Raw genomic sequence first — 41,141 nt, forward strand, 5'->3', positions numbered from 1 at the left:
CCCGGTGTTGGGTCCGTTCCTTGATTTGGATTTGTTGGCCCCGGTGTTGGGTCCGTTCCTTGATTGGGATTTGTTGGCCCTGGTGTTGGGTCCGTTCCTTGATTTGAATTTGTTGGCCCCGGTGTTGGTGTTAACTTGACTGGAGGTTCGGTCAACGTAACCGGGATCTTTTTACTTTCACCGTTTTTCACATCGTTACCGAATTGTGTCTTCAGGCCGTTAACGGCGATGGCTGGTGTCTTGGACATATCTAACTGGAAGCCATCATGCAGCTTGATAATAATCATTTTCTTGTCTTCAGACAGAGCAAAGCTGTCCAACTTCGGATTCAGCGCAACGCTGTTGATCGTAATCTTAGACAGGTCGATAGAGTCAACATCGATCCCCACTGTCAGAGTCAGATGTAGCTTGTTCCCCGCTGCGAAGTCTGCTCCAGACACTTCAAGAGGTTTGGTCTCTTCGAACGTTCTAGCTGTTTCGAAGCCTCCAGTAACAAGCAGCTCGCGACTCACCTCCTCCTTACCGCCGAATGTACCGTCCGGAGCGTTCTCTAGCAAGCCTAGATCGAGCGCCTTCTGGACATATCCAGCAGCCCAATTGGAGACTCCAACAATTGGAGACGATTCAACTTTCTCCTCCATACCTAATCCTCGAACTAGGAATGTGGCCAATTGCTCCTTATTCACTAAGCCCTCTGGGTTGAACTCTCCATTACCCATACCACTCGTTATTCCCGCCGCTTGGATCGCCTCAATATAAGGCAGCGTAGGATTGTCTACTTTTACGTCACTGAACGACGATTCCCTTGGAGTAGTGTCAACATTCAGGTTAAAAACAAGCGCCGCAACCTTGGCGAATTGGGCCCGATTCATCTCTTCTTTCAATCCGAAAATGTTATCGGAGACACCTTGGAAGATACCTGCTGAAATCATCGCATCGAACTTCGCCTTTGTTGCCGCATCTAAATCTTTTAGATCGATAAAAGCATTGGCATCCGTCGGCCGTCCAAAATAAGAAACATAAAGAGATTGAATAACTTCTGCTTCTGCTGCTTGAACTGGTGTTGCAGACAAACATAAGGCCAATACCATGGAGCTTAATACCACGCGTTTAAACATAACCAATCCTCCTCATCAACATCATTCTTTCTCATCATATCAAAACACAGATGTACTTTTCTTAATGAATTCTTAATGAATGTTATACAATATATATTTCTCCATTTATTATTGTTATGATTTGATCATCACCAAGATTGGTTTCATGTCACTTACGAAGGAGGAATGATTCACCATTAATCACATTTTAATTGTAGATGATGAACCCGAAATTCGTCAGCTCATTCGGATGCATTTAGAACAAGCAGAACTGCAAGTCATTGAAGCCAGTTCAGGACGACAAGCGATACAATTGTTCCAGAAGTATACGATCGAATTATTGATACTGGACCTCATGATGGATGATGGCAACGGGTTTGAGGTGCTTCAATATTTACGAGAAGCAAAGGCTGAATCGTTGGTAATTGCCCTGAGTGCAAGAAGAGAAGTGCAAGACAAAATCTTGACGCTCGGATTAGGTGCAGATGATTATGTCACTAAGCCTTTTAGCCCAGTGGAATTGGTTGCTCGCGTGCAAGCACAGTTAAGAAGACATCGACCTTCTTCTTATACTGCTAAACTTCTACGTTTAAATAAATTAGTACTAGATATAGATAATTATGTTTTACAAAATGATGGAAAGTCATTTCCTTTAACCCCGGTAGAATGCCGACTTCTAGAAATGTTCATGCAAAATCCAGACCGTATTTTAACTAAAAGGGAGATTTATAAGCAGGTGTGGAACCATGAGAACTTTGATGCAAACAATTTAAGTGTTTTTATAAGCAGAATTCGAAGCATTCTTGAACCCACGGGGAGCTCCTCTCATTACCTTCACAGCATACGTGGAGTCGGTTATAGATTCTCAGGTGATGGACAATGAAAAGTCGAACAAAGCTTTGGCTACTTATGCTCATTAGTGCAATCGTTAGTATTCTTGTGTCTGCTTCTCTTAGCCTCATTATGGGCAAAATAGGAGATAAGGGTTATAATCTGAACAGCCTGAACGCCATCTCACAAGAAGTCCTTGATCCGATTGCAATGCGTCAAGATTTTCAGATCCAAGACATAACGCAAATACTGGATAATGCTCATAGCAACCACCCTAATATTCGTTATGAATGGATTTCAGCAGATGGATCGACGATTTATGATACCTTCGGAGAAAAGAATACCTATGATTTCGGGCTGCTTGCAAATCGAATGCTCAATATGCCTCAGAACCTATGGGGGGTCGATGAACCGATTACGCTTACTTACTCCATTAGTCAAGAGGATCAACCCTATTATCTATTGATGAGCTTATCCAGCCACGACATGAAAAATGGGCAAATTTACTTCTTCATGCGAACTTTTAAAGCCATGTCTACTTTTATGCTACCGTTAAATGTTGCTTTATTAATTCCCTATCTGCTATCTCTAGGGTTTTTCTCTTCCATGAATAAACGAATTAGTAAGCTTAATCAGGCTATAGGACAGCTTAACCTCCAAAGTGAAATTACTGTACTAGAGGACACGAAAAAGGATGAAATTAGCCTGCTCACTGCGCATTATAATGCCATGGCACGCCGTATTCAAAATCAAGGCGAACAAATCAAGCAATTTGACACCAGACGAAATCTGTTACTGTCTAATCTTTCCCATGATCTACGCACCCCTCTAACGATGATTTTAGGCTACGCAGAAACGATTCGTGCTGGATTGTATAAGGATGAGAAGGAGCTACAAGCGAGTGCCAAAGTTTTGCTACAGCGCTCTCGTTACATCGATAAGCTTTTAGATCAATTGTTAGATATTACTCGCCACGATGAGGGGAATTTAAAGCTTCATGTTGAAGTGCATAATGTATCTGAAATGATGCGAAAAATTGCTGCCGACTACCTGATGTTTCTTGAGGGACAGAACTTCACTGTTGAAGTAAATATCCCTGATGAGGATATCCAATCCTGGATTGATGCCTCCCTAATCGAACGTGCGCTGCGAAACCTATTGGACAACGCGATTCGCTACGGATCAGAAGGTCATTATCTTGAAATCGGACTTTCGGAAAAGGTTGATACCATACTCATGATGGTTATCGATAAAGGACGCGGCATCTCTTTACAGGATCAAGAGCATGTTTTTGAACGTTTCTACCGTATCGATGGCAGCAGAAAAGGCGAAGGACTCGGCATTGGACTTTCGATTGTCAAGGAAATCACATCTCTCCATGATGGGTCAATTTCCTTGACGAGTGCCCCCTTTGAAAAAACAGTATTTGAGATTCAACTGCCAAAAATTCAGCGTGAACATTAGTAACGCTGAATTTTTACCTGCATCTAACCAACGTACCGAAAAAAGTAAAAAAAGAGCTGCCGCGGCATGCTCCTTCGCTTAACGCTCTTAATGCTTCGATCGTCTTCTCAAGGTTTTTTGACGTGGTATGCAAATTTGCAAATGATCTTCACATAGGATAGCCTCCCTATCGTCAAGCTTGTTCCGCTGCCTTTAGCAATCGAAGCAACAGCTCCTTACGCGGTTCCTGCGCCTTTCGAGCCAATGCAGCTAGCTTCTCCGCCTTGCCCAAAATTGGGTACAGAACTCGTTCAGCCTGGTAATCCGGCAAAGCCTCGACATGCCGAACCAATAGCGATAGCTTGTCTTCACTTTCCAGTTCAGGCTGAATTCTCAGTTTCAGCGAATCATGAGAGCAACGCAGGCAAGCGACCAAGGCGGGCATCGAGCGTTCGGTTATGCCATGGGTCTCGGCGAAAACAGTCGTGAACTTGTCCTGCACCAGCTGATGCTCCTCGTCTACTAGGGCCATATAGGTCTCTACCAACGGAAAATAGCGCTCGTCCGCGAGTCCCAGCCCGAATACGGCATAACTGCCCGGCATGACGCTTTTCTCACCTTCCGTATCCTCGTACCACACAAACTCTTCCATAGCCTCACGAGCGTACTCCTCCAATAACGGATACAGCTCGGAATAGGCCAGTGCATTCGCGAAAAAACGATGCGTATCCGATTTGGCAAGTCCTTTAATGGGTAATGCCTCTCTCACGCTGGATTTTAACTTGATTTTATAGCTTTTTGGAAAACCCTTCCGAAGTAGGGAGAGAATGAACGAAATCGCCCGTTCGTACGCCCCAGCCTCTTCTTTACGAATAACGACCGTAATGATGGAAAACACATCGTTAGCCTTGCATTCAGTCAACTCGTCACGCAGATGAATGTCTTCTCGCGCGAAGGTGTCGCTACCTTCCTTCAACATGCGTCCGGCTTTGCCGCTGCCCAGCTGCCTCGCCAGCTCCAGAAAAGTCATGCCCTTGGCTTTACTGTAGCTTGGCTCGTAACGAAGAATCATCACAGCGACGTACAACAGCAGATCGATAGGCTGGTTCGGCTCATCCATATGCTTGAGAGCCGTATCCGGCTTGATTCCATTTTCATTGGTTCTGTATTCGGAAAGGGTAACATCATAGTGACGTGGCAGGAATACTTCCTCGGCCCAGTGGGTTAAAGCTCGAATGATATCACTTCGATGCTCCCTCAGCGCTTGCGCCCGTTCTTTATTCAACGCCTGAATCCGGTCAAATATAGCAATCGTCCGTCCGACGTCCGGTTCGTTGAACAAATACGGGTCCAACAGATGGCGTGTCAAAAAGAAAGTTTCTAGCGGCTTTGTCGGGTAAGCTCCCTTCTCCAGTTTTTGCTCGATATAGGACTCAACCCGCTCTAGAAGGTGCTGCTTTTTCTCTTCATATACGATGTCAAACACCGTTAATCTCACGAGCCCGTCTGCTGTTGCGAATCTTCCCTTCAAGGTAAACCGATAGTCGATAAGGGCCGACGTATGCAACTTGTCCAGCTTCTCCCTTACGATGCTCGTCAACCGGGGCTGCACCTCATGCAAGACCTCCTCCTGCGTAAAAGGAGACGCCTTCATCGACTTGCGCCCTGAAGCATTCCTTCCAAAATCCGAACTGCCAACGCTAGTCCTACCCGGTCGATAATCCAGCACAATGTCGTTAAAAATGCCTACTTGCAGCGTGGTACGCTTGACAGCGCCCTCCACGTCCTTTCGTTTCTCTTGTTCCTCAAACCACTCATAAATTGCCGCTTTCATCTCTTCCAGCGCTTCTTCCTGTAGTGCGTTCATCGTCTCCCGCCTTTCCACATGTTTCTTCGCTGATCGCACCAGTTCCTTGGATCATACTCATTATCCAACTACGAATCATATATCTTTCACATTTCCTTCTACACGGTTTAGCCAAGGTGCTTAACTGCCAACCTTCTTTGCCCATTATAAAATTTATTAATCATTAAATAGTTATTAACTAGCACCTTACATGTTTTCGTTTGAAGCCGAGCTGCCCTTTACCTTCTACCTCTTGATATTAACTAAAGCGTTCAAGAACTTCCCTTTTGCGCTACCAAGATTTACTTCGACCGGGCCTACTCCCTTCACGATCTCGACTGCCTATCATGAAGCGGCAGATAGGATACTCCAACCGTGTACGTGAAATTGTTCATCGCGTATTTCGTGCGTTCAGGGGCATCGTGAATCGTATTTTTTACAAGATCCAACATATCGGCTATTTTCTCTTCGGAAAATTCACTATCCTTGCGATTTCCGAGCAGCCAGCAGTAACAATTTCAACCCTCCGACATTTTCAGCTCTACACCACTTGCAATCCATTTATCGGCTACCTCTTGCGCAATATCCGTTTCTGCCAAAGTTACTGCTATCACAAAATCCGATAGCATATAAGCTCCCTCATTCCACCGTTTAAAATCCGCCTCAGACATTACTTTAGGATCCGCGATCACTCCTGCAAAGTACATAGCGTCGTAATTCCCTGTAGCATAGAGCAGCCAAGGTTGCTCCTCATTAAATCACTTATTTATCACCTAGCTTTATTCCCGCTATTCAACCTGTTATGTACATGAAAAGTTACCTTTGTCCCTGTACCTAACGTACTTGTGATATGGAGTCCTGTTCCGAAGTGCCGTTTTAATCGCTGATCCGTATTAATCAATCCGACACCTGAACGACTATCTGCTTTCCTTTCTAATATTCGTTGCAATTGAACCCCGTCTATTCCGTTCCCATCATCTTCAACAGTTATCTCTGCATGCGTCTCATAGATAGAAATCCGAATAAGAATCGTTCCTCCACGATTGCGTTTCATTATGCCATGTCTTATCGCATTTTCAACGAGAGGCTGGATCGTAAGAAATGGGACTTTTATGTCCCCGCAGTCATCTGTCTCCCAAATAACCTGTAACCTTTCCTCAAACCGAACCTTTTCAATATATAGATAAGAACGCACTAGACTTAACTCCTCTTCGATCGGAACAAGCCTATCCATATTTTGAAATTCAAATTTATTCCTCAGAAAATTGCTGAATTCATCGAGCAAATTACGCATCTTATCCAAATTAATATCACTTAAGGCTGTTACAGCATTCAACGCATTAAATATAAAATGAGGCTGGATTTGCGCTTGCAGCCATGCAGCTTCTAATCGCAGTTGATCTCGAACGGATTGTTTAATCGTAGCTAACGCCTCGATCCGCGATTTTATTTCTATTGCTTCCACTGGCTTCGTCACATAATCGTTTGCCCCCGCTATAAAACCGCTCTGAATATCTTTCGGTTGGCTTCTTGCGGTAAGGAGCAATATAGGGAGCTCTGTGAGTGTAAACCGCTCACGAATCATTCGTGTCAGCTCATAACCGGACATCTGTGGCATCATGATATCGGAGATAACCAGATCCCATTCCTTAGTGTCCAGTACAGCTAATGCCTCTTTACCGCTCGTTACCATCGTTAAATCATATTCGTCTGGTGGTAGTATGGCTTCAAGTACTTGAAGGTTGACAGGATCATCATCAACAACTAATAGAATCGGACGTTCACGATTCATTTCTATTAAAGTTGTTTGATTCGTAGCTGGCGGAATTTTCACTTTTTCCATATACACTGAGGAGGCTATTTCTTGAATCGGCATGGATTGTAATGGTAATGGTTCAAATGAGTTGGTCACATCATTCTCTTCCTCCGCTTCCAAACCTGCTAGCCTTAATGAAAATGTGAATTTTGAGCCCTCTCCTAAAACAGAGGACACAACTAACGTACCTCCATGAAGCTCAACCAGTTGCTTGCTTATACTTAAACCCAACCCAAAGCCGCCATCAATCATAGTCTCACTCGTGCTGGCTTGCTCGTACGGACGAAATAGGCGCTTAAGCATGTTCTCATCCATTCCGATCCCGGTATCAGCAATAACGATATAAGCTCGTCCATCCTTTACAAAAGCTTGAATCGAAACGCCCCCATCATTCGTATATTTCAAAGCATTATGAAGTAAATTGAAAACGATTTGAACAACCCGGTTCTCATCCGCATTTACTGGAGGAAAATCTTCAGGAATTTGATTTGCAATTTCCACAGACTTCACATCTGCATTTAATTGCAGCATATCAAGTACTCCGGTCACAATTGGCTGAATAAATATGACTCTTTTGTGTATACGCGGATTGCCTTCCCGTAAACTCATCACATCAATCAAATCGTCTAATATCAATGTCATTCGACGTCCTACAGATAAAACCGTTTCAAGCTCTTTGATACTCCTTTCCTGCAACAAATGCCGCTCCCGTTTTAAAACGGATTGTGACATATTAAGAATACTATGAAGCGGATTTTTAAATTCATGAGAAGTATTTGCTAGGAATTGATCTTTATGGTCATTCATCCTTTGCAATGTTGTCGCAAGCTCTTTCGTGTTCGCATGCATGATAAAATAATCTTTAAACCATACAGAGGCTAAACAAGCTATCGCAATGATCATATCGAACGGATAGTAGACAAGACTCAAACCGCTATCCAGCAAGATTAACGACCAAAGAGCATAGTTCATCAACGCAAGAAAAGAGAAAAGCAGTAAAAGATTGCTCTTTAAATCTTTAATAACTTTTTTAAACATCGTAATCAGCGTTATAACTGCAGCAGTACCACCTAATACATAATAAATAGGGAAGAGCATGATCACCTGAGTTGGATTTAAAAACAACGTGATGCCGGCAGTCCCTAGATTCATTATTTTATAGACAGGGTACATCCTACGCCAATATGGAAGCTCGCGATGATTCGTACACTGGAGCAAAGCATAGGCTGCAATAACGAAAGCAATATTAGTCAGCCTAAAATCCCAATTAATTCCAATGTAAAATAACTGATGGAACAACTTCTCATCCGTACTGAAGACACTCGTGATCGTTACACATAATGCAAGCAAACTAAAATAAAGCAGCTTTTTTTCCTTATTTCCTATTAAATACAAAATAAGTGCATAGACAGCATGCATAATAAATATAATCACTGCCAAAAATTGCATAAAAATGGAGGCTTTCATCTCTTTGGCAATGGCTTCTTCTGAACCAAATTTAATGGATCGGACAATGCCCCCGCTTCGACTATCCACATAATTTGCCGCCTGAATGACGAGTTCGATTACACCGTTGTCATCTGCTGTAAAGGTTGTAGAATAAGGTAGGTCCTTCGAAATATATTCATCCTTTGTTGTCGCCACCTGTCCGGATTTAGTAAGTAATCGACCGTTTACATATAATTCTGATGCAGTGCGTACACTGGGTACACGAATGCTATAATTAAGATGCTTCGCCGGGTCTACATAAAGAAGCAAACGATAAGAGCCATACCCGTATGGAGATGACTTGTCAGTATGCAAAACTTCACTCCATCCTCCCGGTACCTGAATATGCCTTGGCGCATTACCGCCTAACAATTGTTGCCGACTACCATCTATCAACCATTGTGAGGGATAAAACTCCCATTCCCCATCAAGTAAGAGAATGCTGCCATCTTCTGCATTCCAATTGCGCAAATCGAATTGCCCATTATGAATTGACGCCTGTTTGGGATCATGAAACGTTTCCATCCATAAAATGCGCAAACCGGTTAAAACAACTAATATGAACACTAGCAATAATATTATATAGCTCTTTTTCATTTGATATTTGGATGATTGAGTTTCCAAGAAGTATTTCTCCCCTAGTCATTTTCTTCTAAGACATTTAAATAAGCACTCCCCATAATTTACCACAGTAAATAACGATAGAGACATCTTTATGTCTATTATATAGAAATACCTACTTGGTTCTTTCCGACAGATGCAGCTTCTAGGCAATGTGCTTGTTGCGCAGCCCTCTGATACTCTCTATAATACTCCTTTATTTCAAGTAGAGTTTTATAAACTGGTTGTCTCAAATTAGTCATGTATTTATTGCTCCGAATGATTAAAGAAAGCGCCGCAGGCTAAGTACCTGCGGCTTTAAATATTATTTAAGATGTTTGACCAACCCAACTTCTGAATGAAACATAATATAATTCTCATCAGTTCTATGGTTGTTATTAAGCAGATTGCGGGGACTATTTATACAGCACGTTCTCTCATACACTTTCGTCCCGCATAATAACCATAAATAAATATCATTACAAAGACTAGGATACCTCTGAACCATGCTCCAGTAAAAATAACTAAGGAAGGTGCCCCAAGTGCAAACATTAACAGTAAAATCCAGTTTATATAGGAATGTTTGAATCGTCTTTTAAGAAAGCCTTCAGAAATAATATAATATAGAAACATAAGATAGGACAGTGCAGCAAAAATCAAAGAAAATAAGAAGATTTGTTCCCTTACTGTCGAGGCGCTAACTATTAAAGCGGTGAACAGTATAAGTAACAACAAAAATACCAAATTAAAGTAGGTATAGATTAGAGGAATTCCAAAAGGTTCAATCTTCGTTTTTATGTAGTATTCAATACTTGCGGCTATATTTTTATCACTCTTGAATGTTACTGTATCGAATTGTTTTAATTTTAAACTATAGATTTCCTTCTCTATATCATTATGAAATTTAAGCAACAATTCCCTTTTCAAAGACTCTTCAGTTGTCTCTTTAAACTTAATAAATAATTTAAGTAAATCATAGGGTAAGAGAGACGAGGCTTTGGATATCTTTTCAGCAACTATAAAAAGGTCACTTTTATCATTGAGATATTTATATATTTCAAATTCAATGTCAGAGTAAATATCCAGAGCCTTATCTACCCGTTGTTGATTAGATTTACCGTTTTCAAGAAAGTTGCTTCTTAGCTCCTTATACATCCAGAAAACATACTGTAATTATAATTGATATTGCAGCGGATGTTGAATCAGGAAATAAGGTTCTTAAAAACTCGATAAAATAACTCATTACATCACTCCTTTTATTTACAATTACGCTTGATATATCGTTTAGTTCCGCTGATACCATACCGACTAAAAGAGCGTATTTTAATATTCCATTATTAAAATGAAAAGTATCGACTAACAAAAAAACGCCTTCTTCCGAAGGCGGTGTAATAAAAATCTTTCTGCTATTAGGGTTAAACACTATTTAAAATTGCTACACTATGCGGAAGCGGAGTTACCCCACTTCACATCAAACAGATGATATAGCGTAGGATATAACGGTGTATCAGCTTGACGATCTTGCTGCAGGAGTATGTAAAGGTCTAGCTTCGTATTATCTTCACCATTAAGTGTGCGGCTGTTCATCATGCGAAGCAATAACTGATGCACTCAATTGTGTATTCATTAATAGGCCCCCTTTATATAGTCTACGTTCATCACATAAAATTCTCGTTCATTGGGTGCATAAATGGTTACTCTAATGGCTTCTGGAATGTCTTTTATCTCAATGATTGGAGCTTGCGCTTCAGATGAGTGTACCACACGATCGTAATTTTCAAATTAATTATTGGGTTTCCGGTTGTGGGATCGTTTATGGTTTCATAAACGGTATAATACTTACCGTCCATACGACGTTCTTGATGGGTTTTGACTGCCGGTCCACCATAATATTGACTAATTCCAAAGGTCACAGTAATTAAACTACCAGCCCCACCGTCCCCACTGCCTCCTCCAACAAACCCGATATCAGAAAAGGGTAGGCCCGTTGCGGGGTCAATCCCTTGATTCATATCTAGCGAAGCTAAGTTTTGTTTTCGGATAATCGATTTCAGTTTGTTGGCATACTGACTATCCGTAGCATAACCAGCTCTTTGAAGCTCGTTAGCAAACTCATAAGGATTCTCTTTGGATAAAGCGTATCTGTAACGGCTGTCTTTAAGTAGGAAGTTAGAATGATCAGCAAAAGATCCTGATACGCTAGAGTAACTCCGGAATTTTGAAGTCGTGGATACACGTACGCCATCCACTTCCTCATGCGTTTTTGCCAAGCAATAATCACCTTTGTAAGCTTTATCTGCTTTAATACCAAACATATTATAATTGCATACCGCGTTCTTTCCTCTTCCAGATTCAAGTGCAGCTATAGCAAGCGTGATACTTGCGGGCACCCCGCTCCTACACTCCTCATACTGAGCCATTACAGCGTACTGGATGAAAAAGGGGGCAGTTAGTGATCCGAGATTTGGTGGGATGTGCACCTCTTCTCTTTCCACTTCTTCGCTTGGGTCTGGAACAGTAGGAACGTTACCGTTACTAGAAAAGTTTGAAGAAGCCCCCCCACCCCCCTCTAAGTAAGGGCCTAGTATAACCGACTCCATTTTCGTTGAATGGTGCTATTGAAGAACCTTCGAAATTAATGTTACTTATATATAGCATTTTCTTGGACAAATACGTTGGGTAATTACTTGGTAGGTAATATGATCCTGGAGTATCCCACTTCACTTTTTTAAACGCCTTAAATGCTTCCTCACTTGCCACATCCGTGAGTTTTGAAATAAGCATTGTTAGTGTCCCATCCCTCACGAATAGAATGTGCCAAGCGCAAAGGTAGTGAAAAATAAAACTGGAAGGAAACAATAAGTTAGTCATGGTTAGAGATTCCGTCACGGTGCGAATGCGGCTGTAACGGCCGATAAGAGATTAAGGAACAAATAGAATCTTGTCAATGAAATAGGAGGCTTCTTGGCGAAGCAAAGGTTCTTTGGAGCGGAAATCGACTGAACCGTCAGAATTGGTTATTGTGACTGGATCCGTAACTCCGGCAGCAACAAGCTTGCTTACGGCCTTGATAGCCGATTCATCGATTTTCCCTGCCAATCGGACCTCGTCGCCAAGCGGCCATGGAAGAGGAATGCGCGTTAAGATGACGGCCATTTCTTCCCGAGTTATCGTGCGATCCGGTTCAAATCGGCCTCCGGTCTCCTCCCCCAACCAATGCTGCTCGACCGCTGCCTGTATCTCTTTGAAGGCAAAATGGTATTCGATATCCTTATAACCGGATTTCGATTTGGACGGCGGATAGCCGACAGCATGCAGCAGCATTGTGATGAATTCCGCACGGGTCATGGACGCCTTGGGGTCAAAGCTTCGCCCATCTCTTCCATTAATGATATCAAGCGAATGGAGCTTTTCTATAGACGGTTGGTAGGGGCTTTCTTTCGAGACATCGGAAAACAACGCTTTTTCCTGTATTTTGGTCGAATAGGCTATCGGTGACTTGGAGGGTCTATACATATAAGCAATACCGCCATCCTTTTGTTCAAGAAATGCTATTTTCTGCCCGTGGTCATCCATAAACAACAAGGGATCTATCTTTTTCAAAGTAGTCTTGCCATTCCCCAATTTGTATCTGTCTTCCGCTACAAGTTGTCCGTTATTGAACGTAATTCTAGTCACAAATGACGGGGTATGCAGGTCTTTGTATAATCCGACGTAACGCGCGGCTTGCTGTTCTGTCAGAGGTGATACCGATTCAGGCATCTCAGTGCTCTTCGGATAATAATGGTCCATAAAAGCAGCATACAAATCCGAGCGCAATTCGGAATCATTATTATAAATGACGAACATTCCCGTTTTGCGCTCAGGCAGTAGCCATGTAAAAGAGGCATGTCCGGGGATGTTCCCACCTTTGCTGACGACATACTGACCATTCGACAGTTCATTGAAAATGCTTTCAAATCCATAGCTTGTAATAGGTATGGCCGGATGAGCAAAAACGGAAAATTTGCTCATTCGTTGAACACTTTGTTCACTTAACATTTGCCGATCTCCGGCCTTTCCTTTTTGTAGAAGCATAATCATGAATTTAGCCATATCGCTTCCGGTGGACAACATTCCGCCCTGAGGCATGTCCGTAGGATAAAGGCCATACTCCGGATATGGTGTGCCTTCCGGATCGTAAGCTGCAGCCATTCGGGCTTTAAGCTCTGGGGTTACAAGATCATGGGAAGAATTCATGCCGAGTGGTTGAAAGATGTTTTTATCCATGTATTCATGAAAAGGGAGCCCGGTAACTTGTTCCACAGCATATCCAGCCAAAGCAAAAGCATAATCGTCATACTGGTAGGCTTCCCCCGGCGTCCGGACGATGGTTGGCATTCGATCCATTAAGAAATCTCGAAGAGAATTCTCTTGATTGAGAAGATCGGGCGAGGCGTCATCGTCTTTTTCATATGGGAAATCGAACCCAGTCATATGGGTCAGCATATTTTCCAAAGTTAGCAGTTTACCTGTCAAATTTGGTATTGTGATACCTCCGAGATATGATTGGATGTCCTGATCCAGCTTGATCTTCCCTTGGTCTGCAAGCTGCAGCACAGCCGCAGCTGTAAGCGTCTTAGAAATGGAACCGATGCGAAAAACGGTATTGGAATCAACTGGAGTTCTACTTTCTTTGTTTGCATACCCGTATCCTTTGGATAAAACCACTTTTCCGTCCTGAACGACGACGAACATGGCACCCGGAACATTGAACTTCTTTAGGCTTTTCCCAAAGTAATTATCCGCGAAGGCCTCCACTTCTTTGGGGTCAACCGGACCGCTTGGAGCAGTAGGAACAGCTGCAGTCTGAATCGCTGTGATTGTTTGCCCCTGAAGAGGGAGCTGTTCAGCACTGACACTATACCCTCCGACCAAAGCAATTAAGTAAGTCATAGCTAGAGACGTGCTTAGCGTTACAGCGAGTACTTTTGAAACTCTTTTTTTACGCATTAGAAAATCCTCCGTCAATGAAATTAGTATAGGCTGGAAGTACCCTCTCAGTGTAATATGATGAATTATTTCCCACGGTGTGCCTTTCGATTGTTTCGATTGCGATTGACGATATATGCCTACAAAAAAATAGGCCAGCCTCGGGATACGGCTGGTCTATAACGAGAGTCGCGCCCCGTTCATTATATTAATTTCTTTTTCTGACTAATTACCTGAATATATTTAATAGTAAGCTTCCATAAGACTTTTCCAAACCAAAACATTAACACTCCAATCACAATAGAAATTGGCAAGAAATGCATTGGGCTTGGTGTAAATGCTCCCATTTCGATTGTTATTCCCCCAATATCAAATCCCATATGTTGTCCGACAAATTTAACAATTCCGCCTATCGGCGTAATAACTCCACCAATCATTAAAGCAATGGAAAGAGTACTGATGAACGGCAAGAGTAACATACCACTGACACCTACAAAACTGTTACAAAGAGCAAATATTGCACCAAATTTACGCCAACTAAATTTACTGTTCATTGAAATGGCTTTTCCTAAGTATACTTTCGCTAATTCTTTTGGGTTTCCTAACCGTTCGATGATTTGCTCAGTAGATACACCATTATTTTGCAATTCAAGTATTACACTTTTGATTTCTTTTAAAATGTCAATACGCTCGGAATCGGACATCGATTTCAAATGATTTTCAATTTTCATTAGATAATCATTCATAATTTTATCCATAATTCAACTCTCCTTTGATTACTGCTAATCCAAAAGCCCAAAGATTATTTTTAAAAGTAAGTTGGGAATTTGGGACCAGAAAAGTATATATTTAACTGAAAAAATAATCACAAAATTTATCCGTATTTTCCATTCTCTATTTTTTCCTACTTGCTAAATTCAGCAAGTAAAATACTTTTAAACGGATTAGGACTGTTATCTCTACCCAAACTGTTCAAACTGACGACCAACGTATGATTGCCTCCAAGTGTACCTCCAGCAATCGTAGAAAACCCTAGAATGCCACCTGTGTGTCCCCATATCGAGACACCGTTTGGAAGCTTAGTTTCAAAGATTCCAAGACCATATCCATCGATTCCTGCTCTTCCTGTAGGAACTGTAGTAAGCATTTGTTCTAGTTGCTGTTTCTTGAGTAATTTGCCACCGAGCAAGGAAGAGAAGAATTTATTTAAGTTATCAGCAGTAGAAATCATATCTCCAGCCGAGCTACCTGCACTTGGATTATAATAAGTAACGTCTTTTATCTCACTTGCTTCGTCTGGTTGGGAATATCCCCGAGCATGCTTGGTACCTGGAATAACGCTTGAATTGCCAGGTAGGAAGGTATCTGACAATTCAAGCGGTTCAATAATCCGATTTTCAATCTCTTCCGCGTAGCTGTTTCCGGTTACTTTTTCAATAAGAATCCCCAGTAATACGTATCCCGTGTTTGAATAAGACCAGCCCTTTCCTGGGACAAAGTCTGGGGGCAGAGAAATCCCCATCTTCACTATTTCATCAGCCGTATACGATTTTTTTGTATCCATAAAATCAGCGTCTTTTGACCTTGAGTATTCAGCGATACCACTTGTATGGTTCAATATCTGCCGGATGGTAATCTGTTTACCATTATATCCGTTTCCTTGAATGACACCAGGCAGCCATTTTTCGATGGAGTCGTCTAGATTTAAGCGGTTCTCTCCAGCTAATTGAAGTACAACCGTTGCGGTGAACGTCTTCGTCACGCTGCCAATGCGAAATCGAAAATCTGTTTCCATTGGTTTCTTGGTGCTCAGATTCGCTACCCCAGCGGCATAACCCCACGTTTTTCCACCCTCAGAAGTTTTAGCAAGTATCCCTGGGAATCCAAGTTGCAATGTATCCCGCATTGCTTGCTTGACGGAATTATGATCTCGTTGAGTGGTTGTTTGTAACGAACTAGATACATTTTGAGTCAGTTCTGCTTTTACAATTGAGCTTGGCGATGTGTATAGCAGGGAACTTCCAGTTAATAAAAGGGCCAGACTTACAAATGTAATTTGACTACGTATTTCCATAAGGCATTCCTCTTCTCAATTAATATTGTAAGTTTGTGATTATCTTCCTAATTATTGTTTTACAAAGTTGACGCGTCTATTTATTCATCAAATTAATTTTAAATATATCGCCCTCATTTCCACCAAAAACGATCATCCCACCTTCAGGTAGAACTACCGAATGATTGCTCGTTGCCTTTGAAAAGTTCACAACGATTCCATCTGCGTCATAAACGGCAAATCCTCCACTTACTGGAGTTTCAACGTTCATGACTCGATTGGCTGATTGATCATCAATTTTATACCATATAGCCTGACCACCCGATGGTATGATGCAAAACGAGTCGTTCCCTTCATAAATGGGTTGAATAGCATCTTCACTTATATAGGATTGTCCGTCGATCTTTAAATACTCTTTATGGTTCTTATTATAGAAATTCAAATCGAAAGCATCTCTTCCGTTCAAAGTAGGAATCTCAATTACATTTACTGCTTTATTCTCGTCAACAATTTTAGTTCCGGATGCGTATCCATGGTTGATATCAACGGATATATTTTTGGCCAAAAGCGATTTGCTCAAATACAACATTGAAGTTATCTTTTCATCCAAAGAGTAGTAGTTTTTTTCATTTCTATGTTCCCATATCGTTTTAGTTGACTGATTTAGAGGATTGGAATCTAATTTTTGATATTCGTAGGTTACTGCAACTGTTTGACCTAATCCTGGAGTATCCGTATAAGCGTTAAGTTTTAAATAGGTTGCTCCATTCTTCGGGTGGTCAAAGCTTATGGTTGCATTCCCATCGTTGTTTTTAAATTGTCCATTGCCCGTATATATATATTTTTGAGGCGGTATCGATCCAAATCCTAGATCGGGTAAATCAATCTCTCCATTCTTTATCTCCAGATTTACCGTCTTACCTACGGTACCGTATAATCCAGAGTAAGCAAGCAAATCGGATGGCATGTCCACTTTCAATGGAGGTTCAAATGTTTTTTTAGGTAGGATTTCTTTAATGATGCCTTTGGCTCTTATATATTCTAATAAAATATTAGATGCAAATATACTATTGTAAATACCACTACCTCCCGATGAAAGTACAGCTATAGAAATGTCATGTTCGGGTAGGGTAGTCAAAGCAGCGTGATACATATACGTATCTCCACCTTTGAATAATGCGGTTATTCCGTAATCACTAAATGGTGCTAAACGGACGGCATCCCAACCCAGGCCAAAATTAATGGTGTTTGTCTCTTCAGAAACCCACACACCCTTTCTATACTCATGACTTTGCATAGCCATTGCTGACTTCTCAGATAAAATATCCGTTCGATTCCCGATTAATACTTCAGCAAACTTACTTACTTCTTCGGCCGTGGAGTAGATGCCTCCTGTCCCAATGAGATTGGCATTCTCGGTGGGTAAAGCTTGATCGATCCCGGGAAAATAAGTTTTTGTGAGTCTGTCTCTATCAAACGAATCACGTGGTGTTTGGGTAGAGGTTAATTGAAGAGGCTTGCTAATATGGGTTTCAAGAAATTCGCTGTAACTTAAACCGCTCACTCTTTCAACCAAGATTTCAAGCAGTTGAAAACCATCATTACAATATACCGAAAATTCGCCGGGGTTTGACTTTAAGCGTTCTGATTGTAATTTGACCAATAATTCATCATGATTTTTCGTATCATTATCATCAAACAAAAAACTATTCCCATAGTGACTACCGTAAATTCCTGAAGAATGATTCATCAACATGCGTGGCGTAATTTCTTTATATCGTTCATCTGCCATTTTAAAGTCCTTAATGTACGTGGTTAGTGGTTGATCAATATCAACTTGATTAGAATCAGCTAGCATCATCGTTGCAGCAGACACATACGTTTTACTTACTGAGCCTATTCCAAACATCGTCTCTTTGGTTATCGGACTCTTGGTTGCTTTATCGTAGACACCAGCGCTATCCGATAAAACAATGGATCCATGATCCATAATTGCATACTGCAATCCACTTGCACCATAATCGGACACGATCTTCGAAGCAAGCTCCTGTGCCTTTTCTTTTACAGTATCATTATTCGTTAGAGCAAAAGCAGGGGTGACTGGTATTGCAAAAAGTATAGCAGTCATTACTACGGAAACCATCTTCTTCATTATTAATCCCTCCTCATATTCTTTCTAGATGTGACTTACTGAAATCATCATACAAGGAAGAACGCTGTTAGAATGAAAAGCGCCCTGAAACGCAAAAAACAATCCCTAAACAACATGTTGTCTAAGGATTGTTGGTATATAATGGTATTAGTGCCATATTATTAAATACTTTATGTTTCGTTTCAATGGTCATATGACCACCGTACTTGTCGCAGATTCTAGCTATGTTCGTTAATCCAATACCATGAAATTCCGGGTTTGATTTTTGGCTGTTTAAGTGGGCAACTTCATTCTCCATATGATTCATGATGTGAATGAGAAGGGTAGACTCGGTAGAATGTATTTTTATAAGAATGTACCTATCTTCTGCGATCTTCAACTTTTTAGAAGCCTCTATTGCGTTATCTAGCATATTTCCAATGACAACACATAAGTCATAACGGTCAATATGGACTTTTTGTGAACATAAGCTAAGCTTTGTATCTATTCTTATGCCATTGGCTTGTCCAATATTAAGTGTATTTGTGACAAGGGCATCTATAACTAGATTGCCTGTGTTTACCCGTTGATAAGCCCCTTCAACTTTATTTAATGTAGTCTTAATATGTTCCCTTGCTGCTGCTAACTCATTTCGCTCAATACACTCTTCAATATACAAAAACTGTTGATTCGTATCATGAATGATTCTTTTAATGGATTTAAAGCTGTGAACGACTTTTTCGTAATTCGCATCCTGATGGTCCATCTGCTGTTGCAGCTGAGCATTCTCATGCATGAATTGAAATTTATCAATGATATTATCAAAAACATAGAAAATCATAACGTTTAAGAATAGTAATACAATGACGGATATGAAAGAATAAGCGTCCTTATAAGTTAGAATATTCAGTTGGTTTATACTTACGATAGGAATAACCGAAAAAAATATGTAGTAACGATAATGCAAAGAGTAACTTCTACGTTTTGAAAGTAGTCGTATGATCTGAATGATAGCAAACATGATCATGCAACTGAGTAAAATAGCTTTTGTGTAGGCTATTTGATCATGTTCATTTACAGGCTCAAAGCTAAACTCAACTGAATATAGGGTATAAAAAATATAAAGGGATATAAAATTAACGAGAGATATTAAAACACCGTAAAACATAGAAAAAATGATCTTGTCTTTAATTTCTACTTGATAAGATTGTGCAAAACTAAATATCATGAGTAAAGGTAGAATCAAAGATAAAATAGGAGAGATGGGAATAACCAGATACAGGTAATCAAGCAACCCAAACAAAATGAAATAAATGAATCGGTTATTTTTTTTAGCTGATTTATCAAACACCGAGTTGAAGAAAAAATTAATTTGAACACCCATCACAAGTACAATGCTAAAGACAATAGGAAAATTATTTTGAATCATATCAATCGACCTTCATAATCATAAATTTGGTGTAAGTATCTTTAACCTCATTAATTTTAGAACGACCTATGGGTAATTCCAACCCATTGGACATTAGAACAACTCCGCTAGAAAATTTCTTCACATGAAGCAGATTAATAATAATAGAACGATGGATTTGCAAAAAGTTACAGTCTTTTAAGGCCAAAGCATAATCTGAAATGATACCTTTGCTTTCATAGGTTTGATTAGTGGTCGTAAAATGTAGTTTGCTTTTTATAGTTAAGCTTTTGGCAGCTTGAATACTAATGAGGTCATCATATTTTAAAACGATTTCTTCATAGGTTGACTTGATAACCATAAACTTTTTATCAAGTGCTTGAAAGTATTGGCATATCTTGATCACTTTCTCCTCCAAGATCGAAGGAGCAATAGGTTTTATCAAATACTGAAATGTCATGACATCAAAACTTTCTACCATATATTCAGGATAGCTTGTCAGAAAAATAATTTGTTCATCTAGGTTATTTAACTCTCTTATTTTTCGGGCTGTTTGAATCCCATTTCCCCCCCCCATTTCAATATCCAAAATTAAAATATGGAATGGAGTTTCATAGCGCTCATAATGGGATAACAATTGCTCTCCCGAGCCGAATAATTCAATTTCAAAATCTAAATTAGTCTTTATCGACAAAGTAATCAGGATGCTTTTAACAAGTTCTCTTTGTTTTTCCTCATCATCGCAAATAGCCACTCTATACAAAAATGATACACCTCCCATTTTCTATACCTTTATTCTAAAAATCCATATAAACATGATACAACCTTTTGACTTTGTATAGATATCTTTTGGATGAAATGCAAATTAAAATCCCTCAACACCACATGAACGAATATTTCCTTGACTGCTAATAGGTCAGCACCATTTTCAATCAACATAGTCATCATTTCAAGGTTGGAATTTTCTACCGCAACATTAAAGCAGTCTCTTCTTCATTTGTCTTATGATTGACGTCACATTTGAAACTATTAGTAATCTAGCTGTTTCAAAATAATCGTTTTTGACTGGCACGAAGTAGAGGGGTGGATCCTATCGTATTGTTTACATCAGGGTTAATGCCAAGATTTAATAAAAATTTGCTTCGTACATGACTTTGCTTTCGCTGAACATGGCAGGTCATAGAGGCTAGCCCTGCTTCTTGGAAAGATGGATTTTCCTCACAGGTAATTGTTAGATGGGTTTAACACTCTGGATTTGCTCGAATCCTACGCATGCCATCCTAGCCTGACAGGGTTTGAGGTAGCCCTTCGCTTCAAAATAGAAGCATCTATTTACAGGGCCTCGTGGCCCACTCAACTATTGTTCCTCGTTAACTTAATCGAATGAGTATAAAAGTATAATGAAATTGCATAATAAAAATAGCTTAACTCATTCCACTGTCTTACATACACGTATGAGTTCTTCACGTATAAGGAGTTGTCGGTATGGTAAAGATCAACATTCTTCCACTGCGCCACATAACCCCACCACAGGTTTTGGCACTTGGGTTTGCTTGTATTATCTTTTTTGGTACCTTTTTGTTAACATTACCGATTTCATCAGAAGACAGTTCACCTACTTCATTTATTAATGCATTGTTTACCGCGACCTCGGCAACCTGCGTGACTGGGCTCGTAACAGTCGATTCGGGTACCCACTGGTCTAAATTCGGGGAAATCGTCATCATTTTCTTGATCCAGATAGGCGGTCTTGGGTTTATGACAATGGGAACTCTTATCGCACTGCTTTCCAGAAGAAAAATCTCCCTCAAGGAACGTTTGATACTGCAAGAATCATTGAATCAGACAAGCATGGAAGGCATTGTTCGGCTAATACGTAAGGTATTGCTCTATGCTTTAGTCATCGAAAGTATCGGCGGCTTGCTGCTTACGATCCGGTTTGCCTATGATATGCCCTTTGGTCAAGCTTTGTATTATGGTATCTGGCATGCAATATCGATGTTTAATAATGCTGGATTTGACCTTTTCGGACCCATCACCGGACCCTTTAGCAGTTTTACAAGCTACGTATCCGACCCTTTGGTAAATTTCGTCGTTACAAGTTTAATTATACTAGGTGGTATCGGCTTTATTGTTATCGCAGATGTTCTAGAGTACAGAAAACGTAAAAGTATTAAGCTCTCTCTACATTCCAAAGTTGCTCTCAGCACGTCCGCGGCCCTCCTTCTTATTGGCACGATCGTTATTTTTATATTTGAATTTAGCAATCCCAATACGTTACAACCGCTTGACTGGGGATCTAAATTTTTGGCGTCATATTTTCAGTCGGTTGTACCGCGTACCGCTGGTCCGAATTCATTGGATCTAACTGCACTTCGACAAGCGACACAGTTTTTTATCATCGTACTCATGTTTATCGGAGCGTCTCCTGGTTCAACTGGGGGCGGGATAAAAACAACGACTTTTGCGATCTTGATTGGCGCGATTGTCACGATAATCCGAGGCAAGGACAATATTACTATATTTCGGTACCGGCTAGCGCAGGACAGGATATTCAAAGCAATAACACTCACTGTTTTAGCTATGTTCCTTGTCGTATTTGTTACTATGATTCTTTCCACGATTGAAGATGCTCAATTTCTAAAAATACTGTTTGAGGTGACCTCAGCTTTTGGTACTGTAGGACTCAGTTTGGGCCTTACGCCGGAACTATCGGTATTAGGAAAAATTATCATTGCTTGTATGATGTTCATTGGCAGGTTAGGACCTCTTACCTTGGCTTATGCGCTTACCCCTAAGAAAGAGAAGGAATTGTTCAAATATCCGGAAGGGAAAATCACAATAGGGTAAGGAGACAACTCGATGAATAAAAAAATCAATATGCAGTGATAGGTCTCGGGCGTTTTTCTGGCCAAGTGTTATAGTTATTACAATATTCATGTTTATCGCACGCCCTTTGACCGTACTCGCATGCGCACTTCTCGATCGACGGGCAAAATGGGAACGGAATGAGTTGTTTTTCATGTTTTGGGTTCGAGAAACTGGAGTTATTCCAGCTGCTCTTTCAGGTATGATGACTGCTGCAGGTATCAAAAATGTAGAAATCATAGCAGTAGTGACATTTATGGCTGTCTTGCTTCCGATTGTTTCCCAGGCCAATACGACTGCTTTCGTAGCGCGCAAACTTGGTATCTTGGATGAGTCAGATCAAGAAGGTGCGTAATTAACTAATCTGCTTGTCAGCTCAACGAGACCGCCGAAGCCCGCGGTTTCCGCGGACTTCATTCAGACAATGATGTCCTTTTTCAAGCTTTCTTTTTATATACCTTCATTGCAAAGAAATAGGCTACGATCAAAATCCCGACGCACCACGCAAGAGCGACCCATATATCATTGCCCACCGGCTGATCTGACAGAAGCGCACGAATGGCGTTCACGATCGAGGTCACCGGCATCTGTCAAGCCGAAGCGTTTAAGCAAGTCGTCCGCATCCAGATGCGGATTTTTGAGGTATCGCAGCTTGGCGATCATGATCAGATTTTCCCGTCCGGTCAGTATCTCGTTCCACCTCGAAATTTACGTCGTTTAGCACTTGAAGCTGTTTGTAGGACTTTTGCAGTCCTTTTATCTCAATATACAAAGGAAGAGCTGCCTATAAGCAAGCAACTCCTCCATTAACGTTACCCGGTAGTTCAATCTAAACTTTATAAAACAAATAATTCTCCGTTACGGAAATAATAAATATCCTCCCTTTTAAAGCCATACTCTCCATTCGTGTGCTTAATATGTGGCTCAAAAGTAAAGAAAGATGCTTCACTCAGCTGCATCTTATTTCCCAACTCAAAATATTTCCGGTTATCTTTATTAAATTCTATTGTGTGTCCCAAATTACCAGAAAAATCAAGATTAATGTAATCGAGTTGTTTTATAACCCCATTCATGTATAAGTAAACTTCTTCAAAAGTCATGTCTGGTTTTACATAATCTATAAACACGCTATGAAGTTGCTTTTCTGATTTAATTCCATGCGAAAATTCTAAAGCAGACTGAGTGTTGGTGTTTTGAAGTGTTTCTTCGTCAATCACATTTCCATCAATAACTAAAAACGTTCGGGCATAGTCTCCCCAATAGGTGTTAAATTCTGGGCTAAGGTCTACGGTCACAATATCATTCTTGCCTACTAATGTTTCCGATGGATTATAGTCCTTACCTGATTCGGAAATTTTTGTTCTCTTCCCAACATGAACAAAAGCCCCTATACCATGATACCAAAAATTATTTACACCTCTATCTCTCATGATGTCTTCGGCTTTATAAACGATTTCACGTTCAGAGATGCCTTCTTTAATTACATCCTTTAACTCGCTTATTGTTGATTTGGCGATAGATTGAACGTAAAGATAATGCGACAAATGCTCCACAAAATAGCCCACCCTTTAGCTTGTTTCTGAGAAAAATCCAAATGAGTCGTTATTATAAATTCTTCCTTTTGTTTAACTATCCTGCCCGTTCGTATTATGAGATCAACCAGTCCTTTCTGGTTGATCCTTTTTTAATTTGCATAGAGGATTAAGGTAGCCTGGTCGAACGTACCTGCCCGTGGGACTTGATCCCGAGAGCTATAATGTTCACCCCTACTTGTCATGACCATGATTGAGGCTGGTTGGGACGTAAGATCCCGTATAACAAGCGATGCTATGGAGCGACAAGAAGAACCTTAGGGGATGCCGGTGAATCTAAACTTATAGGGAGAGATAAAATGAATCCAGTTATCGGTCTAGATATTTCTAAAGAAGAAAGCCATAAGAGCGCGGAAAGCCATTCCAAGGGACATTCCACTTCGAGCACACTCGAGATGGTTTAGCAAATCTACTTCAAGTTTTATCAGAAGTTGAATTTGCATCTAAACAACGCCCTTTGCTTATTCTAGAAGCAACCGGTCATTATCAAAGTCCCATTGTTCAGTTCCTAGAGGAACATCAATATATTTATATTGTTATTAATCCGCTCATCTCAAATCGGCTTAGGAAGTCACAACTTCGTAAAGTAAAGACGGATGCTGCTGACGCTTACCTATTGGGAGAGCTGTACTACAAAGAAGAGTTTGAACCTTATAAAAATGAGGTGTGCAACTTCTCAATCTGCGCTATCTTAAAAGACAATATGAATCTCTTTCAAAGATGTGTGTACAGACTAAACTACAATTCCAAGCTGTTTTAGATCAGGTTTTCCCTGCATACAAAGGTGTCTTTGGAGCTATGTATTCCGGTATTTCATTACGGTTTTTAAGTGAATTTCCAACCTCCTATTCAGTATTGCAGACGGATAAAAACACACTCAAATCTAAGATGAAAGAACTGCTTTCTTCAAAACGGGGCGTTCAGAGGACTGGATTAACCAACGGGTGCAACGGCTGCTAGATGCGGCAAAACAAAACCTATTTCAGCAAACCATGTATGCAAGCCACTTAATCAATTTGAAAGTCCTTATTACCCTCATTCTTCAGTACCAAGAGCATCTTACTGGATTGGAACAGAAACATAGAGCGATGCTTTTCTCTCCGCCTGTTCAATTATTGCAGTATTTCTGCTTTGTTAGTTACACGCCTTTTCCTTGCGTGAAGTAAAAAACAAACGGCACGGGGCTTTCCCATGCCGTTTTGAATTCCATTTTTATTCCCGTTCTTACCTTTGAGCTTAACTTAATGACATTGCCTGTTTGGGTGTCCTTATTGTTTTTCTAAGTTTTGCTTGCTAAGCGACTCTATTCAGCATCATTCTGCTCTTCCAGCCATCTCAAAATCGCTTGGTTTGTTTCTTCCGGCTTTTCTTGCTGGATCCAATGACCGCAATCCAGATTGACCACTTCCGCATTAGGCACGAACTTTGTCAGGTTTTCAGACCTCTGGACCGTATCCCGGTCACCATAGATCATGAGGGTCGGCTGTACCATAAAAATGAAGGGGGTTGCGATTTTGGATGAGCTGTTTCATCCCTTCTTCATTTAGCGATTTGATTTATGCCTCGCATTTAAAACGTTCTGACTTTTGATGAGAATTAAACCCTAAATGATTGAGAAATACAGGAGCTCCTCTCTCCTAAAGATCAGGGAAACAATAGACCCAGATTTATGCAGTACCAAAAATCCTTTTAACGATTCTTTTGTTATTTATATTTCCTTATTCTGTAATATTTTTTTGCAATGTTGAAATTTTAGCCCTTCTTCAGATGAAGCGATCAATATTCCAAGCCTTCTTAATCGTGTTTCTTCTTTCTTGGCGCTCATTACCCACCAGATAGAATCTCTTTTATAGGATGGTGATAAATTAGTGAAGAATAGCCAGGCGGTTTGATTTGCCTTGATTTGTTCTTCATATTCTTTGGCAAGTTCCACGTTTCTTTGTTCAGAGGAATAGCCTTGTGCATCGGTTCTGTTGTTAAAGACGTGCATTCCTTCTGGTCTCATCTTTCCAAGCTGTATTAGTGCTTTTACCTTCTTTACGTTCACAGCACTCCATACACTATTTACTTTGCGCGGAGTAAAGCGAATCTTATAGCTTTGTTTATCAATGGTTTTTCGTATACCGTCAATCCACCCAAAACAAAGAGCGGCATCTACTGATGCAGACCAAGTAAGGCTTGCACGCCCTGTACTTATCCCAAAATAGCCCACCCAAATTTCACTAGCTTCAGCATGATGTTCTTCTAACCAATCGTTAAACTCTTCTTGGTTGTTGAAAAAAACTACATCTCCCATTGTTCCAGCCATTTTAAAATCGCTTGGTTTGTTTCTTCCGGCTTTTCTTCCTGGATCCAATGACCGCAATTCAGATTGACCACTTCCACATTGGGCACGAACTTCGTTAGTTTTTCAAACTTCGGGATCACATCCCGGTCGCCATAGATCATAAGTGCAGGCTGTTGGATGATTGGGTTCACGTCCGCCAATAAGCGCCAGTTGCGGTCAAGGTTCCTGTACCAATTTATACTTGCCGTGAAGCCTGATGATTTGAAGGCGGAGACGAAAACGGCCAGTTCGCTGTCGCTCATTATGGGTTCGCCGAGTGGTGTTTCTGCTCTGGCAAGATTAATCATCGCCATACCTGGCTGAGGCGCTCTGGGTGGCTTGTTCTTCCGGTAAATGTTGCGAAGGAACTGGAATGTATTTTCTTCTAATACGGCGTCTGCGATACCCGGCTGTCGATTGAAGTGGACAAAATAGTAGTCGCCGCCAAGTATTTCTTCCATGAACTCGATCCAGGGTCTTTCTCCGCGCTCTTGGTAAGGCATGCTCAGATTTATCACTTTATTTACACGGTTTGGATGCAATAAGGTCAGCCACCAAACGATCATTGCACCCCAATCATGACCGACAAAGGTGGCTTCTTCGTATTCGTAGTGATCGAGAAGTGCGATGAGATCACCCGACAAGTGTTCAATGTCATAGTCTGTTACTACGCTCGGACGGGATGAGTTGCCATAACCCCGCTGGTTTGGGACGATGACATGGTAGCCCGCTGCGACAAGGGCGGGCACCTGATGGCGCCAAGAAAAGGCATGCTCTGGCCAGCCATGACAGAGTACAATAGGTTTTCCTAAATTTTGTCGGCCTGCTTCAAAGACTTCGAGTTCCACACCGTTGACTGAAATAAGGGTGGGCTTGGGAAAATCGGTTGGATTAAACATTGCAATTCCTCCTTCTTGTGATACATGTAGTATAATGGACAAAAGGTGACATCTTAGTGTCACCATTTTGAAATCATGTAGAAAAAAAGAGGGCAATTATGGACAAAGTGGAGAGACTCATTTCGATTATCATGATATTGCTGAGAAAAGAGATTATATCTACAAAGGAATTCTCACAACTATTCAATGTTTCCAAAAGAACGATCCTTCGCGATATGGAAACACTGAGCTTATCGAACATCCCGATCTACTCTATCAATGGGGTCAAAGGCGGGTACGGCATAATGGATGAATACAAGGTGGATAAACGCCTTTTAAGCAGCTCCGATTTACAGAATATATTAGCTGCGCTCGGCGGATTTGAACAAATCCTCCTTACTGAAGAAGTTGAAAGAACGATAAAAAAAATAGAGGCAATGGTTAGTCCTTTGTCTTTGAATCGTTCCATTCAACTGTCGTTTTATGAATGGGAAGGTCGGTCCGAGATTCTTGAAACCTTAAAGACATGTCAAACATCCATTTTAAAGAAAAGGCTGGTTTCGTTTGATTATACAGATAAAGACGGGGCTGTAACGAATAGAATGATCGAGCCCTATGAGCTGCATTTTAGCGAATCAAGTTGGTACTTGAAAGGATTCTGTTTACATCGACAGGGATATCGAACTTTCAAGTTATCTCGGATCGATCATATTACTATGGATGAACGCGCGTTTCATCCTAGAGACGATTGGTCAGAGCAAGTACAGGAAGCAAATTATCTACCTGAATTCGTCACGATTAAGGCATGGATATCGCCTAGCATAAAAGATCAAATCATCGAAAGGTATGGTCGAAGAAGTATTGAAGAGCATAGTTCTGGATTTTTATTAGCAACCATTTATGTCCCACAAAATCGTATGGGATTTCAACTTTTAGCAAGCTTCGGCACTCATCTAAAAGTTGTAGAGCCCAAAACCTATGTTGAAGACTTTCGAAATTATTTATATCAAATGATGGAGAACTATTCCTGATAGATTTAGCATTAAAGCTTCAACCTTCAACTCAACTTTTCGCCGTCACTTATGGTAAGGTTCCCCGCGTTTGATCTTCAACTCTCCTGCCCGTTCGTATTATGAGATCAACCAGTTCTTTCTGGTTGATCCTTTTTTCATTTGCATAGAGGATTAAAGTAGCCTGGTCGAACGTACCTGCCCGTGGGACTTGATCCCGAGAGCTATAATGTTCACCCCTACTTGTCATGACCATGATTGAGGCTGGTTGGGACGTAAGATCCCGTATAACAAGCGATGCTATGGAGCGACAAGAAGATCAACCTTAGGGGATGCCGGTGAATCTACACTTACAAGGGGAGATGAAATGAATCCAGTTATCGGTCTAGATATTTCTAAAGAAGAAAGCCCATGGACAAGCCTTTCTAGAGCGCGGAAAGCCATTCCAAGGGATATTCCACTTCGAGCATACTCGAGATGGTTTAGCAAATTTCCTTCAAGTTTTAACAGAAGTTGAATTTGCATCTCAACAACGTCCTTTGCTTATTCTAGAAGCAACCGGTCATTATCAAAGTCCCGTTGTTCAGTTCCTAGAGGAACATCATTATATTTATATTGTTATTAATCCGCTCATCTCAAATCGGCTTAGGAAGTCTCAACTTCGTAAAGTAAAGACGGATGCTGCTGACGCTTACCTATTGGGAGAGCTGTACTACAAAGAAGAATTTGAACCGTTTAAGAAAAGAGGTGTGCAACTTCTCAATCTGCGCTATCTTACAAGACAATATGAGTCTCTTTCAAAGATGTGTGTACAGACTAAACTACAATTCCAAGCTGTTTTAGATCAGGTTTTCCCTGCTTACAAAGGTGTCTTTGGAGCTATGTATTCCGGTATTTCATTACAGTTTTTAAGTGAATTCCCAACCTCATATTCAGTATTACAGACGGATGAAAACACACTCAAATCTAAGATGAAAGAACTGCTTTCTTCAAAACGGGGGCGTTCAGAGGACTGGATTAACCAACGGGTGCAACGGCTGCTAGTTGCGGCAAAACAAAACCCATTTCAGCAAACCATGTATGCAAGCCACTTAATCAATTTGAAAGTCCTTATTACCCTCATTCTTCAGTACCAAGAGCATCTTACTGGATTGGAACAGAACATAGATGCTCTGGCTGAAGACATTGAAGAATATGAATTAATTCAGTCGATTTCTGGTATTGGGCATAAAATTGCGGCAACAATTTTATCTGAAATTGGAGAAGTCGACCGATTTGATCATCCTAAAAAGCTAGTCGCCTTTGCAGGCATTGATCCAAGTGTCTTTGCTTCAGGTAAGTTTACAGCAACTCGAAATCGAATCACGAAACGTGGTTCCAGGCAGTTGCGTTACGCGCTGGTTTTGGCTATCCAATGCGGATTAATTCGCGCTCGTAATATACGAATCAAAGAATTCTACAATCGTAAGAGAGCCAAAGGAAAACCACATAAAGTGGCTCTAGTCGCATGTGCCAATAAATTGGTGCATTGGCTATATGCCATCATGAAAAACAAAAAAACATTCTGGATTGCTTAATATGAAACCAATGGTATAACCTTCCAAATACAATACAATTGGGGGGTTATTTGGCTTACCTACTTTTAAATATAACATATGATTGGGCTTTACTTTACTGGTAATCTTGACAAGCTATTAGCTGGTATAGCCATACATGCAGCGCAAGCGCCGCACCACAGATGATGAAAATGGGTAAAATTAGTCAATACTGCTACAACGGCTGGCGAAGAAGGTCGATGAGCTATGGTGCCTTAGAGCCCATCCGTTAGTCTGACTTCAACGACCCCGGTGCATCAAAGATTGTCGCTCCCTTTCGGGAAGCACTCATGGGAGATTAATCCTACTCTGGTTTTTGCACCAGCCTAGTCTTTGGTGATTGTAGAACGAAGTTTGTTGTTTTTCTGTCTGCCTAACTTTATTTAATTACACATAAGGCTCAGCCTTTTTTAAAAAAGTGTTTTTCTGGGTCTTCTTTCTTATGTTCTTTTACTAGTTTTGAGCTATTTTAATTTTCATGGGAGCTTAATAAGGCTGGATCCGATAACAGCCAAAAGTTAAATGCTATCTTAACACCATTAACAAATCATCAAATTTAATCTCTTTGAGCAATACGATAGTCTATACTAATTTTACCACCATTAGGCGTTGGTACAGCTTTAAATTTATATTCGCTACTTAAGGAACCAACTGGAGCACTAATGTGGCCACTCTTACCTGGTGCGAGAGTTCCTTTCTGATCTCCATTAATTGTGATTCTTACGCTTACATTCCCAGTATTTTTAATCCAGAAGTTTACTTTTACCCCATTACTCTTTTTTAATGGGTATGTAGCCTGAAATTCAGTTCCTGAATAACTGCCACTTTTAGCTGCATAATCTTTCGACGAACTTTCAGTCGACTCCGCAAAAGCAGGTATAATACTAGTTCCAGCAATTAGACAAACTACCAGAGCAGATGATACTACTCCTTTGAAAACGGACTTAAGATTCACGATCAAGCACTCCTTATTAAATTTATTTGTAACTATTCCGCATTTAGATAGTTACTTTTTTAAAATTACATGTCTGTACATTCCTGTTTCCGTAGAGGTAGTTCCGTAACGAGTGCCTCTATTTGTGCTGTCAGATGTCAAGGACTCAGAATGGATTGCAAAACTTCTTCGTCATGGGCTACTTAAAGCAAGTTTCATTCCAGATCGAAATCAACGGGAGCTTCGAGAACTTGTTCGATATCGTCGTAGTATCATTAAAGAACGGGCTAGACAACATAACCGAATTCAAAAAGCGTTAGAAGGAGCCAATATTAAACTCAGCTCTGTTGTCTCTGATATTATGGGTGTCTCCTCTCGTGATATGCTTCGCGCCATTGATGATGGTGAAGATGATCCTGAACTTGCGAACTTCGGTAGACGCACAATGAAGCGAAAAAAGGATGAACTTGAACTGGCTCTACACGGCTATGTAAATCCTCACCAACGCTTGATGATTAAGACTATTTTAACGCACATTGATTTTTTAAGTGAACAGATCGTGATTCTAGATCATCGCTACGAGGGTAACTCCATTTCATGACGATGTCGAACGTTTAGATTCAATTCCTGGAATAGCTACTCGAATGGCAGAACAAATCTTAGCCGAAATTGGGACCAATATTAAGAAGCAGTTTCCCAGTGAAAATCTTCTAAAGTAAAAATGGAAACAAGTATCTGAAGTCCGCCTTAGTTGAAGCAGCCCATTCTGTTGCAGCTTCAACGAACTATCTCGGTGCCATGTATAGACGAACAGCATCGCGAAAAGGAAGGAGACGAGCAGCGGTCTCTGTTGCGCATGCTATGTTGAGAATAGCCTACTATCTGTTAACACGCGAAGAAATGTATGTGGACCTAGGCGAAGATTACTTTGACAAACTGAAGCAACAATCTATTGTGAAATACGCAGTTCGACGACTAGGAAACTTAGGTTATTCTGTAACTATTGCAGAAGTCTCTTAATTCATTAATATACCAATACTCCTTATTTCGGATGCTGTGATCTTCAAAAAAATGAATGGACTGCGTCCTATTTACTTTGCCTTTTTTACAATAACTGTAGATTTAATTTTCATGGGAGCTTAATCTCGAACATAAACTGCCCTGCCAAAACTGGCAAGGGACGGTGCTTACATATAATGTAACATCAGCATAATTCATTTTGATCATCATCTAAATAAAGATTATCATCTGCTTAGTAACATCACATAGCTCATTTCCACTCTTCTTCCAAAATAGCGTAATAGTATTCATCCCACCATTCATCACCATTTGGTATACATTTCTTAAAATAGCCTTCTCTCCTCATTCCAATTTTATCCATTACTCGGTATGATGGAATATTCTGAGGCTGACATGTAGCTATAATCCTATGTAATTTCATTTTCTCAAAACCATATTTCAATATAGCTTGTGCTGCTTCAGAAGCATACCCTTTTTTGTGATACTTAGGATTAAACACCCAACCGATCTCATAAGTATGATCACCAAAATACTTATAAAAAACAATGTGACCAATGAGAAGATTTTCTTCCATTAATACAACAGGGAAATTTCCAGCGTTATCACCTATGTTTTTATTTATAAACTCCTTAGTATTTTCTTCAGAAAAAACCCCTTCAGGTAAATATTTCATAACGTTAATCTCTGATGTATACTCATGTACAGCTTGCCAATCTATAACTTCAAATTTGCGTATCAATAATCTATCGGTTTTTATATACATTCTTCACTTTTCCCCCCATCAAAATTATTAATCCATTAATATTTATTTCGATAATAGATGTTAAATACCCTCTAAAATAAACGGTCCTTCTTCATCTATACTGGCCATTAGCTTAATGCCGTTCCCGGTCTAATACTATAGTTTATTTTCTTCTAACACCCAGCCTAATTATTAGCCTCACTTAATTATGCATTATTGAATTCTTGAATAGATCTACGCTTGTCATCATTAGACTCACGATATGAATTGTTTGAATAACTTCTTATTACGTTCCTCCAAAATTCCTGAGCTGGATAGTTGCTTTCAACTTGCGTTACTTTCCAATTCCCCTTAAATCGATCAAAAATCTGAATTGCAGCTTGTTTACCTATACCTTTTCCATTATATTTCTTAAGAATGAAAAACTGTTCAATTTCAAACGACAGTTTACTATTTGTCGTTTTCACAATAACAAAGCCTAACAATGTCCCAGTTGACTTAATAAAGAAAGACTTATATTCATCTTTAGATAAATATTCAGTGACTGGAGCTCTCCTAAACAAACCCTCTTTATCAACTTCGAAATTCAAATATTGACTAAACTCATAATCATAGAACTCGAACATATTTCGCAAGATGTGTTCCTCATTTAATAGCACTTCTTCAATATAAACATTCACATATCTCATCCTGTCTTTTTGATAACTATCTTCTTCATACTTTCCCAATCTCTCCTGAATGTAAAGCTCAATTCTCACCTATGCGGTGATCGGTCAAGTATTTATGTTCTTGTCATTTTCGGAGTTGAATTATTATTGCGAAAAATATGCTAAAACTTAGGATCACCAAAAACCCCCTCGACCTGAGGAGATTTTTTCTATTGCAATGCATTACGTCTCTCCTAACATTTCCTACAAACGCTAATGATAGATGAAGATGACGGAGAGAACGGAGTTTTATCCCAGTCAGCATATTGATGTTCGACGCGAAAGCCGTGACGGGTTAATAAAGAATGCAGCGTAGCCTGATCCGTGAACCGACAAGCAATTCGGGTAGTCGTTCGCTTATCCCCCCAATCACGCATCGTGACCCAATGCATGATATGCTGGCTAGCATCGTAACATTGTGTGCCTGATACCTTGACGTTAATCCCATCCTTATCAATAAATGATCCCCATTCTGTCTCCTCTTGATCGGATAAATCCGTTCCCTCAGGATTACGGGTCTCGAATGCAAAAATCCCATGGGGTTGTAAATGTTTGTGAACGGTAGTAAGCAAATCGATTTGATCTTGATCACTTAAGAATGCCTGAAATGCATTGCCAGTTAAATAAATCATCGAAAATCGCTTGTCCGATTCGAAGGTACGGGCATCACCTTCCATAAAAGTAACAGTTAACCCTTCCGCCTTCAACCGCGCATATGCGAGCATCGCTGAAGAGATATCTACACCGGTCATCGTTATGCCGGCTTTCGACAGTGGTATCGTCGTTAAACCTGTACCGCAAGCAAGTTCTAACACTTCCCCAGGACTCGATCTAGCAAGCTCAAGATAGAACTGATATTTATCCATTTCACCGTCAAATTCAAGATCGTAATTTACCGGATCTTGATATTCTTCAAGATTGTTATGTTTAGTCAACGCCATTCCCCCCTTTCATTTCAACGTTGCATTGGAGAAAAAATAATTCATACAAGGAAAAACATGTGCTTTTATAGACGCAGAAAGGATAACTGAATTGAAATCCTATCGACAGCTATCGCGCTTAACAATATTATTTTACTTTTTTTTTGAAAACTCGTTTGGTAATACATAGTTATAATCAATTTTTATCGAACCTTACACAACTACTCTTTAAATCGATAATCACTTCGCTCTCTCGTCGAAATGCTGATGGAAATTGTTAACTTGAAGTCTAACTTACTTCATTGCGATACTATCGTTCTATCTTCTTTCCAAAAAAGTGTTCCTTCCCCTTGTTCCATTGTCTCCTTATCGAATAACTTGATATCAATCCGATTATAATCGTAGGTATATAAAACCTTGTTTGTGCTTACGTGGATTAAATATGAATATATCCGTTGATTATTACCTCCATACTCTAATACTTTGTTAATCTCATAAATTTCAGATGCTTCATTATTTATAGTGACTTTGATGTCATCCTTTGATAGATCGGGGCTAATATCAATAATTTCAGAGTCCTTCAATAAATCAGCGGTTTGATTTAATGTCTTAGCTCTTTTTAGACTCATCGGCCTGAAATATAACATTAATTGGGGGAAACCTTGTTTTATACGAAAAGCTGTTAAAGTATAAACTTCTAATCCATCAATTTTTGCATTCAATTCAATATCATTAAATAAAGGTAAATTCCATGCCCAATACTCCAAGTAGTTTATGTTGTAATCCTTACACGCATAAAATGCATAATAAAGTCCCTTCTGAACAAACAACTCATAATTTCCTTCTTCATCCGTAAACGTATTATAAATGTCTTCAAATTGATCATTTAATAGTCTTATTATTGCTCCTTTAAGAGGTTCTTCTTCGAAGTTTGTGATTCTACCAAATACTTTAATTTTTGTCTCCATGGTAATCACCTCAATGTATGTATTTTATTTAGTTTGATTTCAGACAACGCGTTATTTACGAACAATGCTACATCAACCGCTATTCCGCTATCGTGTTCCGTTATGTAATAACTGCTCGAAATTAACAACCAAAGGGTATATATTCTCCATTGAATTGATAATGGTAGCCGTTGTCTATTCGGACATATCCGAGTATACAATGATCTCTATCCCTAAATAAGACACTAGAGCAGTTTTTATTGTCTATATTACCTTCAGCAATCAAAATTTTATTGTCTTCACAAGCTAAAACAATTCCGATATGATCGTGAGAATTATCGGAGAGAAGCTTCTCGAAAATAACAATATCACCACGTGACGGATTGAATTCTTCTTGTTTGGCGTCATAGAAAAATCTAGTTTCGGGCAGCTGAGCCCAATCCAACCACGCACCAACCCCAGCTAGCCGATACATGCGGTTAGGATATCGAATTGGAAGAAGTATTCCAACCTGCATACAGCAGTAGTATACAAATGCAGCACACCAATTACCTTCTAGCACTTTATAGATCTCAGAGTCCGGCCAATACTTGCAAATTTCACGATAACGTTCATTTTCAGGTACTCCGATAATATTTTGCCCTGCAAGCTTTTCCGCAAAATCAGCCAGCATAAGTCGTCTGTCTTTAGATTTTCTATTTAATGCTTCCGCATCGACGTTAGATTCCATATCTACATTTTCCTCCGGAATCCCTAATTCAATAAATACATTTTGTAGTCTATGTATATCTGTCTTAAGAAAATTGTTACCTGTCTTTTGAAAGTACGTCTGCAATAAAATAGCATCTTTAATAACTTCCTCATCTGGTCCATGAACTCGATGTCTATCTTCTTGATAAAAGATTGATCTAAGAATGACTGACATCTCTTCGTCGGTAAAAACTTGAGTGCTACGTATTATAGGTCTTACCGCGTCTGCACTGTTGTGGCCAGGAAAGGTATTAATTCCAGTTTTATAGAAGTAAAAATCGTGAAGCACCCCCGCGATCGCAGCGATTTCCGAATCTTGTCCTCTTCTCATAGCGAGCATCGAAGCGAAGGTCGAAACCCCAGAAAGCTGAGCCCAAGCTCTCTGATTCTTGAAGTTACTCTGCATTTCATAAACAAGGGATCGAACAATTTCAAGTCGCTTAGATTTCTTCTCACATATCATAATTAATTTCCCCCTCCCCAAACTAACACAGGCTTATGCCCGTAGACTCTCTGTTCTCATAAAGCTCTCGTTCCCCGTTATGGATAGTTGAATTATATTATTCCGAACTGGGTCAAAGCATAGTGTACACCATCTTTGCTTGCTTTTTTGGTAACGAAATCTGCTTTTCGCTTAAGCTTTTCATCACCATTTCCCATAGCAATCCCCAAACCAACAAACTCTAACATATCCAAATCGTTTCCACCATCTCCAAATGCAATTGAGTTGCAAACGTCAATTTTGTAATAATCCAGCACTCTTTTGATAGCTTGCGATTTAGATACAATGTGAGTTTCAAGAACATTCATTACATAATCATGGAAACGTACAAACTGAAGTTGCGGAAAGTTGCCAATAAATTTTTCAGCTTCACTCTCATCAGCATACAAACATATACAGTAAATCTCCTCTGGAAGTGTGTTTAATTTGCTTGGATAATCGATAAGACCAAGGGTCTCTGCTAGAGCACTTCTAACACGTTTTTCTTCTACTCCAATACCGTTCATTGAAATCGAATCTGTAAAATAGGAAATACCGTGTCCATGTAACTCAGCAAAACTCGACAGTTCATGAGCAGTCTTTTGAGATATTACAGACTTATAAATAACTTCGCTATGGTTTTTCACAAGAGCCCCATTAGATGAGATTAATGTATCAATACCTAGTGCAACTAGTTCTTCACATAAACTATGCGGTCTCCCTGTTGCAACTACGACCTTAATGCCTTCTTCATGAAGTCTCTTAATCGCCACTTTTGTACTATTAGGAATTACTCTATCCACTTCACTGTATAACGTACCATCAACATCAAAAAATACTATTTCGTACATTCTGCACGAATTCCCCCTATTTAATAAAACACTTATTTTACTATACACAATACGTTACGCCCTAGTATAATTCCACGTCTAGTTTAACTATCCGAGCTTTTTTGCCCTAGCAGTAAAACAAAAAAACTGCTGAAGTAAACACTTTTCCATTAACGTTCCCCGTTAGCCATTCATGCATCCTCTGCAATGCACCACAGAGCATGAAAGTTGACCCGTTCTTTCATGGTAGTTGAACAAATAAAAAACGGCTGCCGAAGCAACCGCTATTCCAATATAGTTCTGACACAAATTTCAAAATAGGTGGACTCCGCCTCTACCTAAAATTTTCTACATACTCATGGAGGAAGGCGTCTAGTGTACGTGGCTCTCTGCCGAGCAAGCGCTTCACAGTGTCATTTGGACTTTCTGGCACAACCGTAGACATAGTTTGAATCTCCACAACGTGGTTCGCGAGCCAAGGAGGCATATGCCCGTGTTCGATAAGATTACGGAGTAGTACTTGGGGTTCCATGTTGATATAACTTATCGGCCGATTAAGCAGGGCGGATAGTTGATTCGCGATCTGGGGATAACTGAAAATCTCCGAACCAGTAAGCGTATATATTTGACCGGATACCTCGCGGTTAGTCAGAACTTCTGCGGCAACGTCTGCAATATCGCGACAGTCAATGAAGTTACATGGTGAATCACCCATGGAGCCGAAGAAAATATTTTGGGTAGTGATCGTTGGTGCTAGGCGCATTAAGTTTTGCATGAATGCATAAGGACGCAACACGGTGTGGGTGAGACCCGATTCCCTCAGCGTTTTCTCAATTTCTTGATGCCAGCCCGCCACTGCTACTGGAGAGCTCTGCTCAAAGGCAGGGCTGGATATTTTTACGATGTGTTTGATTCCAGATTCGGCGGCAATCTGAATGATTGAAGTTTCCAATTCGATTTGTCTTGGACTGTTGGACATGGCAAGGAAGAGCTGGCTAGCATCTGTAAACGCGCGGTGCAGCGATGTGGGGTCAGAAGCATCCACAAAAGCGACCTCGATAGTCGATCTGCCTTTTTCTCCGATCTGATCACGCAACTTCTCTGGCTCTCTGCTCAGCGCCCTCACAGGTATACCAAGATCAACCAGACGTTCCAAAAGCGCACTACCTATCGTACCTGTTGCTCCCATAATAACTATCATTTTTATCTTCTCCTTTTAGATGAAAAATTAGTTGTGACGACAAGACGCCAACGCCATGTCACTATCGTGCTTGCTATGAATCCAGACAACGGGAAATCAATCCAGACACGATCGACCCAGGCCAAGTGATTACCCGGAATCATAAATTCTAGTAACACAGATGTCACCCATGCGGCGTATAGACCCAACGAGGACCCGACCAATGCGAACCCCCCTACAACAACCAAGTGAGGTGCACCGATGACCCATCGCATATGGCCCACTCGGCTGCGCAACAAGAGGCCAATCATCAAGGCCATCAAGGCCGATGCACCGCCGATTGTGGTCAATGCTCCTATTAGAAGCCCCCTATCAGCAGTAACCAATCCCCCGATACCTGCCATGATGGCAGGAGCAGCATAGGCCATTACAACTTCACGCCACAGTACAAAAGTCTTTTTCTTGGAACCAGCAGCCTTGATGCCATAAACATCATCTGTCTGATTCGAGTATTTCATCTGGTTCATTTAGTTGCTCCTTTCTTCTTTGAAGTAGTTCAATGATTGTGTTCAGCGAGATATAATTAGGTGCCTAACTATATAAGAGTAAAAATAGGCTAGCTTCACTAGCCCATTCTACTCATTACTGATGTTTCCCTTTGGTTTCGAGCCTAGTTCGCCCGTAAGTGCTGAGATGCCTTGTGTAACTCGGTCTAGCAAGTCGAGAAATACGCTTCGCTCATCGATATTGAGTAAGCCCACCATCGCTTCCAGCCGAGCGAAATGCTCAGGAGCCATTTCACGGAGCTTCTTCGCTCCTTCTTCCGTCAAAATGACCGTTCTCTGACGGCCATCTTCTGAGGTTGCTCGACGAGATACTAGGCCGTCTCGTTCAAGAATGTCGATAAGACCAGTCACTGTAGCACGTGTAACGCCTAGATGCTCCGCTAATTGTGAAGGCAACTCTTCTCCTTCGTTATCTTCAAGATCTGCCAATAAACGATATCGCCCTGTTGATAAACCGAATCTAGAGAAATGAATCTCCGAGGCATGTCCAAGCTTGGCTCCCGCTGCCATTAGCCTAGACGCGACGAGTATAGCCTGTGCGTCTATGTCTAGGTTATAGCGATCAATCTGACGCTTGGATTGTACAAGCGAGGGAATAGCTTCAATGTCATTTATTTTTTTATTATTGTTGTTCATAAACATAGTATGGTCCCTAATTACTTTTGTGTCAACATATTTTTATAACACAACTCATTATTTCTCCCATAGCTCGACCAGCCTACCTTCAGGATCTTCAATCCAAATAAACTTTCCAAATTCGCTAATCTCTTTTTTCCATTTCCTAATTGGGGTTTTATCACAGTCCCATTCCAATTTTCTATTTCAATCTTCAACACCTCACTGTACCATTTTTTTACACCCTCAAGATTCTTAGTTCTCCAAAATATTCCTCCAAAACCTTTTATCATCGTATCTAACTCCTGTCTGTCATCAAATTTTCACCTATCAATTTACATTAGATATTCGAGATTTAAATTTAAGTTCCTTTTCCAACTATCCTGCCCATTAATTTAACAGAATACTGTATGGAATATTTTAGGTGGATAGATTCATAGAAAAATGGTACATTATTTTGGAATCAACAGCGAAGCCTGTTCGTGTTCGATATGTGTTATTGGGATACCACGCAAGTCGGGATATACGTTTAAACTCATATTAATTATATTGGGAGATGGTACCGGCATGGACAAGAATTCTGGTTATAGAACAAACGTTATAGGCGCTGGTGAAGTTGGCGTCGCTTTCTCGGTCGACATGGATAAGTATGTTATTCATGAAACAAACAGCTTATTTTGGGATACAAAAGGAAATGATGTTTTAGGAGCAACCGCACTTCCTTTATATGGAGCATTTGTCTCAGAAGAAAAATGTCAACTTTTTGGCAATGTCTCAGGAAAAAAGGTGCTTGAGATAGGCTGTGGAAGCGGTCAATCTTTGCAATATCACGGGGAACGCAAAGCATCTGAACTATGGGGTATGGATCTATCAGAAAACCAAATCGAAAAGACAAGACAATATTTGACGGCGTGTGGTCTTTCAGCAAAATTAATCTGTTCTCCCATGGAAGAAGAATGTGGCATACCTGAGGATTATTTTGACTTTGTTTATTCGATTTATGCCATAGGCTGGACAACCGATCTTGAGGGTACTTTTAGCAGAATTGCATCTTACCTAAAAAAAGACGGCGTATTTATTTTCAGTTGGTCTCATCCTATACATAAATGTGTTGTTGCTGAAAATGATATGCTTATTTTTAAAAAATGTTATTTCGATGAATCTTGGTATTCGGTTTCTCTTGACGAAAGTACGCTAACATTATCGGACCGTAAACTATCAACTTATGTGAATGCGCTCTCAAAAGCGGGATTTGTCATTGAACAAATGATTGAGGAAACTGAAGATGAAATCATGCAATCGCGGGACGATAACGACGATTTTGCAAAAAAAGCTAAGATGCTTCCTGTAACTTTTGTAATCAAAGCAAGAAAACTATAGTTAGTAGTTGAAAATAAATGCCCGTTAGAATTCCTGTAGAATGAATAATTTGGCCTTTGTACAAAAAAGAGCACCTCTGTAACATGGGAGTTGGAACGGGTCTACAGCCCTTTTAA

35 protein-coding genes and 8 pseudogenes are annotated in these 41,141 nt (G+C 40.3%); 13 read left to right on the forward strand and 30 right to left on the reverse strand.

Going from position 1 to position 41,141, the window contains the following annotated elements; genetic code table 11:
• Positions 1 to 1,118: S-layer homology domain-containing protein (locus UQ64_RS14885; RefSeq protein WP_167348486.1), on the reverse strand; the 1,118-nt coding region annotated here is incomplete at its 3' end.
• Between the two features lie 229 nt (positions 1,119 to 1,347).
• Here UQ64_RS14885 and UQ64_RS32885 point away from each other — a divergent pair.
• The 4 genes and pseudogenes from UQ64_RS32885 to UQ64_RS14895 form a co-directional block, all read left to right on the forward strand.
• Positions 1,348 to 1,575 (forward strand): annotated as a pseudogene (locus UQ64_RS32885) (response regulator); the annotation flags it as partial.
• A pseudogene (locus UQ64_RS32890) lies at positions 1,552 to 1,657 on the forward strand (DNA-binding response regulator); the annotation flags it as partial. The pseudogenes UQ64_RS32885 and UQ64_RS32890, both read left to right, overlap by 24 nt.
• A complete protein-coding gene (locus tag UQ64_RS32895; protein WP_425339596.1) occupies positions 1,630 to 1,980 on the forward strand; it encodes a winged helix-turn-helix domain-containing protein in 351 nt (116 codons plus the stop codon). The pseudogene UQ64_RS32890 and the gene UQ64_RS32895, both read left to right, overlap by 28 nt.
• Entirely contained in the window at positions 1,977 to 3,392 is a 1,416-nt protein-coding gene (locus UQ64_RS14895; RefSeq protein ID WP_060624245.1) for a sensor histidine kinase, read from the forward strand. Before UQ64_RS32895 ends, UQ64_RS14895 begins: the two co-directional genes overlap by 4 nt.
• 172 nt (positions 3,393 to 3,564) lie before the next feature.
• Here UQ64_RS14895 and UQ64_RS14900 read toward each other — a convergent pair whose 3' ends face one another.
• From UQ64_RS14900 to UQ64_RS14960, 12 genes and pseudogenes are all read right to left on the reverse strand, one after another.
• Complete coding sequence (locus UQ64_RS14900) at positions 3,565 to 5,238, reverse strand: DUF6138 family protein (RefSeq protein WP_060624246.1); 1,674 nt, start codon at positions 5,236 to 5,238, stop codon at positions 3,565 to 3,567.
• A gap of 178 nt (positions 5,239 to 5,416) precedes the next feature.
• Positions 5,417 to 5,957 (reverse strand): annotated as a pseudogene (locus tag UQ64_RS14905) (DNA alkylation repair protein); the annotation flags it as partial.
• 29 nt (positions 5,958 to 5,986) lie between these two features.
• Positions 5,987 to 9,118, reverse strand: a complete 3,132-nt coding sequence (locus UQ64_RS14910) for a hybrid sensor histidine kinase/response regulator (protein WP_060624280.1) — start codon at positions 9,116 to 9,118, stop codon at positions 5,987 to 5,989.
• 423 nt (positions 9,119 to 9,541) lie between these two features.
• Complete coding sequence (locus UQ64_RS14915) at positions 9,542 to 10,276, reverse strand: hypothetical protein (protein WP_060624247.1); 735 nt, start codon at positions 10,274 to 10,276, stop codon at positions 9,542 to 9,544.
• Positions 10,277 to 10,561: 285 nt separating this feature from the next.
• Positions 10,562 to 10,732, reverse strand: a complete 171-nt coding sequence (locus UQ64_RS30895) for a hypothetical protein (protein ID WP_156417564.1) — start codon at positions 10,730 to 10,732, stop codon at positions 10,562 to 10,564.
• Between the two features lie 110 nt (positions 10,733 to 10,842).
• Positions 10,843 to 11,721, reverse strand: coding sequence for a glycoside hydrolase family 73 protein (locus UQ64_RS14925; protein ID WP_082651145.1), 879 nt, complete (start codon positions 11,719 to 11,721; stop codon positions 10,843 to 10,845).
• Between the two features lie 322 nt (positions 11,722 to 12,043).
• Positions 12,044 to 14,113, reverse strand: a complete 2,070-nt coding sequence (locus tag UQ64_RS14935; RefSeq protein ID WP_060624251.1) for a serine hydrolase domain-containing protein — start codon at positions 14,111 to 14,113, stop codon at positions 12,044 to 12,046.
• Positions 14,114 to 14,295: 182 nt separating this feature from the next.
• Positions 14,296 to 14,850 (reverse strand): DUF1700 domain-containing protein, encoded by a 555-nt coding sequence (locus tag UQ64_RS14940; protein ID WP_060624252.1) that lies wholly within the window; start codon positions 14,848 to 14,850, stop codon positions 14,296 to 14,298.
• A gap of 146 nt (positions 14,851 to 14,996) precedes the next feature.
• Positions 14,997 to 16,166, reverse strand: coding sequence for a serine hydrolase domain-containing protein (locus tag UQ64_RS14945; RefSeq protein ID WP_060624253.1), 1,170 nt, complete (start codon positions 16,164 to 16,166; stop codon positions 14,997 to 14,999).
• Positions 16,167 to 16,242: 76 nt separating this feature from the next.
• The gene (locus UQ64_RS14950) at positions 16,243 to 18,297 is read right to left on the reverse strand and encodes a serine hydrolase domain-containing protein (RefSeq protein ID WP_060624254.1); all 2,055 of its coding nucleotides are present in this window, start codon (positions 18,295 to 18,297) and stop codon (positions 16,243 to 16,245) included.
• Between the two features lie 121 nt (positions 18,298 to 18,418).
• The gene (locus tag UQ64_RS14955) at positions 18,419 to 19,705 is read right to left on the reverse strand and encodes an ATP-binding protein (protein ID WP_060624255.1); all 1,287 of its coding nucleotides are present in this window, start codon (positions 19,703 to 19,705) and stop codon (positions 18,419 to 18,421) included.
• A 1-nt stretch (position 19,706) separates the two neighbouring features.
• Positions 19,707 to 20,447, reverse strand: a complete 741-nt coding sequence (locus UQ64_RS14960; RefSeq protein WP_060624256.1) for a LytR/AlgR family response regulator transcription factor — start codon at positions 20,445 to 20,447, stop codon at positions 19,707 to 19,709.
• Between the two features lie 722 nt (positions 20,448 to 21,169).
• Between UQ64_RS14960 and UQ64_RS14965 the strand changes: the two genes are divergently transcribed.
• Together UQ64_RS14965 and UQ64_RS14970 are read left to right on the forward strand one after the other, a co-directional pair.
• Positions 21,170 to 22,534, forward strand: a complete 1,365-nt coding sequence (locus tag UQ64_RS14965) for a TrkH family potassium uptake protein (RefSeq protein ID WP_060624257.1) — start codon at positions 21,170 to 21,172, stop codon at positions 22,532 to 22,534.
• 28 nt (positions 22,535 to 22,562) lie between these two features.
• The gene (locus tag UQ64_RS14970; RefSeq protein ID WP_342447589.1) at positions 22,563 to 22,907 is read left to right on the forward strand and encodes a cation:proton antiporter domain-containing protein; all 345 of its coding nucleotides are present in this window, start codon (positions 22,563 to 22,565) and stop codon (positions 22,905 to 22,907) included.
• A gap of 82 nt (positions 22,908 to 22,989) precedes the next feature.
• Here the strand turns inward: UQ64_RS14970 and UQ64_RS30120 are convergent.
• The 3 genes and pseudogenes from UQ64_RS30120 to UQ64_RS30130 all read right to left on the reverse strand — a co-directional run.
• Positions 22,990 to 23,136: pseudogene (locus UQ64_RS30120) on the reverse strand (ABC transporter permease); the annotation flags it as partial.
• Positions 23,129 to 23,248, reverse strand: a pseudogene (locus tag UQ64_RS32900) (ABC transporter ATP-binding protein); the annotation flags it as partial. The pseudogenes UQ64_RS30120 and UQ64_RS32900, both read right to left, overlap by 8 nt.
• 140 nt (positions 23,249 to 23,388) lie before the next feature.
• Positions 23,389 to 24,105 carry a M24 family metallopeptidase gene (locus UQ64_RS30130; RefSeq protein ID WP_167348487.1) on the reverse strand — a complete coding sequence of 239 codons (717 nt, stop codon included), beginning with the start codon at positions 24,103 to 24,105 and terminating at the stop codon, positions 23,389 to 23,391.
• A 469-nt stretch (positions 24,106 to 24,574) separates the two neighbouring features.
• Between UQ64_RS30130 and UQ64_RS32145 the strand changes: the two are divergent.
• Positions 24,575 to 24,904, forward strand: a pseudogene (locus tag UQ64_RS32145) (IS110 family transposase); the annotation flags it as partial.
• Between the two features lie 543 nt (positions 24,905 to 25,447).
• On the opposite strand, the gene UQ64_RS31285 reads toward UQ64_RS32145, so the two are convergent.
• The 3 genes from UQ64_RS31285 to UQ64_RS14995 all read right to left on the reverse strand — a co-directional run bounded on the left by UQ64_RS31285 (position 25,448) and on the right by UQ64_RS14995 (position 27,369).
• A complete protein-coding gene (locus tag UQ64_RS31285) occupies positions 25,448 to 25,636 on the reverse strand; it encodes an alpha/beta fold hydrolase (protein ID WP_053781983.1) in 189 nt (62 codons plus the stop codon).
• Between the two features lie 216 nt (positions 25,637 to 25,852).
• Positions 25,853 to 26,452 carry a YdeI/OmpD-associated family protein gene (locus tag UQ64_RS14990; RefSeq protein ID WP_245237987.1) on the reverse strand — a complete coding sequence of 200 codons (600 nt, stop codon included), beginning with the start codon at positions 26,450 to 26,452 and terminating at the stop codon, positions 25,853 to 25,855.
• A complete protein-coding gene (locus UQ64_RS14995) occupies positions 26,428 to 27,369 on the reverse strand; it encodes an alpha/beta fold hydrolase (RefSeq protein WP_060624260.1) in 942 nt (313 codons plus the stop codon). Before UQ64_RS14995 ends, UQ64_RS14990 begins: the two co-directional genes overlap by 25 nt.
• A 98-nt stretch (positions 27,370 to 27,467) precedes the next feature.
• Between UQ64_RS14995 and UQ64_RS15000 the strand changes: the two genes are divergently transcribed.
• Both UQ64_RS15000 and UQ64_RS15005 read left to right on the forward strand, forming a co-directional pair.
• Positions 27,468 to 28,379, forward strand: coding sequence for a helix-turn-helix transcriptional regulator (locus tag UQ64_RS15000; protein WP_060624261.1), 912 nt, complete (start codon positions 27,468 to 27,470; stop codon positions 28,377 to 28,379).
• 346 nt (positions 28,380 to 28,725) lie between these two features.
• Positions 28,726 to 29,935, forward strand: a pseudogene (locus tag UQ64_RS15005) (IS110 family RNA-guided transposase).
• Positions 29,936 to 30,509: 574 nt separating this feature from the next.
• Here the strand turns inward: UQ64_RS15005 and UQ64_RS15010 are convergent.
• Positions 30,510 to 30,908, reverse strand: a complete 399-nt coding sequence (locus tag UQ64_RS15010) for a hypothetical protein (protein WP_060624262.1) — start codon at positions 30,906 to 30,908, stop codon at positions 30,510 to 30,512.
• Positions 30,909 to 31,032: 124 nt separating this feature from the next.
• Between UQ64_RS15010 and UQ64_RS32150 the strand changes: the two genes are divergently transcribed.
• The 3 genes from UQ64_RS32150 to UQ64_RS32160 all read left to right on the forward strand — a co-directional run bounded on the left by UQ64_RS32150 (position 31,033) and on the right by UQ64_RS32160 (position 31,907).
• Positions 31,033 to 31,488: an IS110 family transposase gene (locus tag UQ64_RS32150; RefSeq protein ID WP_245237989.1), complete on the forward strand. Its 456-nt coding sequence runs from the start codon at positions 31,033 to 31,035 to the stop codon at positions 31,486 to 31,488.
• A gap of 43 nt (positions 31,489 to 31,531) precedes the next feature.
• The gene (locus tag UQ64_RS32905; protein ID WP_245237995.1) at positions 31,532 to 31,606 is read left to right on the forward strand and encodes a hypothetical protein; all 75 of its coding nucleotides are present in this window, start codon (positions 31,532 to 31,534) and stop codon (positions 31,604 to 31,606) included.
• A gap of 79 nt (positions 31,607 to 31,685) precedes the next feature.
• Positions 31,686 to 31,907, forward strand: coding sequence for a hypothetical protein (locus tag UQ64_RS32160; RefSeq protein WP_245237991.1), 222 nt, complete (start codon positions 31,686 to 31,688; stop codon positions 31,905 to 31,907).
• A gap of 250 nt (positions 31,908 to 32,157) precedes the next feature.
• On the opposite strand, the gene UQ64_RS15020 is transcribed toward UQ64_RS32160, so the two are convergent.
• The 10 genes and pseudogenes from UQ64_RS15020 to UQ64_RS15065 form a co-directional block, all read right to left on the reverse strand.
• Positions 32,158 to 32,670 (reverse strand): GNAT family N-acetyltransferase, encoded by a 513-nt coding sequence (locus UQ64_RS15020; RefSeq protein WP_060624263.1) that lies wholly within the window; start codon positions 32,668 to 32,670, stop codon positions 32,158 to 32,160.
• A gap of 185 nt (positions 32,671 to 32,855) precedes the next feature.
• Complete coding sequence (locus UQ64_RS15025; protein ID WP_209445806.1) at positions 32,856 to 33,407, reverse strand: GNAT family N-acetyltransferase; 552 nt, start codon at positions 33,405 to 33,407, stop codon at positions 32,856 to 32,858.
• Positions 33,408 to 33,550: 143 nt separating this feature from the next.
• The gene (locus UQ64_RS15030; protein WP_082651146.1) at positions 33,551 to 34,291 is read right to left on the reverse strand and encodes a class I SAM-dependent DNA methyltransferase; all 741 of its coding nucleotides are present in this window, start codon (positions 34,289 to 34,291) and stop codon (positions 33,551 to 33,553) included.
• A 284-nt stretch (positions 34,292 to 34,575) separates the two neighbouring features.
• Positions 34,576 to 35,244, reverse strand: coding sequence for a carboxypeptidase-like regulatory domain-containing protein (locus UQ64_RS15035; RefSeq protein ID WP_060624265.1), 669 nt, complete (start codon positions 35,242 to 35,244; stop codon positions 34,576 to 34,578).
• Positions 35,245 to 35,365: 121 nt separating this feature from the next.
• A complete protein-coding gene (locus UQ64_RS15040; RefSeq protein WP_060624266.1) occupies positions 35,366 to 36,436 on the reverse strand; it encodes a CHAP domain-containing protein in 1,071 nt (356 codons plus the stop codon).
• A 92-nt stretch (positions 36,437 to 36,528) separates the two neighbouring features.
• The gene (locus UQ64_RS15045) at positions 36,529 to 37,305 is read right to left on the reverse strand and encodes a Cof-type HAD-IIB family hydrolase (protein ID WP_060624267.1); all 777 of its coding nucleotides are present in this window, start codon (positions 37,303 to 37,305) and stop codon (positions 36,529 to 36,531) included.
• A 313-nt stretch (positions 37,306 to 37,618) separates the two neighbouring features.
• Positions 37,619 to 38,485, reverse strand: coding sequence for an SDR family oxidoreductase (locus tag UQ64_RS15050; RefSeq protein WP_060624268.1), 867 nt, complete (start codon positions 38,483 to 38,485; stop codon positions 37,619 to 37,621).
• Between the two features lie 2 nt (positions 38,486 to 38,487).
• Complete coding sequence (locus UQ64_RS15055) at positions 38,488 to 38,991, reverse strand: hypothetical protein (RefSeq protein WP_156417567.1); 504 nt, start codon at positions 38,989 to 38,991, stop codon at positions 38,488 to 38,490.
• Between the two features lie 108 nt (positions 38,992 to 39,099).
• Entirely contained in the window at positions 39,100 to 39,666 is a 567-nt protein-coding gene (locus UQ64_RS15060) for a MarR family winged helix-turn-helix transcriptional regulator (RefSeq protein ID WP_060624285.1), read from the reverse strand.
• 57 nt (positions 39,667 to 39,723) lie between these two features.
• Positions 39,724 to 39,938 (reverse strand): annotated as a pseudogene (locus UQ64_RS15065) (VOC family protein).
• A 274-nt stretch (positions 39,939 to 40,212) separates the two neighbouring features.
• Here UQ64_RS15065 and UQ64_RS15070 point away from each other — a divergent pair.
• A complete protein-coding gene (locus UQ64_RS15070) occupies positions 40,213 to 41,025 on the forward strand; it encodes a class I SAM-dependent methyltransferase (protein ID WP_060624269.1) in 813 nt (270 codons plus the stop codon).
• Positions 41,026 to 41,141 lie beyond the last annotated feature (116 nt).

This window comes from Paenibacillus etheri (assembly GCF_001012825.1).
GTDB classification, from domain to species: Bacteria; Bacillota; Bacilli; order Paenibacillales; family Paenibacillaceae; genus Paenibacillus_AQ; species Paenibacillus_AQ etheri.

Coding starts and splice junctions, on each gene's coding strand:
- UQ64_RS15045 (WP_060624267.1), bottom strand. CDS start 37,305: ATGTACGAAATAGTATTTTTTGATGTTGATGGTACGTTATACAGTGAA.
- UQ64_RS14910 (WP_060624280.1), bottom strand. CDS start 9,118: ATGAAAAAGAGCTATATAATATTATTGCTAGTGTTCATATTAGTTGTT.
- UQ64_RS14950 (WP_060624254.1), bottom strand. CDS start 18,297: ATGAAGAAGATGGTTTCCGTAGTAATGACTGCTATACTTTTTGCAATA.
- UQ64_RS32160 (WP_245237991.1), top strand. CDS start 31,686: ATGTATAGACGAACAGCATCGCGAAAAGGAAGGAGACGAGCAGCGGTC.
- UQ64_RS15020 (WP_060624263.1), bottom strand. CDS start 32,670: ATGTATATAAAAACCGATAGATTATTGATACGCAAATTTGAAGTTATA.
- UQ64_RS14935 (WP_060624251.1), bottom strand. CDS start 14,113: ATGCGTAAAAAAAGAGTTTCAAAAGTACTCGCTGTAACGCTAAGCACG.
- UQ64_RS15055 (WP_156417567.1), bottom strand. CDS start 38,991: ATGAACCAGATGAAATACTCGAATCAGACAGATGATGTTTATGGCATC.
- UQ64_RS31285 (WP_053781983.1), bottom strand. CDS start 25,636: ATGGTACAGCCGACCCTCATGATCTATGGTGACCGGGATACGGTCCAG.
- UQ64_RS14995 (WP_060624260.1), bottom strand. CDS start 27,369: ATGTTTAATCCAACCGATTTTCCCAAGCCCACCCTTATTTCAGTCAAC.
- UQ64_RS14945 (WP_060624253.1), bottom strand. CDS start 16,166: ATGGAAATACGTAGTCAAATTACATTTGTAAGTCTGGCCCTTTTATTA.
- UQ64_RS14895 (WP_060624245.1), top strand. CDS start 1,977: ATGAAAAGTCGAACAAAGCTTTGGCTACTTATGCTCATTAGTGCAATC.
- UQ64_RS15035 (WP_060624265.1), bottom strand. CDS start 35,244: ATGGAGACAAAAATTAAAGTATTTGGTAGAATCACAAACTTCGAAGAA.
- UQ64_RS15050 (WP_060624268.1), bottom strand. CDS start 38,485: ATGATAGTTATTATGGGAGCAACAGGTACGATAGGTAGTGCGCTTTTG.
- UQ64_RS14915 (WP_060624247.1), bottom strand. CDS start 10,276: ATGTATAAGGAGCTAAGAAGCAACTTTCTTGAAAACGGTAAATCTAAT.
- UQ64_RS14990 (WP_245237987.1), bottom strand. CDS start 26,452: ATGGCTGGAACAATGGGAGATGTAGTTTTTTTCAACAACCAAGAAGAG.
- UQ64_RS14900 (WP_060624246.1), bottom strand. CDS start 5,238: ATGAACGCACTACAGGAAGAAGCGCTGGAAGAGATGAAAGCGGCAATT.
- UQ64_RS15040 (WP_060624266.1), bottom strand. CDS start 36,436: ATGATATGTGAGAAGAAATCTAAGCGACTTGAAATTGTTCGATCCCTT.
- UQ64_RS15060 (WP_060624285.1), bottom strand. CDS start 39,666: ATGAACAACAATAATAAAAAAATAAATGACATTGAAGCTATTCCCTCG.
- UQ64_RS14965 (WP_060624257.1), top strand. CDS start 21,170: ATGGTAAAGATCAACATTCTTCCACTGCGCCACATAACCCCACCACAG.
- UQ64_RS15000 (WP_060624261.1), top strand. CDS start 27,468: ATGGACAAAGTGGAGAGACTCATTTCGATTATCATGATATTGCTGAGA.
- UQ64_RS14940 (WP_060624252.1), bottom strand. CDS start 14,850: ATGGATAAAATTATGAATGATTATCTAATGAAAATTGAAAATCATTTG.
- UQ64_RS14955 (WP_060624255.1), bottom strand. CDS start 19,705: ATGATTCAAAATAATTTTCCTATTGTCTTTAGCATTGTACTTGTGATG.
- UQ64_RS14925 (WP_082651145.1), bottom strand. CDS start 11,721: ATGGAGTCGGTTATACTAGGCCCTTACTTAGAGGGGGGTGGGGGGGCT.
- UQ64_RS15070 (WP_060624269.1), top strand. CDS start 40,213: ATGGACAAGAATTCTGGTTATAGAACAAACGTTATAGGCGCTGGTGAA.